Annotated in this window: 60 protein-coding genes (2 of these 60 cut by a window edge); 39 read left to right on the forward strand and 21 right to left on the reverse strand. The window is 56.2% G+C overall.

What is annotated here, in order from left to right; translation table 11 throughout:
• The 6 genes in view from ulaA to ACF8PE_RS20705 are tightly spaced (at most 12 nt apart) and all read left to right on the forward strand, a layout consistent with a single transcriptional unit that may run on beyond the window.
• Positions 1-493, forward strand: the 3' end of a protein-coding gene (gene ulaA, locus ACF8PE_RS20680) for a PTS ascorbate transporter subunit IIC (protein WP_032616195.1). Its footprint begins 908 nt before the window's first position; only the last 493 of its 1,401 coding nucleotides appear in the window; its start codon lies off the left edge, out of view; it ends in the stop codon at positions 491-493.
• A gap of 12 nt (positions 494-505) precedes the next feature.
• Positions 506-811 carry a PTS ascorbate transporter subunit IIB gene (ulaB, locus tag ACF8PE_RS20685; RefSeq protein ID WP_032616196.1) on the forward strand — a complete coding sequence of 102 codons (306 nt, stop codon included), beginning with the start codon at positions 506-508 and terminating at the stop codon, positions 809-811.
• Positions 812-820: 9 nt separating this feature from the next.
• On the forward strand, positions 821-1,288 hold the full coding sequence (ulaC, locus tag ACF8PE_RS20690; protein ID WP_032616197.1) for a PTS ascorbate transporter subunit IIA: 468 nt from the start codon (positions 821-823) through the stop codon (positions 1,286-1,288).
• A gap of 12 nt (positions 1,289-1,300) precedes the next feature.
• Complete coding sequence (locus tag ACF8PE_RS20695) at positions 1,301-1,951, forward strand: 3-keto-L-gulonate-6-phosphate decarboxylase UlaD (RefSeq protein WP_032616198.1); 651 nt, start codon at positions 1,301-1,303, stop codon at positions 1,949-1,951.
• Between the two features lie 9 nt (positions 1,952-1,960).
• Positions 1,961-2,827 (forward strand): L-ribulose-5-phosphate 3-epimerase, encoded by an 867-nt coding sequence (locus ACF8PE_RS20700; RefSeq protein WP_392495224.1) that lies wholly within the window; start codon positions 1,961-1,963, stop codon positions 2,825-2,827.
• The gene (locus ACF8PE_RS20705) at positions 2,814-3,500 is read left to right on the forward strand and encodes an L-ribulose-5-phosphate 4-epimerase (protein ID WP_392495225.1); all 687 of its coding nucleotides are present in this window, start codon (positions 2,814-2,816) and stop codon (positions 3,498-3,500) included. Before ACF8PE_RS20700 ends, ACF8PE_RS20705 begins: the two co-directional genes overlap by 14 nt.
• 79 nt (positions 3,501-3,579) lie before the next feature.
• Here ACF8PE_RS20705 and yjfY read toward each other — a convergent pair whose 3' ends face one another.
• On the reverse strand, positions 3,580-3,855 hold the full coding sequence (gene yjfY / locus ACF8PE_RS20710; RefSeq protein WP_032616201.1) for a DUF1471 family protein YjfY: 276 nt from the start codon (positions 3,853-3,855) through the stop codon (positions 3,580-3,582).
• A gap of 343 nt (positions 3,856-4,198) precedes the next feature.
• Here yjfY and rpsF point away from each other — a divergent pair, with 343 nt between their 5' ends.
• From rpsF to ACF8PE_RS20735, 5 genes are all read left to right on the forward strand, one after another.
• Positions 4,199-4,594: a 30S ribosomal protein S6 gene (rpsF, locus tag ACF8PE_RS20715; RefSeq protein ID WP_011915632.1), complete on the forward strand. Its 396-nt coding sequence runs from the start codon at positions 4,199-4,201 to the stop codon at positions 4,592-4,594.
• A 6-nt stretch (positions 4,595-4,600) separates the two neighbouring features.
• Positions 4,601-4,915 carry a primosomal replication protein N gene (gene priB / locus ACF8PE_RS20720; protein ID WP_006178996.1) on the forward strand — a complete coding sequence of 105 codons (315 nt, stop codon included), beginning with the start codon at positions 4,601-4,603 and terminating at the stop codon, positions 4,913-4,915.
• Between the two features lie 4 nt (positions 4,916-4,919).
• Positions 4,920-5,147 carry a 30S ribosomal protein S18 gene (gene rpsR / locus ACF8PE_RS20725; RefSeq protein ID WP_000135199.1) on the forward strand — a complete coding sequence of 76 codons (228 nt, stop codon included), beginning with the start codon at positions 4,920-4,922 and terminating at the stop codon, positions 5,145-5,147.
• Positions 5,148-5,188: 41 nt separating this feature from the next.
• Positions 5,189-5,638, forward strand: a complete 450-nt coding sequence (rplI, locus tag ACF8PE_RS20730; RefSeq protein ID WP_032616202.1) for a 50S ribosomal protein L9 — start codon at positions 5,189-5,191, stop codon at positions 5,636-5,638.
• 153 nt (positions 5,639-5,791) lie between these two features.
• Positions 5,792-6,733 carry a DMT family transporter gene (locus ACF8PE_RS20735; RefSeq protein WP_032616203.1) on the forward strand — a complete coding sequence of 314 codons (942 nt, stop codon included), beginning with the start codon at positions 5,792-5,794 and terminating at the stop codon, positions 6,731-6,733.
• Positions 6,734-6,756: 23 nt separating this feature from the next.
• Here ACF8PE_RS20735 and ACF8PE_RS20740 read toward each other — a convergent pair whose 3' ends face one another.
• On the reverse strand, positions 6,757-7,392 hold the full coding sequence (locus ACF8PE_RS20740; RefSeq protein WP_032616204.1) for an OapA family protein: 636 nt from the start codon (positions 7,390-7,392) through the stop codon (positions 6,757-6,759).
• A 231-nt stretch (positions 7,393-7,623) separates the two neighbouring features.
• Here ACF8PE_RS20740 and fklB point away from each other — a divergent pair, with 231 nt between their 5' ends.
• Both fklB and cycA read left to right on the forward strand, forming a co-directional pair.
• A complete protein-coding gene (gene fklB / locus ACF8PE_RS20745; protein WP_032616205.1) occupies positions 7,624-8,244 on the forward strand; it encodes an FKBP-type peptidyl-prolyl cis-trans isomerase in 621 nt (206 codons plus the stop codon).
• Positions 8,245-8,550: 306 nt separating this feature from the next.
• The gene (gene cycA / locus ACF8PE_RS20750; RefSeq protein WP_032616206.1) at positions 8,551-9,960 is read left to right on the forward strand and encodes a D-serine/D-alanine/glycine transporter; all 1,410 of its coding nucleotides are present in this window, start codon (positions 8,551-8,553) and stop codon (positions 9,958-9,960) included.
• An 81-nt stretch (positions 9,961-10,041) separates the two neighbouring features.
• On the opposite strand, the gene ytfE is transcribed toward cycA, so the two are convergent.
• Positions 10,042-10,704: an iron-sulfur cluster repair protein YtfE gene (ytfE, locus tag ACF8PE_RS20755; RefSeq protein WP_032616207.1), complete on the reverse strand. Its 663-nt coding sequence runs from the start codon at positions 10,702-10,704 to the stop codon at positions 10,042-10,044.
• 242 nt (positions 10,705-10,946) lie between these two features.
• Here ytfE and ACF8PE_RS20760 point away from each other — a divergent pair, with 242 nt between their 5' ends.
• A complete protein-coding gene (locus tag ACF8PE_RS20760; RefSeq protein WP_392495226.1) occupies positions 10,947-12,596 on the forward strand; it encodes a methyl-accepting chemotaxis protein in 1,650 nt (549 codons plus the stop codon).
• A 305-nt stretch (positions 12,597-12,901) separates the two neighbouring features.
• Here ACF8PE_RS20760 and ACF8PE_RS20765 read toward each other — a convergent pair whose 3' ends face one another.
• Positions 12,902-13,750, reverse strand: a complete 849-nt coding sequence (locus ACF8PE_RS20765; protein ID WP_032616209.1) for an SDR family oxidoreductase — start codon at positions 13,748-13,750, stop codon at positions 12,902-12,904.
• An 89-nt stretch (positions 13,751-13,839) separates the two neighbouring features.
• Between ACF8PE_RS20765 and ACF8PE_RS20770 the strand changes: the two genes are divergently transcribed.
• Entirely contained in the window at positions 13,840-14,220 is a 381-nt protein-coding gene (locus tag ACF8PE_RS20770) for a helix-turn-helix domain-containing protein (RefSeq protein WP_032616210.1), read from the forward strand.
• A gap of 75 nt (positions 14,221-14,295) precedes the next feature.
• Here the strand turns inward: ACF8PE_RS20770 and ACF8PE_RS20775 are convergent, their stop codons facing one another.
• The 4 genes from ACF8PE_RS20775 to ACF8PE_RS20790 form a co-directional block, all read right to left on the reverse strand.
• Entirely contained in the window at positions 14,296-15,261 is a 966-nt protein-coding gene (locus ACF8PE_RS20775; RefSeq protein ID WP_032616211.1) for a DMT family transporter, read from the reverse strand.
• Positions 15,262-15,336: 75 nt separating this feature from the next.
• Positions 15,337-16,161, reverse strand: coding sequence for an AraC family transcriptional regulator (locus tag ACF8PE_RS20780; RefSeq protein ID WP_032616212.1), 825 nt, complete (start codon positions 16,159-16,161; stop codon positions 15,337-15,339).
• An 80-nt stretch (positions 16,162-16,241) separates the two neighbouring features.
• Positions 16,242-16,367, reverse strand: a complete 126-nt coding sequence (locus tag ACF8PE_RS20785; RefSeq protein WP_255212375.1) for a hypothetical protein — start codon at positions 16,365-16,367, stop codon at positions 16,242-16,244.
• 529 nt (positions 16,368-16,896) lie between these two features.
• The gene (locus ACF8PE_RS20790; protein ID WP_032616213.1) at positions 16,897-17,127 is read right to left on the reverse strand and encodes a hypothetical protein; all 231 of its coding nucleotides are present in this window, start codon (positions 17,125-17,127) and stop codon (positions 16,897-16,899) included.
• A gap of 578 nt (positions 17,128-17,705) precedes the next feature.
• Between ACF8PE_RS20790 and ACF8PE_RS20795 the strand changes: the two genes are divergently transcribed.
• Positions 17,706-17,861, forward strand: coding sequence for a hypothetical protein (locus ACF8PE_RS20795; RefSeq protein ID WP_156107305.1), 156 nt, complete (start codon positions 17,706-17,708; stop codon positions 17,859-17,861).
• Between the two features lie 133 nt (positions 17,862-17,994).
• On the opposite strand, the gene arsC is transcribed toward ACF8PE_RS20795, so the two are convergent.
• The 3 genes from arsC to ACF8PE_RS20810 are packed head-to-tail and all read right to left on the reverse strand — an operon-like array spanning position 17,995 to position 20,087.
• The gene (gene arsC / locus ACF8PE_RS20800) at positions 17,995-18,420 is read right to left on the reverse strand and encodes a glutaredoxin-dependent arsenate reductase (protein WP_032616215.1); all 426 of its coding nucleotides are present in this window, start codon (positions 18,418-18,420) and stop codon (positions 17,995-17,997) included.
• A 12-nt stretch (positions 18,421-18,432) separates the two neighbouring features.
• Positions 18,433-19,722, reverse strand: a complete 1,290-nt coding sequence (locus tag ACF8PE_RS20805) for an arsenic transporter (protein ID WP_032616216.1) — start codon at positions 19,720-19,722, stop codon at positions 18,433-18,435.
• Positions 19,723-19,766: 44 nt separating this feature from the next.
• The gene (locus ACF8PE_RS20810; RefSeq protein ID WP_032616217.1) at positions 19,767-20,087 is read right to left on the reverse strand and encodes a transcriptional regulator; all 321 of its coding nucleotides are present in this window, start codon (positions 20,085-20,087) and stop codon (positions 19,767-19,769) included.
• 85 nt (positions 20,088-20,172) lie between these two features.
• Here ACF8PE_RS20810 and arsH point away from each other — a divergent pair, with 85 nt between their 5' ends.
• Positions 20,173-20,871, forward strand: coding sequence for an arsenical resistance protein ArsH (gene arsH, locus ACF8PE_RS20815; protein WP_032616218.1), 699 nt, complete (start codon positions 20,173-20,175; stop codon positions 20,869-20,871).
• 171 nt (positions 20,872-21,042) lie between these two features.
• Here arsH and ACF8PE_RS20820 read toward each other — a convergent pair whose 3' ends face one another.
• Entirely contained in the window at positions 21,043-22,986 is a 1,944-nt protein-coding gene (locus ACF8PE_RS20820; protein WP_077226767.1) for a bifunctional 2',3'-cyclic-nucleotide 2'-phosphodiesterase/3'-nucleotidase, read from the reverse strand.
• 190 nt (positions 22,987-23,176) lie between these two features.
• Between ACF8PE_RS20820 and cysQ the strand changes: the two genes are divergently transcribed.
• Positions 23,177-23,917, forward strand: coding sequence for a 3'(2'),5'-bisphosphate nucleotidase CysQ (gene cysQ / locus ACF8PE_RS20825; RefSeq protein ID WP_032616220.1), 741 nt, complete (start codon positions 23,177-23,179; stop codon positions 23,915-23,917).
• Here cysQ and ACF8PE_RS20830 read toward each other — a convergent pair.
• Positions 23,911-24,468, reverse strand: coding sequence for a YtfJ family protein (locus ACF8PE_RS20830; protein ID WP_032616221.1), 558 nt, complete (start codon positions 24,466-24,468; stop codon positions 23,911-23,913). The two genes, cysQ and ACF8PE_RS20830, sit on opposite strands and share 7 nt — an antisense overlap.
• Before the next feature lie 322 nt (positions 24,469-24,790).
• Between ACF8PE_RS20830 and ACF8PE_RS20835 the strand changes: the two genes are divergently transcribed.
• The gene (locus ACF8PE_RS20835) at positions 24,791-24,997 is read left to right on the forward strand and encodes a DUF1107 domain-containing protein (RefSeq protein ID WP_032616223.1); all 207 of its coding nucleotides are present in this window, start codon (positions 24,791-24,793) and stop codon (positions 24,995-24,997) included.
• Between the two features lie 71 nt (positions 24,998-25,068).
• Here the strand turns inward: ACF8PE_RS20835 and ACF8PE_RS20840 are convergent, their stop codons facing one another.
• Positions 25,069-26,406: a hemolysin family protein gene (locus ACF8PE_RS20840; protein ID WP_032616224.1), complete on the reverse strand. Its 1,338-nt coding sequence runs from the start codon at positions 26,404-26,406 to the stop codon at positions 25,069-25,071.
• A 518-nt stretch (positions 26,407-26,924) separates the two neighbouring features.
• On the reverse strand, positions 26,925-27,566 hold the full coding sequence (msrA, locus tag ACF8PE_RS20845) for a peptide-methionine (S)-S-oxide reductase MsrA (RefSeq protein ID WP_077226771.1): 642 nt from the start codon (positions 27,564-27,566) through the stop codon (positions 26,925-26,927).
• Between the two features lie 224 nt (positions 27,567-27,790).
• Here msrA and tamA point away from each other — a divergent pair, with 224 nt between their 5' ends.
• The 3 genes from tamA to ACF8PE_RS20860 are packed head-to-tail and all read left to right on the forward strand — an operon-like array spanning position 27,791 to position 33,644.
• On the forward strand, positions 27,791-29,524 hold the full coding sequence (gene tamA / locus ACF8PE_RS20850; RefSeq protein WP_032616226.1) for an autotransporter assembly complex protein TamA: 1,734 nt from the start codon (positions 27,791-27,793) through the stop codon (positions 29,522-29,524).
• On the forward strand, positions 29,521-33,297 hold the full coding sequence (gene tamB, locus ACF8PE_RS20855; RefSeq protein ID WP_262659184.1) for an autotransporter assembly complex protein TamB: 3,777 nt from the start codon (positions 29,521-29,523) through the stop codon (positions 33,295-33,297). The genes tamA and tamB overlap by 4 nt, the downstream gene beginning before the upstream one ends.
• A gap of 2 nt (positions 33,298-33,299) precedes the next feature.
• Positions 33,300-33,644, forward strand: a complete 345-nt coding sequence (locus ACF8PE_RS20860) for a gamma-glutamylcyclotransferase (RefSeq protein ID WP_032616228.1) — start codon at positions 33,300-33,302, stop codon at positions 33,642-33,644.
• Between the two features lie 37 nt (positions 33,645-33,681).
• On the opposite strand, the gene ACF8PE_RS20865 is transcribed toward ACF8PE_RS20860, so the two are convergent.
• Positions 33,682-35,265, reverse strand: coding sequence for a methyl-accepting chemotaxis protein (locus ACF8PE_RS20865; protein WP_200142382.1), 1,584 nt, complete (start codon positions 35,263-35,265; stop codon positions 33,682-33,684).
• A 219-nt stretch (positions 35,266-35,484) separates the two neighbouring features.
• Positions 35,485-36,012 carry an inorganic diphosphatase gene (gene ppa, locus ACF8PE_RS20870; RefSeq protein ID WP_032616230.1) on the reverse strand — a complete coding sequence of 176 codons (528 nt, stop codon included), beginning with the start codon at positions 36,010-36,012 and terminating at the stop codon, positions 35,485-35,487.
• Between the two features lie 309 nt (positions 36,013-36,321).
• Between ppa and ytfQ the strand changes: the two genes are divergently transcribed.
• The 6 genes from ytfQ (at position 36,322) to ACF8PE_RS20900 (ending at position 42,933) form a co-directional block, all read left to right on the forward strand.
• Positions 36,322-37,278 carry a galactofuranose ABC transporter substrate-binding protein YtfQ gene (gene ytfQ, locus ACF8PE_RS20875; RefSeq protein WP_032616231.1) on the forward strand — a complete coding sequence of 319 codons (957 nt, stop codon included), beginning with the start codon at positions 36,322-36,324 and terminating at the stop codon, positions 37,276-37,278.
• A gap of 54 nt (positions 37,279-37,332) precedes the next feature.
• Positions 37,333-37,755: a hypothetical protein gene (locus ACF8PE_RS20880; RefSeq protein WP_127472126.1), complete on the forward strand. Its 423-nt coding sequence runs from the start codon at positions 37,333-37,335 to the stop codon at positions 37,753-37,755.
• Positions 37,745-39,247, forward strand: a complete 1,503-nt coding sequence (ytfR, locus tag ACF8PE_RS20885; RefSeq protein ID WP_032616233.1) for a galactofuranose ABC transporter, ATP-binding protein YtfR — start codon at positions 37,745-37,747, stop codon at positions 39,245-39,247. The genes ACF8PE_RS20880 and ytfR overlap by 11 nt, the downstream gene beginning before the upstream one ends.
• A gap of 10 nt (positions 39,248-39,257) precedes the next feature.
• Entirely contained in the window at positions 39,258-40,283 is a 1,026-nt protein-coding gene (ytfT, locus tag ACF8PE_RS20890) for a galactofuranose ABC transporter, ATP-binding protein YtfT (RefSeq protein WP_163604553.1), read from the forward strand.
• Positions 40,270-41,271, forward strand: a complete 1,002-nt coding sequence (yjfF, locus tag ACF8PE_RS20895; RefSeq protein WP_032616236.1) for a galactofuranose ABC transporter, permease protein YjfF — start codon at positions 40,270-40,272, stop codon at positions 41,269-41,271. Before ytfT ends, yjfF begins: the two co-directional genes overlap by 14 nt.
• Before the next feature lie 93 nt (positions 41,272-41,364).
• On the forward strand, positions 41,365-42,933 hold the full coding sequence (locus ACF8PE_RS20900; RefSeq protein WP_117386815.1) for a methyl-accepting chemotaxis protein: 1,569 nt from the start codon (positions 41,365-41,367) through the stop codon (positions 42,931-42,933).
• Here ACF8PE_RS20900 and ACF8PE_RS20905 read toward each other — a convergent pair.
• Complete coding sequence (locus ACF8PE_RS20905) at positions 42,908-43,264, reverse strand: LysR family transcriptional regulator (RefSeq protein WP_051916100.1); 357 nt, start codon at positions 43,262-43,264, stop codon at positions 42,908-42,910. The two genes, ACF8PE_RS20900 and ACF8PE_RS20905, sit on opposite strands and share 26 nt — an antisense overlap.
• 593 nt (positions 43,265-43,857) lie before the next feature.
• A complete protein-coding gene (gene fbp / locus ACF8PE_RS20910; protein WP_059308884.1) occupies positions 43,858-44,856 on the reverse strand; it encodes a class 1 fructose-bisphosphatase in 999 nt (332 codons plus the stop codon).
• Positions 44,857-45,035: 179 nt separating this feature from the next.
• Between fbp and mpl the strand changes: the two genes are divergently transcribed.
• On the forward strand, positions 45,036-46,409 hold the full coding sequence (gene mpl, locus ACF8PE_RS20915) for a UDP-N-acetylmuramate:L-alanyl-gamma-D-glutamyl-meso-diaminopimelate ligase (RefSeq protein WP_032616239.1): 1,374 nt from the start codon (positions 45,036-45,038) through the stop codon (positions 46,407-46,409).
• 78 nt (positions 46,410-46,487) lie between these two features.
• Here mpl and yjgA read toward each other — a convergent pair whose 3' ends face one another.
• Entirely contained in the window at positions 46,488-47,039 is a 552-nt protein-coding gene (gene yjgA / locus ACF8PE_RS20920; RefSeq protein ID WP_059308883.1) for a ribosome biogenesis factor YjgA, read from the reverse strand.
• Between the two features lie 95 nt (positions 47,040-47,134).
• Here yjgA and pmbA point away from each other — a divergent pair, with 95 nt between their 5' ends.
• A complete protein-coding gene (gene pmbA / locus ACF8PE_RS20925) occupies positions 47,135-48,487 on the forward strand; it encodes a metalloprotease PmbA (RefSeq protein ID WP_130587939.1) in 1,353 nt (450 codons plus the stop codon).
• A 211-nt stretch (positions 48,488-48,698) separates the two neighbouring features.
• A complete protein-coding gene (cybC, locus tag ACF8PE_RS20930) occupies positions 48,699-49,082 on the forward strand; it encodes a cytochrome b562 (protein WP_032616242.1) in 384 nt (127 codons plus the stop codon).
• A gap of 73 nt (positions 49,083-49,155) precedes the next feature.
• Here the strand turns inward: cybC and ACF8PE_RS20935 are convergent, their stop codons facing one another.
• A complete protein-coding gene (locus ACF8PE_RS20935; RefSeq protein ID WP_059308881.1) occupies positions 49,156-49,314 on the reverse strand; it encodes a Hok/Gef family protein in 159 nt (52 codons plus the stop codon).
• 419 nt (positions 49,315-49,733) lie between these two features.
• Between ACF8PE_RS20935 and ACF8PE_RS20940 the strand changes: the two genes are divergently transcribed.
• The 8 genes in view from ACF8PE_RS20940 to ACF8PE_RS20975 are tightly spaced (at most 42 nt apart) and all read left to right on the forward strand, a layout consistent with a single transcriptional unit that may run on beyond the window.
• Positions 49,734-50,072: a glycine dehydrogenase gene (locus ACF8PE_RS20940; protein ID WP_098946216.1), complete on the forward strand. Its 339-nt coding sequence runs from the start codon at positions 49,734-49,736 to the stop codon at positions 50,070-50,072.
• A 10-nt stretch (positions 50,073-50,082) separates the two neighbouring features.
• Complete coding sequence (locus tag ACF8PE_RS20945; protein WP_032616243.1) at positions 50,083-50,445, forward strand: SFCGS family glycine-rich protein; 363 nt, start codon at positions 50,083-50,085, stop codon at positions 50,443-50,445.
• A gap of 2 nt (positions 50,446-50,447) precedes the next feature.
• Positions 50,448-50,747 carry a DUF4312 family protein gene (locus tag ACF8PE_RS20950; protein ID WP_006810338.1) on the forward strand — a complete coding sequence of 100 codons (300 nt, stop codon included), beginning with the start codon at positions 50,448-50,450 and terminating at the stop codon, positions 50,745-50,747.
• A 22-nt stretch (positions 50,748-50,769) separates the two neighbouring features.
• The gene (locus ACF8PE_RS20955) at positions 50,770-51,546 is read left to right on the forward strand and encodes a DUF4311 domain-containing protein (RefSeq protein ID WP_032616244.1); all 777 of its coding nucleotides are present in this window, start codon (positions 50,770-50,772) and stop codon (positions 51,544-51,546) included.
• 13 nt (positions 51,547-51,559) lie between these two features.
• Entirely contained in the window at positions 51,560-52,201 is a 642-nt protein-coding gene (locus ACF8PE_RS20960; protein ID WP_032616245.1) for a DUF4310 family protein, read from the forward strand.
• A 42-nt stretch (positions 52,202-52,243) separates the two neighbouring features.
• A complete protein-coding gene (locus ACF8PE_RS20965) occupies positions 52,244-53,377 on the forward strand; it encodes an amidohydrolase/deacetylase family metallohydrolase (RefSeq protein WP_059308880.1) in 1,134 nt (377 codons plus the stop codon).
• Positions 53,361-54,479, forward strand: coding sequence for a DgaE family pyridoxal phosphate-dependent ammonia lyase (locus ACF8PE_RS20970; RefSeq protein ID WP_032616247.1), 1,119 nt, complete (start codon positions 53,361-53,363; stop codon positions 54,477-54,479). The genes ACF8PE_RS20965 and ACF8PE_RS20970 overlap by 17 nt, the downstream gene beginning before the upstream one ends.
• Positions 54,476-55,014, forward strand: the 5' portion of a protein-coding gene (locus ACF8PE_RS20975) for a KDGP aldolase family protein (RefSeq protein ID WP_032616248.1). The gene runs 202 nt beyond the window's last position; 539 of the gene's 741 nt are visible here — the first part of the coding sequence; its start codon is at positions 54,476-54,478; the stop codon falls past the right edge of the window. Before ACF8PE_RS20970 ends, ACF8PE_RS20975 begins: the two co-directional genes overlap by 4 nt.

Consider the following 55,014-nt stretch of genomic DNA (forward strand, 5'->3'; position numbering starts at 1 on the left):
GCGTCTGATTCCTGGGGCCGTTCTGGCAATTGACTGTGCAGCTATCTATAGCTTCGCGCCAAATGCCGTGGTCTGGGGCTTTATGTGGGGCACCATCGGCCAGCTGATCGCGGTGGGTATTCTGGTGGGCTGCGGCTCTTCCATCCTTATTATTCCTGGCTTTATCCCGATGTTCTTCTCCAACGCCACCATTGGCGTCTTTGCTAACCACTTTGGTGGCTGGCGCGCGGCGCTCAAGATCTGCCTGGTGATGGGGATGATTGAAATCTTTGGCTGCGTGTGGGCGGTCAAGCTCACCGGCATGAGCGCGTGGATGGGTATGGCCGACTGGTCAATTCTGGCGCCGCCAATGATGCAGGGCTTCGCCTCCGTCGGCATCGTCTTTATGGCCGTCATCATTGTTATTGCCCTGGCTTATATGTTCTTCGCTGGCCGTTCGCTGCGGGCGGAAGAAGATGCAGAGAAACAAACAGCAGAAGTTTCTGCTCACTAAGGAGTTTCGATTATGACCGTACGTATCCTGGCTGTGTGTGGCAATGGGCAAGGTAGCTCCATGATCATGAAGATGAAAGTGGACCAATTTTTAACCCAGTCCAACGTTGACCACACGGTGAACAGCTGCGCGGTGGGTGAATACAAAAGTGAACTGAACGGCGCAGACATCATCATTGCCTCGACCCATATCGCCGGTGAAATAAGCGTCACAGGCAATAAATATGTGGTGGGGGTGCGCAATATGCTGTCGCCTGCGGATTTTGGCCCAAAACTGCTGGAGGTGATCAAAGAACACTTCCCGCAAGACGTGAAGTAAGGAGGCCCGATGAAGCTCCGTGATTCGCTGGCAGACAACCACTCCATCCTTTTACAGGCCGAAGCCAGCACCTGGCAGGAGGCGGTAAAGCTGAGCGTTGATTTGCTGGTTAAGGCTGATGTTGTTGAGCCGCGCTATTACCAGGCCATTCTCGATGGCGTTGAGCAATTTGGCCCCTATTTTGTGATTGCGCCAGGGCTGGCGATGCCGCATGGCCGCCCAGAGGAGGGAGTCAAAAAAACCGGCTTTGCACTGGTCACATTGAAAACGCCGCTGGTGTTTAACCATGAAGATAACGATCCGGTCGATATCCTGATCACCATGGCGGCCGTTGATGCCAATACCCATCAGGAGGTGGGCATCATGCAGATCGTCAACCTGTTTGAAGACGAAGCCAATTTCGACCGTTTACGCGCCTGCCGCACCGAGCAGGACGTGCTGGATTTAATCGACAACGCCACAGCGGCGGCAGTTTAAGAGGGAATTGAAATGTCATTACCAATGTTGCAGGTCGCACTGGATAACCAAACCCTGGCCCACGCATACGAAACGACGCGTCTCATCGCCGAAGAGGTGGATATCATCGAAGTGGGCACCATTCTGTGCGTCGGAGAAGGCGTGCGCGCCGTGCGCGATCTGAAAGCGCTCTATCCTCACAAAATTGTGCTGGCTGACGCCAAAATCGCGGATGCAGGCAAAATCCTGTCGCGCATGTGCTTCGAAGCTAACGCCGACTGGGTGACGGTGATCTGCTGTGCAGACATTAATACTGCCAGAGGCGCGCTGGAGGTTGCCAAAGAGTTTAACGGCGACGTGCAGATCGAACTCACCGGCTTCTGGACCTGGGAGCAGGCGCAGGCGTGGCGCGAGGCGGGCATTCAGCAGGTGGTCTATCACCGCAGCCGCGATGCCCAGGCCGCGGGCGTCGCCTGGGGTGATGCCGATATTACTGCCGTGAAGCGTCTGGCGGAGATGGGCTTTAAGGTTACCGTCACCGGCGGTCTGGCGCTGGAGGATCTGCCGCTGTTTAAAGGTATCCCGATTCATGTCTTTATCGCCGGGCGCAGCATTCGTGATGCTGCCTCGCCGGTGGAAGCGGCACGTCAGTTCAAACGTTCCATCGCCCAGCTGTGGGGATAAGGAGCGGTTATGTTAAGCAAGCAGGTGCCGCTTGGCATCTATGAAAAGGCACTTCCTGCCGGGGAGTGCTGGCTTGAACGGCTAAAACTGGCTCAGTCTCTGGGTTTTGATTTCGTCGAAATGTCGGTGGATGAGACGGATGCGCGTCTCTCCCGTCTCGACTGGAGCCGCGAGCAGCGTCTGGCGCTGGTAAATGCGGTGGCCGAAACTGGCGTGCGCGTGCCTTCAATGTGCCTGAGCGCTCATCGTCGCTTCCCGCTCGGCAGCGAAGATGACGCCGTGCGAGCACAGGGGCTGGCGATCATGCGTAAGGCGATTCGCTTTGCCCAGGACGTGGGGATCCGCGTCATCCAGTTGGCGGGCTACGACGTTTATTACCAGCAGGCCAACAACGAAACGCGGCGGCGCTTTCGTGAAGGGTTGAAAGAGAGCGTGGAGATGGCGAGCCGCGCCCAGGTGACGCTGGCAATGGAGATCATGGACTACCCGCTGATGAACTCCATCAGCAAGGCGCTGGGCTATGCCCACTACCTCAATAATCCGTGGTTCCAGCTTTATCCCGATATCGGCAACCTGTCTGCGTGGGATAATGATGTGTCTATGGAGCTACAGGCGGGGATGGGCCATATCGTGGCGGTACACGTCAAAGACACCCGGCCTGGCGTATTTAAAAACGTACCTTTCGGCACAGGTGTGGTGGATTTCGAAGCCTGTTTCGCCACTCTCAAGCACAGCGGTTACTGCGGACCCTACTTGATTGAGATGTGGAGCGAAACCGCAGAGGATCCGCTGCAAGAAGTCGCAAAAGCCCGCGACTGGGTGCTCGAGCGCATGGCACGGGCCGGGCTGACGGGAGCAGAAAATGCAGCAGCTTAAGCAGCAGGTTTTTGAAGCAAACATGGATTTGCCGCGTTACGGTCTTGTTACCTTTACCTGGGGAAACGTCAGTGCGATAGATCGCCAGCGCGGGCTGGTAGCGATCAAACCCAGCGGTGTAGCCTATGAGGCCATGCGTGTGGAAGACATGGTGGTGGTGGATCTCGACGGCAAGGTAGTAGAGGGCCAGTGGCGGCCCTCGTCGGATACCGCAACCCATCTGGAGCTGTACCGGCGTTATCCGTCACTTGGCGGCGTGGTGCATACCCACTCCACCCATGCCACGGCCTGGGCGCAGGCGGGGCTGGCCATTCCGGCGCTGGGCACCACCCATGCCGACTACTTTTTTGGCGACATCCCCTGTACGCGCGCATTAACCGAAGCGGAGGTGCAGGGTGAGTATGAACGCAACACTGGCAAGGTGATCATTGAAACGCTGGGGGAGGGTGAACCGCTGCACTCCCCGGGGATAGTGGTGTATCAGCATGGCCCCTTTGCCTGGGGTAAAGATGCTCACGATGCCGTACACAACGCCGTGGTGATGGAAGAGGTAGCGAGAATGGCGTGGATTGCCCGCGGCATCAACCCGCATCTGCAACCTATCGACAGCTATCTCATGAACAAGCATTTTATGCGTAAGCATGGCCCGAATGCTTATTATGGGCATAAATAAAAAAAGCCCCCGGGCAGGGGGCTAATTCGACTATGACAATATTTTAGTTGTTGGCTTTCCTGGTGCTAGCGTCAAAGCATTATCTGTAGATATCTGCACTGACATGCATATTGCCGTTGCTGCCCGGTTCACGGGTGAGCATGACGTGATAGTAGCGGGCATCCCGCGCATCGGCTTCTGCATTAATGGCTTCCGTCGCTTCGCTTTCCGTTGCGAAGTTATGGTTGATATAAATGACGCCCAGACTTTGCACGTCATCCATATTTCTAGCCTGTCGGCCGTCAACCTGAATCGCTGCTGTCGCGTTTGCACTGAGCAAAAGCGCAGCCAGAATGGCAAGGTTTATCTTTTTCATGATATGCGCTCCACGACAAACTACGGTGCGACGATAATCACTTCGGGTTTTGTCCTCAGAAGGGGTCTGATTAAAGTGTAACCCCTTATCTGACGGGCATTGGCGACCATTTCTGATGCTGTTGTTCAAAAAATCGCCGCGATCGTCCGTGAGCCATGGTAAATCACTCACTTAGACGAGCTTTACGCTTTGTGCGAATTATTTGTGCAATCAGCTTGAGTTTCCAGGGGGGTACAAGTATTATGGCGCGTCAATTTTTCAGCCGACCTTTAACACGTTCCTTGCCTCCCCGGGCCTCGGCTGACCCAGACAGGAGGCTGAATAATCCGTAAGGAGCAATTCGATGCGTCATTACGAAATCGTTTTTATGGTCCATCCTGACCAGAGCGAACAGGTTCCGGGTATGATCGAGCGCTACACTGGTGCAATCACTGCAGCAGAAGGCACGATCCACCGTCTGGAAGACTGGGGCCGCCGTCAGCTGGCTTATCCGATCAACAAACTGCACAAAGCTCACTACGTTCTGCTGAACGTTGAAGCACCGCAGGAAGCGATCGATGAGCTGGAAACTAACTTCCGCTTCAACGATGCCGTTATCCGCAGCATGGTTATGCGTACCAAAAACGCAGTGACCGAAGCATCTCCGATGGTTAAAGCGAAAGACGAGCGCCGTGAGCGTCGCGATGATTTCGCAAACGAAACCGCAGATGATTCTGATGCTGGGGATTCTGAAGAGTAATTTCTGATGACCAACCGTCTGGTGTTGTCCGGTACCGTGTGCAGGACCCCCCTTCGTAAGGTCAGCCCATCAGGAATTCCTCACTGCCAGTTCGTGCTTGAGCATCGTTCAGTGCAGGAGGAAGCCGGGTTTCACCGGCAGGCGTGGTGCCAAATGCCCGTTATTATTAGCGGACACGAAAACCAGGCCATTACTCACAGTATAACGGTCGGTAGCGCAGTAACCGTTCAGGGGTTCATCTCTTGCCATAAGGCAAAGAACGGTCTGAGCAAAATGGTTCTGCATGCCGAGCAGATTGATTTGATAGATTCTGGAGACTAGCCATATGGCACGTTATTTCCGTCGTCGCAAGTTCTGCCGTTTCACCGCGGAAGGCGTTCAAGAGATCGACTATAAAGATATCGCAACGCTGAAAAACTACATCACCGAAAGCGGTAAGATTGTCCCAAGCCGTATCACCGGTACTCGTGCAAAATACCAGCGTCAGCTGGCTCGCGCTATCAAACGCGCTCGCTACCTGTCTCTGCTGCCGTACACTGATCGTCATCAGTAATCGGGCACGGTCCATTAATACGACTTTAAGAGGATAAGGTAATGCAAGTTATTCTGCTTGATAAAGTAGCAAACCTGGGCAGCCTGGGTGATCAGGTTAACGTTAAAGCGGGCTACGCTCGTAACTTCCTGGTTCCACAGGGTAAAGCTGTTCCTGCTACCAAGAAAAACGTAGAGTTTTTCGAAGCACGTCGTGCTGAACTGGAAGCCAAACTGGCTGACGTTCTGGCGGCTGCTAACGCTCGCGCTGAAGAAATCAACGCACTGGGCACCGTTACCATCGCGTCTAAATCTGGCGACGAAGGTAAACTGTTCGGTTCCATCGGTACCCGCGACATCGCTGATGCAGTAACTGCAGCTGGCGTTAAAGTGGCTAAGAGCGAAGTTCGTATGCCGAACGGCGTTCTGCGTACCACCGGTGAGCACGAAGTGGACTTCCAGGTTCACAGCGAAGTCTTCGCTAAACTGGTTGTTAACGTTGTTGCTGAGTAAGTAATTACTCGTCATCACGTTCGAAGCGCCGGCCTTGTGCCGGCGTTTTGCTTTTTAATGAGACCCGTCCCTACCTTTTGCCTTGTAAGGTAGCTATTCCCATCACATTCTCTGATAATAAAATGAAACAACATTTTAACTTTTGGATGTGTTATGGATGCCGTTCTGCCCACGCCGGTTTTTGCCCGTAAAAACATCGTATTCGCCAGCGCGACGCTGTGCTGTTTGTTATGGGGAAGCTCCTATCCCGCAATTAAAAGCGGCTACGAACTCTTCCAGATCGCCACTAACGACATTTCGTCAAAGGTGGTCTTTGCAGGATATCGCTTTGTGTTTGCCGGCCTGCTATTGCTGCTGTTAGCCCTTGCCCAGCGCAAGCCGATTGGCCGACTCAGTCCACGGCAGTTTGGGCAGTTGACGGTGCTGGGCCTGACGCAGACGGCTATCCAGTACACCTTCTTTTATATCGGTCTCGCTTACACGACGGGTGCTAAAGGGTCGATCATGAACGCGACCGCCACGTTCTTCAGCGTCATGCTGGCGCACTTCATCTATCAAAACGATAAGATCAGCTACAACAAAGCCCTCGGTTGTATCCTCGGTTTTGCCGGGGTGATGATCGTCAACTTCAATAGCGGCTTGCAGGACTTCCACTTTGTCTGGAACGGCGACGGTTTTGTTGTGCTGGCGGCGTTTATCCTCTCTGCGGCCACGCTGTATGGCAAACGTATTTCTCAGACGGTCGATCCTATGGTGATGACCGGCTGGCAGCTGGCGATCGGTGGGGTGATGCTGGTCGTGGGGGGCTACATAACGGGCGGGACGCTGGCAGTACCGAGCGTCAAAGCGGCGGCCATCCTGGGCTATCTGACCTTGCTCTCCTCGGTGGCATTTGCGCTGTGGAGTTTGCTGCTGAAATACAACCGCGTCAGCATGATTGCGCCGTTCAACTTTTTAGTACCGGTCGCCGGAACCGTGCTCTCTGCCATTTTCCTTGGGGAGAATATCCTGGAGATCAAATATGCCGTGGCGCTGGTGCTGGTCTGCTCAGGGATCTGGTGGGTCAACAAAGTGAGTGGAAAACAGGCCCGGTAAAGGGTGCATTACCGGGCGAACCGCTATTTAGCGCGGACAAAGCTGCCGTCAGCCTGACGAGTAAACAGCACCTGCTGACCATTGCCGCTGTCGATGGTCAGCCCTGTCACCACGCCGCTCGCGTTCTGGCGGATCTGTACCATCTGACCGTTTTGCAAATTGCTCAGCGGCTTGCCTGCGCCCTCAACCTGCGCCATCGCATAGACGTCAGTCGGAGGAAGGTTGTGATCGCGGAACAGCTGCGCCATCGTTTTGCCTGACTCTACCCGATAGGAACGCCACTGCTGTTCGATACCAGGCACCGGCTGCGACTGCACCGGCGCGGCGGCCTGCTCCTGCGGTTGCTCTTCCTGAATTGGCTCCGGCTCTACCGGCGCCATCTGGCCTGGATCGTTTGTCGGGGAAACCAGCTGCGTCTGCATCGGCTGGGTATCGGGTTGCGGCTGCGTTTGCGAGCGGAAATCCAGTTCGGCATCCCGCCGGACAGGCGTTGTCGCGCTGTCGTCAGCCCCTGGCAGCAGAAAACCAACGATAACCATCAGCGCACCGATGATAATGCCTCTGCGGTGCAGGGGCGGCAGCGGGTCCATGAGGCGAAAGTTGTCTGGCGCATGCCAGATTTTCGTCAGGGTAGGTTTTAGTTCAAATGGCCCGGGCATGGCTCTCCTCCTGCTCCGCGTCTTTTTTCCTGTCCCAAGAAGTATAGTTCGCTAACTGCCTGATGAGCGTAGTAAAGCGGGCTTCCGTGACACACATTCGGGAAAAATCCAGATAGCCTCTATTGTTTCCGTTTCATCGCAATTTGTCATCTTTCCATGCGACAAAGTTTTACCGGATGGAAGGTGGCTGTTATGCTGCCCGCTACTTTAAATGTGATGGAAGGAAATCCCATGACCACCCCGACTTTTGACACAATCGAAGCGCAGGCAAGCTACGGTATTGGTTTGCAGGTAGGACAGCAGCTGAGCGAATCAGGTCTGCAAGGTCTGTTACCTGAAGCGCTGGTGGCGGGTATCGCCGATGCGCTGGAAGGTAAACATCCGGCGGTTCCGGTAGATGTGGTTCACCGCGCGCTGCGCGAAATCCACGAACGTGCTGACTCCGTACGTCGCGCGCGCTTCGAAGAGATGGCCGCGGCAGGCGAGAAGTTCCTCGAAGAAAACCGTGAGCGCGAAGGCGTGAACAGCACCGAAACCGGTCTGCAGTTCCGCGTGATCAATCAGGGTGACGGCGCAATTCCGGCGCGTACCGACCATGTTCGCGTGCACTATACCGGTAAACTGATTGACGGCACTGTGTTTGACAGCTCGGTTGCCCGTGGCGAACCGGCTGAATTCCCGGTCAACGGCGTGATCCCAGGCTGGATCGAAGCCCTGACGCTGATGCCAGTAGGCTCCAAATGGGAACTGACTATCCCTCAGAACCTGGCCTACGGCGAGCGTGGCGCAGGCGCGTCCATTCCGCCATTCAGCACCCTGGTCTTTGAAGTTGAGCTGCTGGAAATTCTGTAATTCCGCTCTCTTTCCTCTCCCCAGCCGGGGAGGGGAATTCAGTTTAAAAACCTATAGTTACGCGACAATCAACAGATTATCTTGCAAATGGTCACAGTAAGTGTATTTTTGTGAGCTGTTTTGCGTTGCTTAAGTGATATGCCACTCACTTTCAACATATTGTTAACATAATATTTAAATCATAGTATTCATCCCGCCGATTCTTACCTAATATCGATGAGTCCTTAACCGGGCCGTCGCTTTTCGACGTAATAAAGGGCCAGAAGAGCCTAAACAACACAGGCAGTAACAACAGGAAAACATCACATGGTAGATCAGGTAAAAGTCGTTGCCGACGAAGAGGCACCGTCTGAACAATCGCTACGGCGTAATCTCACAAACCGTCATATTCAGCTTATCGCCATTGGCGGTGCCATTGGCACCGGGCTGTTTATGGGGTCAGGCAAAACCATCAGCCTTGCGGGTCCGTCGATCATTTTTGTCTATATGATCATCGGCTTTATGCTCTTTTTCGTGATGCGTGCAATGGGTGAATTGCTGCTCTCGAATCTCGAATACAAATCCTTTAGCGACTTTGCGTCCGACCTTCTTGGGCCGTGGGCGGGGTACTTTACTGGCTGGACCTACTGGTTCTGCTGGGTGGTTACCGGGATGGCCGACGTTGTCGCCATTACGGCCTATGCGCAGTTCTGGTTCCCCGGACTGTCGGACTGGGTTGCCTCGCTGGCGGTAATTGTTCTGCTGCTAAGCCTTAACCTCGCCACCGTAAAAATGTTTGGTGAGATGGAGTTCTGGTTCGCGATGATTAAAATCGTCGCCATTGTCGGGCTGATTGTGGTCGGCCTGGTGATGGTCATGACTCACTTTACCTCGCCGACGGGCGTAGAAGCCTCGTTCTCCCATCTGTGGAATGACGGCGGCTGGTTCCCGAAAGGGCTGAGCGGATTCTTTGCCGGTTTCCAGATTGCGGTCTTCGCCTTCGTGGGGGTTGAGCTGGTAGGGACTACCGCCGCAGAAACCAAAGATCCTGAGAAATCCCTGCCGCGGGCGATTAACTCCATTCCGATCCGTATCATCATGTTCTATGTGTTTGCGTTGGTCATTATTATGTCCGTTACGCCGTGGAGTTCCGTCGTACCGACCAAGAGCCCATTCGTGGAGCTGTTTGTACTGGTTGGCCTGCCGGCTGCGGCGAGCCTGATTAACTTCGTGGTGCTGACCTCCGCGGCCTCTTCGGCCAACAGCGGTGTGTTCTCCACCAGCCGTATGCTGTTCGGTCTGGCGCAGGAAGGCGTGGCGCCGAGTGCATTCGCCAAGCTGTCAAAGCGTGCGGTTCCGGCGAAAGGGCTGACCTTCTCCTGTATCTGCCTGCTGGGTGGCGTGGTGATGCTTTACGTGAACCCAAGCGTCATCGGCGCGTTCACCATGATCACCACCGTCTCGGCGATCCTGTTCATGTTCGTCTGGACCATCATCCTGTGCTCGTACCTGGTGTACCGCAAACAGCGTCCGCACCTGCATGAAAAGTCCATCTATAAGATGCCGCTGGGCAAGTTCATGTGCTGGGTCTGCATGGCGTTCTTCGTGTTTGTGCTGGTACTGCTGACGCTGGAAGAGGATACCCGTCAGGCGCTGATCGTCACGCCGCTGTGGTTTATCGCACTGGGGCTGGGCTGGCTGTTTATCGGTAAGAAAAGAATGGCAGGCGTAAGATAAAAAAACGGCAACTTCGGTTGCCGTTTTTTTATCTGTTCTTTTTCTCCCTGTGGGAGAGGGCATCAGGCCGCAATGGCCTTATTATTCCCCGGCAAGCGCCCGCGGGAACAGCACGTTATTCTCGAGGCTGATGTGCTCCATCAGGTCGTCGATCATCTCGTTAATCCCGTTATACATCGCGCGCCAGGTGGTGCAGGCATCCGCCGGTGGGGTAACGTTATGGGTGATGTGTTTGATCACTTCCACCAGTTCACCCGCGTCATCATGCTCGCTTTCCATCACGCTGATTGGCCCCATCGCCTGGCTGCCCATTCCCTGTTTGATCATCGGGAACAGGATCTGCTCTTCTTTCATCATGTGGCTGGACAACTCTTCATGCAGCATGGTCAGGCTCTTCGCCAGGCCACGCGGTACAGAGGCTTTCTCGGCATGAACGCGCTCCACTTTGGTCGCCTGCAGGATCAGTTCCGGCAGCTGTTCGCGGTGGCGGTCATGGTAACGCACGATGATGTGATTGATGATCTCTGCCAGTGCCACGTTGCGCCAGTCTTTTTCCAGCGGTTGCTCAGCCAGTTTTGCCAGTTCAGCTTCGATGAGATCCAGATTCAGTTCCTTACGCGATGCCGCACGCGCCAGGGTTTGCTTACCGCCACAGCAGTAATCCATATCGTATTTGCGAAACAGCGCGGAAGCGCGTGGGATGGAGAGCGCCAGCTCGCCTAAAGGTTGGTCGCGGAAGGCCATCATTGTTACCTCATCGTGATTTAATAACATGCATTTTAAATACATCTTTAAGGTAAGGATATAACCCTTTAGGGGCACAGGGAATAAAGTCGGTAAATTATCAAAAATTTCTTATGTTTTAACTTGCTGAATGGATTTGATTATTTCCAAATAATTGAGGTGGTTAGACCACCCAATGTTAAATAACATGCCTTCTCTGCCGATATACCCCTCAGTCAATATCCTGCAAAAGAAGGCTGAGAATGTTCAAACGTATTAAAGTAATCACCCTGTTAGTTTCGGTACTGCTGGTGCTCGGGCTGATGCAGATCATCGCCGCGACGGTTTTTATCAATGCCCTGAACAATGATAAGGACAATTTCACCGTCTCCCAGCTATCCAGCCAGAACGTGGCAGAGTTTACTGACGCGTGGATCAGCCTGAACCAGGCGCGCGTAACCCTTAACCGCGGCATGCTCCGTCTGCAAAGCAGCACGGCGACCGAGATCAACGGTACGCAACTGGGTGAGCTAGTCACCGCCGGTAAAGCCCGGCTGAATGAAGCTCAGGAGCATTACGACAAATATTACGCCCTGCCGGAAACCCCAGGGCTGGACGAGAAGCTGGCCGATCGGCTGGAAGAGCAGTACCGCGCTTACCACACTACGCTGACGAATATGAATGCGCTGCTGGCAGAGGGCAAGCTGGACGATATGTTCAAGCAGAATGCCGAGCAGAAGCAGGTGGCAATGCAGGCGGTGTACCGCGAATGGCGTGAAGCGCAGGCGAAGCTGGCCAGCGCAGGCATCACCGATAACGAAAACGACTACAAGCGTATCCTGTGGATCCTCTCCGCCGTTATGGTGATTGTCGTGGCAGTGATTATTGCCAGCTGGATCGCCATGCGCAACGTGCTGCTGAAGCCGCTGCATGAGGTGATCGCGCATATTCGCGCTATTGCCGCAGGCGACCTGACGCAACCGATCGATGGGCAGGGGCAGAACGAAATGGCGCTGCTGGCGCATAACGTTCATGAGATGCAAAAGGCGTTGGCCAACACCGTGGGCGTGGTGCGCGATGGGGCCGATACCATTTTCACCGGTGCCGGTGAGATCTCCGCAGGCAGTAACGACCTTTCTTCCCGTACCGAGCAGCAGGCGGCCTCGCTGGAAGAAACCGCAGCCAGCATGGAGCAGTTAACCGCGACCGTGAAGCAGAACGCCGATAACGCCCGTCAGGCGTCACGTCTGGCGCTGGATGCCTCATCCACTGCGAAAAAAGGCGGCAACGTCGTCGAAGGCGTGGTGCGTACCATGGACGAGATTGCCACCAGTTCCAGCAAAATCGCTCAGATCACCAACGTGATCGATGGTATTGCTTTCCAGACCAACATCCTGGCGCTGAACGCAGCAGTAGAAGCGGCACGTGCTGGTGAGCAAGGACGTGGGTTTGCGGTGGTAGCAGGGGAAGTTCGTACCCTGGCCCAGCGCAGCGCCCAGGCCGCGAAAGAGATCAAAGGGCTGATTGACGACTCGGGCGCGCGCGTCAGTGCGGGGTCCGCGCTGGTGAATGAAGCCGGGGCGACAATGGCGGAAATCGTCAGCGCCGTAACCCGCGTGACCGACATCATGGGCGAAATCGCTTCCGCCTCGGATGAGCAGAGCCGCGGTATTGACCAGGTGGGTCAGGCAGTGGCCGAGATGGATCGCGTGACCCAGCAGAACGCCTCGCTGGTAGAGGAGTCTGCGGCAGCAGCGGCAGCGCTGGAAGAGCAGGCGGCACGTCTGAATGAGGCGGTGGCGGTGTTTAAGATCGTTCACGGCCAGGCGACCAAAGCGGCACCAGTGAAATCCTATACCGCAAAAGCGAAACCGGTGCTGGCGACCACGGACGCTAACTGGGAAACCTTCTGACAGACGCCGGGTAGCGGCTACACCTGATCCGGCCTGCGGCTTGTACGGTCCGGTGTCCTCAACCCAACCCTCTCCCACCGGGAGAGGGAGCACACACTAAAAACGGCAACCCCTGGGTTGCCGTTTTACGTTTATCTTGCTGCGGGGGACGGTAGGGAAGCCGGAACAACCCGTGGCGAAGGCCCGCTACCTCTTCCGGCAGTTCCGGCTCGAAGGAGATCATCCGGTAGCGCCAACCGTGCGGGCCAGTTTTCACGACCGGAGATGACCCGCAGAGACGCCGCAAAAATCACCCTTTTTGACAGCTACAGGATGCCTTTCACGCTCTCCGCAAGGGAGGTAGTCGGATGACCCAGCAGTGCGCTCAGCGTATGACTGTCATCAAACAGACCGCCCTTTGAGGCACCGACATCGGAGTCGGCCAGCATATCGGCCAGGCCCGCCGGTAAACCGACACTCTTCAGCGCGGCGGCAAAATCGGCCTCGCTCAGGTTCTGATACACCACATTTTTACCGCTCTGACGGCTCAGTTCGGCAGCCAGTTCGCTTAATGTCCACGCCTGGTCGCCCGCCAGCTCATAGACTTTCCCGGCATGACCCTCTTCGCTGATGACGCGCGCGGCAGCGGCGGCATAGTCGGCACGGGTGGCGGAGGCAATCTTGCCTTCCCCCGCAGCGCCGATGAACACGCCATGCTCCAGCGCAGGCGGGGCGCTGGCAAGATAGTTTTCGGTATACCAGCCGTTACGCAGCAGGGCGTAAGCAATGCCGGATTCGGCCAGCGCTTTTTCGGTGGCGACGTGCTCCACGTGCAGCCCCAGCGGCGAGGTATCGGCATGCAGCAGGCTGGTATAGGCGATAAATTTCACGCCCGCCGCCTTCGCCGCATTAATCACGTTCTGATGCTGCGCCGCACGCTGGCCCACTTCGCTGGAGGAGATCAACAGCAGTTTATCCACGCCCGCGAGCGCGGCGGTGAAGGCGGTCTGGTCGGTGTAATCGGCCTGACGGACGGTCACGCCCTGCTGGCTCAACGCTTCGGCCTTGGCGGGGTTACGCACAATGGCGACCAGTTGGCTGGCCGGAACGGTCTCCAGCAGCTTTTCAATAACGTGTTGGCCAAGCTGGCCGGTAGCTCCGGTAATGGCGATCATGATGAATATCCTTCGTCTCGTGTGAATGTTATGGCACACTACCACCCAAGCTAACTTTTAGTAAGTACGTACAAAAAGGTAAGTATCAAATGAGCAATCTCACCCTCAGCGAACAAATGCGCGACGGCAATCTTTTTGCCGAACAGTGCCCTTCCCGGGATGTACTCAAGCACGTCACCAGCCGCTGGGGTGTGCTGATCCTGGTGGCGTTGCGTCAGGGGACGCATCGCTTTAGCGATCTGCGGCGCAAAATGGGCGGGGTGAGCGAGAAGATGTTAGCCCAGTCGCTTCAGGCGCTGGAGCAGGATGGTTTTATCAATCGCGTGTCGTATCCGGTGGTGCCCCCGCACGTGGAGTACAGCCTGACGCCGCTGGGGGAAGCGGTGAGCGAGAAGGTGGCGGCGCTAGCCGACTGGATTGAGCTGAATTTACCGCAGGTGATGAGTCACCGGGATGAACATGCGGCGTGATGCCGGGTGGCGGCTACGCCTTACCCGGCCTGCGGGTTTTGTCGGCCCGACAGGTAAAGCGCCGCCGGGCGTTTTCTATGGTTGAGAAGCCGGAACAACCAGTGGCTTTTCCGGCTTCGCGCTGACGGCGATCACAACCCCCACGACCAGTAACACAATCCCCGTACCGGTTAACAGCGGCGGCAGGCTCTGGCGCATCAGGAAGGTATACAGCAGCCCGGCCAGAGTTTCGAAGACTATCAACGGACCTAAGATCACCGTTGGTAATTTCTGGCTGGCGACGTTCCAGCACAAGGCACCCACCCACGAGCAGCAGATGGCAATCGCCACCATCAGTCCGAGGAAGACCCAGGGGCGCGGCCCCAGCGGCAGTGCGAATTCCGGCTGCTGCACATTCAGCCAGGCGCAGGCGGCGATATAGCCCAGCACCGACACCGGCAGCGTCACCAGCGCCTGCGCGGTGGCCCACATCATTGGATGTTTGTCCGGGTTCTCCCGCAGCCAGCGGGCATTACGCAGCGCATACCATGCCCAGCAAACCACCGACACCGACGCCAATAGGATCCCGGAGACATAGCGCCAGCCGCTGCCCCCGGCCGCGCCATGACGCAGCTCGGCAATGTTGACGCAGGCCAGCCCCAGCGCAATGGCGATCAGGCCTGGCACCATCTTCGACCACGCCAGTTTGCCGTCACGCTGGCTGTAGAGCAGATTGGCAAATACCGGGATCACCACCGGCAGAGTGCCGATGATCATCGTCGAGACGGGAGCGCCGGTGCGCTGGATGGCGCTGGCCAGGCAGATGTAATAGATGAGGTTGCCCATCATGGTCAGCGCCAGCGCGGTCAGCCAGTCCTGGCGTTTCAGCTGGCGTAAGCGCGCGCGGCCCAGCCAGGCGATCGGCAGAGCGATAAGCCCCAGCGCCAGATAGCGCCCCATCGACTGCAATGCCGCCGGGTACTCCGGCACGATCAGCGGGCCGACAAAAATCAGCCCCCACATTAACCCTGCAAGCAGGGCATACAACACGCCACTAACCATTTTTGTATCCATTTTCGCTAAACCTGCTGGCAGTGTAGAAAGGCAAAAGGGGGGCGTATTGTATGAGATTGCGCATTAGCGCTTCGCGACCTGCTTCTGGTAACGCACGGGGGTGATGCCATACCGCCGGGTAAACGCCCGGGTCAGGTGCGACTGATCGGTCAGGCCCGTCGCGGCAGCCACCTCTGCCGCCGGCAGCCCCTGGGTGAGGAAGTCTTTGGCGCGCCACAGGCGGATCGCCATCAGCATCTGATGGGGCGTGACGTGGAAATGGGCCTTAAACTGGCGCTGAAAATGGTACGGGCTGAGCGACACCACCTGCGCCAGCTCATCGAGGGTCAGGGAGTGCATGTAATTATCGTGCAGATAGTCGCGCACGCGCTCGAAGCGATGCGCCCCTTCGTGCAGGACCGGGGCATGGCGCGCCAGCGGTGTAAAGGTATCAATCAGATCCAGCAGCAGGCCTTTTTGCGCCAGCGGGTCGTCGGTGTGCCACAGGCCATAGATCAGCTGGCATATCTGCTGCGAACGACGGGGATCGTGGCGGGTGACATCGCTGAACCACCAGTGGCGAATGCCCGTCACCTCTTCCAGCAGATCCGGCTCGAGGTAGATCATCCGGTAGCGCCAGCCGTCAGCGGTTTCGGCTTCGCCGGTATGCAGCTCATCGGGATTCATGGTAACGACGGAATGGACGGGGGCAACGTACTGCGTTCCGCGATAGCGAAAGCGTTCGGCACCGGCTTCAATGGCGCCGATACCAAAGGCCTCGTGGGTGTGCGGCTCAAAGGCGTAGCGTGAAATATGGGCATGATACAGTTCGACGCCCGGCAGCTGCGCCAGATGGCGAAAGCGCGCGCTGTCTCTCTCATCGAAGAACTGTTCGGGTACGCCTTGCACGGTGAGCCTCCTCGCGGGTCAGATTTCATTATCAGAGATGACCCAAAGGGATGCCACCAAAAATAACCACTTTTTAACAATTACAGGGTGCTTTTCACGCTCTTTGCGAGGAGCGGCGTGGCGGCATAATCCGCCTCGCTCAGATTTTGATACCCTCCGGCAAAAAGATCTCCGATATCTCCCGGGGTCGTCGCGGGTGGCTTCATGGCCGATCACCGGCGAGGCGTGTAAACCCGTGTGCTGGCGCCTTAAATATTCCAGGTAAAAATATTTCTGACCGGTCCCCGCAAGCAGGAACCGGTTAAAAATAAGAGGGATGTAAAATATTTCGCACTGAAAAGGAAAGCGGGCCAGAAAAATAAATTTATCGGACAAATTTTTCGCGTTTAATAAATAAAACAGATAAAAATAGCTTTATGGCAGGAAGACGACTAGGCTGTGCCTGTGATGAATCCCCCTATGCGGCGGGGCGTCCAGACAGGCAGGTGAGTAGCGCGGTTCTGTGGTCTGGCATAGAGTCACCGGGAGGCACCCGGCATCACACCCAATCATGCACTCCTTTTTAGCCCATTATGTAAATTATGTTCACTGTACTGAATCGGATAGCGTCCCCTCGGAAATATCCGGCATGCTGCTCATGAATAATGGCCAGGTGATTATCAGGTAGGGTTTCAACGGTGCCACGACCGCAAACTGTGGCCCCGTAGATGATGGATAAGGCTGGTTACCTAAAAATTATTTTCGTTCCCAAGGGGTTCCTTTAAAAACAGCTTCGATAGTTTCATCATCGCGTTTTCTTGTCGCATCGACATCTTGCTGTAGAACATCATCCTTATTAATTTCTCGACCACACTCAACACAACTTACGTCAACAAAGTTGGTTTCAAAATCAAAGTCATTGGGCATCGTCAGGAACGGGCTGCCGCAATACGGGCATGTAACTTTGAGATTTTTATTTTTAAGCATGGAAAAACCTCCTTTTTATTGTGGCGTATAAATATTAGCTCAGGTTTTTTATAGAGAAAATACGAAACAAAGATGTCAGTGGTCGATAATTAGGGTGATAACAATGCGTTAAGTTTTTTCCAGCCAGAGCGACTTTATTCTGAATAGATGCGCACCGGGAAAGGTTATAAATAAACAGCGAAGGATAGCGGTTACGGAGCGATGACAGGCAAACATTGGGTCGGGTATTTATAGCTGCCACTATGGTCGGTGAAACAGGAACAGAAGTCCTGCCGAAACCGTACGTCTCTGACTGTGTAGAGAGGCCAGTGGTGAGCATCTGGCGTCAGCGCCAGCAGCAAGTCGTGCGTATACAGGTTGAGCAGGAGGCGGCAAGGTTTAAGGCAGGGCAGGGTGGAGACTACGGCTGTCGCCAATTCGAGAGAATATCAGGCTGTTCAGCTGTCGTTATCACCAGGCTCCCCACCCTCCGACCAGGTAACGCAGGTGGCCGACGTAAAAATTTCAGGATGCTAATGACAAATGAAAAATCCGTTCTAAGATTCTGTAGCAAGAAAAGTGAGAATAAGGAGTTTCTTATGACATTAGCTATGCTGGCTGTTTTATCCGCGCTACTGATTGTTTCCGGGCTTATCTACATTTTGAGGCAGTTAATGAATGCCTGGTGTGACCCGGAACATCCTCAGGCAGGGAACTCTCTCCCTGGAACAGCAGACGATCTCTTAAAACGGTAAAACGGATAATCCAGGGGGGAGGTATCGCTGATCCTCATCTGGCGCACTCTGTACTACGTTTTATATCTGCTATGCGCGACAGGCGGACGCCCGCACAGAGTACACGGGCGTCCGTTAACGTGACGTGGACAGATTACTTAACCCGCTTCCCCGTTTCGTCAATGACCTTCTCGCCATCCTCTTTGGTAAACACGCCTTTCTGATCTTCCGGCAGAATATCCAGCACGACTTCTGACGGGCGGCAAAGACGCGTGCCAAGCGGCGTCACTACGATGGGACGATTAATCAGGATCGGATGCTGAAGCATAAAATCAATCAACTGCTCATCCGTAAATTTCTCTTCACCAAGACCCAGTTGTTCATAGGGTTCAACATTCTTACGCAGCAGTTCGCGAACTCCAATCCCCATATCTGAAATCAGTTTAATCAGCTCGTCCCGGGTCGGTGGCGTATCGAGATAGTAAACGATGGTCGGTTCGTTACCGCTGTTACGGATCATCTCCAGCGTGTTGCGTGAAGTGCCGCAGGCCGGGTTGTGATAAATGGTAATGTTGCTCATATCAATATCTCATTACAAAGTGACAGAGAGCCGCCACGCCAGCGCGGCCAGAGTGACTAACAGCACGGGCACCGTCATGATAATGCCGGTACGGAAATAGTATCCCCAGGTGATCGTGATATTTTTCTGGGCAAGCACATGCAGCCACAGCAGGGTTGCCAGACTGCCAATCGGGGTGATTTTCGGGCCTAAATCGCAGCCAATCACGTTGGCATAAATCATGGCCTCTTTGACAACGCCCGTCGCGGTACTGCCGTCAATCGACAGCGCGCCAATCAACACCGTTGGCATATTGTTCATCACCGACGACAGGAACGCCGTCAGAATGCCGGTGCCGAACGTTGCAGTCCATAACCCCTTAGCTGCCAGCAGGTTCAGTACGCCTGACAGGTACTCCGTAAGCCCTGCATTACGCAGACCATAGACCACCAGATACATGCCCAGCGAGAAAACAACGATCTGCCATGGCGCACCGCGCAGGACTTTCCCCGTATTGATGGCATGACCTCTTTTCGCTACCGCAAACAGCACCGCTGCGCCGGAAGCCGCTATCGCGCTGACCGGGATCCCCATCGGCTCCAGTACAAAGAAACCGATAAGCAGCAGTAACAGCACAATCCAGCCCGCCCTGAAGGTCGCCGGATCCTTTATCGCACTGGCAGGGGTTTTCAGCAGCGAAATGTCATACGTCGCCGGTATATCCTTGCGAAAGAAGAGGTGCAGCATGATCAGCGTGGCCGCAATCGCGGCCATGTCCACAGGGATCATTACGGAGGCGTACTGCGCAAAGCCCAGATCGAAGTAATCCGCCGAGACGATATTCACCAGGTTAGACACAATGAGCGGCAGGCTGGCGGTATCGGCGATAAATCCTGCGGCCATGACAAAGGCCAGTGTCGTGCCCTGGCTGAACCCCAGCGCAAGCAGCATCGCAATCACAATTGGCGTCAGGATCAGCGCGGCGCCGTCATTGGCAAATAACGCAGCAACAGCGGCACCGAGTAACACTATCCAGGTAAACAGCAGACGGCCACGCCCGTTACCCCAGCGGGAGACGTGCAGTGCGGCCCATTCAAAGAAACCGGACTCATCAAGCAGCAGGCTGATAATGATGACCGCAATAAATGCCGCCGTCGCGTTCCAGACGATATTCCAGACAACGGGAATATCAGCAATATGAATGACACCGGTTCCCAGCGCCAGCGCAGCCCCGATACTCGCGCTCCAGCCAATACTCAGGCCTCTGGGTTGCCAGATCACCAGCACCAGCGTCAGTAAAAATATACTCCCTGCCACAAGCATTTTAGACTCCATTATATATGATTATGTGAATGTGTTTTTCTGTCTCAGCAGGCGGTGCAGGCTGATTTGTTCAGCCATTCACGTACATCCTCCCGCAGACACTGCCAGGACGACGTGATGGTTTCAGCCGCCCACGCCGGTATGTGGGGTGACAGACGATAGTGGATCCACTTGCCTTCCCGGCGGTCAAGCACCAGCCCCGCCTCGCGGAGAATAGCCATATGGCGCGAGATTTTGGGCTGCGATTCAGCGGTGGCCGCGCAGATATCGCAGACACACAGCTCTCCAGACTCCCGCAGCAGCATCACGATGGCGAGCCGTGTTTCATCGGACAGGATTTTAAAAAGCTGAACAGGTTGTAGCATGATTCACTCCGTTCCCTTTAGAATACACATATGCTAATTCATATGTATTGATTTTGAAATCACCTGTTCTCCCCGGAGGAGAAAAATGGAACAATTTCCTGCCCTGAACACTGAATGCTTTGATCGACACATCGCTGAACGCCTGCACCTGCAGGAGCCGCCACGGATTCTGATTCTGTATGGCTCAGTAAGGGAGCGCTCCTACAGCCGCTTTGCCGCAGAGGAGGCCGGTCGCCTGCTGACGGCGATGGGCGCGGAGGTGAAACTCTTTAATCCCTCTGGTTTACCCTTGCCAGATGATGCGCCGGACACGCACCCGAAAGTCACCGAGCTGCGCGGTCTGGTCAGATGGTGTGACGGTATGGTCTGGAGTTCCCCGGAACGACATGGGGCGATGAGCGCAATTATGAAGGCGCAGATCGACTGGATACCCTTAAGTGAAGGCGCGATCCGTCCTTCGCAGGGCAAAACACTTGCAGTCATGCAGGTGTGCGGCGGGTCGCAGTCTTTTAACGCCGTGAACCAGATGCGCATTCTGGGTCGATGGATGCGGATGTTCACTATCCCCAACCAGTCCTCAGTGGCGAAAGCCTGGCAGGAATTTGATGAGAACGGCCGGATGAAACCCTCTTCCTGGTATGACCGTATTGTCGATGTCACCGAGGAGCTATTTAAGATCACGCTACTGCTGAAGGGGCAAACCGGCTATCTTGCCGATCGTTACAGCGAGCGAAAAGAGAGTCATCAGGCGCTTTCTTCCCGTGTTAATCAGGACAAAATTTAACGCTGCAGGGGCAAAGAGGGTGTAGGCGCTGGAGGTAGTCGATCTTGCTCTCTGTCCGCCACCCTTTTTAGCCACCGTTTTATCGATACAAAGCACTTCTTCACGCCGTTTTGCGGTCTGACTGCCGGGGGCGGCTTCGCCTTACCCGGCCTTCAGAAACCCTCACTTCTGTTATTTGCTTAAATCTACCTGATAAATCGCAAACCCAATCTCATCGGTTGCGACCTGCTGCATCGGATACTGCGCTTTCTCTTTGATAAACGCCGCCGCTTTTTCTGATGGCGACGTCTCAAAGCGAACATCCAGCTTCACCTTGCTGGCGATCGGTGCCAGACGCCAGTTGTTGTCCGCTGCCGGATGAATTTCAACACTCTTTTTCGACTGCTCACCGATCCACGCAGCCAGCACCGAGCGGTTCTCATCCGGTGAAGCGAAGGCGATATGGCTGTCGCCGGTTCCGGCAAACTTACCGCCGTAGGCGCGATAGTTATTGGTCGCCACCAGGAAGGTCGCTTTAGGATCGATTGGCTTACCGTTAAAGGTCAGGTTTTTGATACGCTCCGCCTGGGCATTTACTACCTGGCACTCGCCGTCATATTTTGCCGGCTGCGAGACATCAATCTGATACTCCACGCCGTCGATTACGTCGAAGTTATAGGTACGGAACCCGTCCCAGTTAATCAGCGACTGCGGTTGGGGGCTGTTCGTATCGATCTGGTTGAATTGTCCGGCAGAGCACTCCAGCCACTCCTTCACCTCCTGGCCGGTCGCTTTCACCACTACCAGGGTGTTCGGATAGAGATAGAGATCGGCGGCGTTACGGAAAGTCAGCTGGCCTTTTTCCACTTCGACGTAGCTGGCCGGATCGTTCTTACGTCCGCCCACTTTAAATGGCGCGGCAGCAGAGAGTACTGGCAGTTTCGCCAGGTCCGGGTCGCCCTGAATATAGCGCTCCACGTAGGCTTTCTGCGCCATGTTCACCACCTGTACGGTGGGATCGTCCTGCACCAGCGACAGGTAGCTGTACATGTTGTCCGAGGATTTACCGATCGGTTTGCTGACAAACTCACGGGTAGCGTCGTGATCGTGTTTCAGCACCTCGACGATGTTTTTATCCTCACCCACCAGCGCTTTTTTGGCGGCCAGATCGTAAATCGGTCGTGCTTCGGCCTTCGACTGCGTCACCTGCCATTTGCCGTCGTCATTATTCAGCACCAGATCAACCACCCCGAGGTGATCCCCCCACATGCCCGGCATGACAGCAGGTACACCGTTCAGCGTTCCTTTGGCAATATCAGCCCCTTTAATGCTGGCGAAATCTTTGCCCGGGAACACTGCGTGCGCGTGGCCGAAGAGAATGGCATCAACGCCTTTCACTTCGCTGAGGTAGTAGACGGAGTTTTCCGCCATCGCCTGATACGGATCGGCAGACAGACCCGAGTGCGCCACGACGACCACCAGATCGGCGCCTTTCTCACGCATCTCCGGCACATACTTACGTGCAGTTTCCGTAATGTCATTGACCGTCACTTTGCCGCTCAGGTTGGCCTTATCCCAGGTCATGATTTGCGGCGGTACAAAACCGATATAACCAATCTTCAGGGTCTGTGTTTTCCCGTCCTGATCGACCACGGTCGTCTCTTTGATCAGATAAGGAGTGAACAGCGGCTTATTGGTCTTAACGTCGATGATATTGGCGTTAACGTACGGGAATTTGGCTCCGGAGAGCGCCATGTGTAGATAATCCAGCCCGTAGTTAAACTCGTGGTTGCCGAGGTTACCCACCGCGTAGTCCAGGGTGTTCAGCGCCTTATAGACCGGATGCACATCGCCCTTTTTCAGACCTTTCGCCGCCATGTAATCGCCAAGCGGACTACCCTGAATTAAGTCCCCGTTATCGACCAGCACGCTGTTTTTCACTTCGCTACGGGCGGCATTAATCAGGCTGGCAGTGCGAACCAGGCCAAATTTTTCCGTCGGTGCATCTTTGTAGTAGTCGAAGTCCATCATATTGCTGTGCAGGTCGGTCGTTTCCATAATGCGGAGATCAACTGTCGCTGCCTGTACGCTCGCGGCAATCAGCGTCGCCAGGAGCGTTGCGCTAAACTTAATCATCAGAGGAGTCCTTTTTTTGAAGCAGGCCACAAAAGAATATGTATCTATATTTTTTTGCTTACAGAATTGTGAATCCTGCCAGAAAAAAGTGCCCTGAAACCGGAATTGCTTCACAGATAGCGGATTTATTCACAATGCGATATAAATAAAACAAAGAGTTAAACCCACTGTGTTAACAAAGAGGTGGAGAATGTTAGATAAAATTTGTCAGCTCGCACGGGATGCGGGCGATGCCATTATGCAGGTCTACGATGGCAAGATCCCGATGGACGTGCTCAGCAAAATCGACGACTCGCCCGTGACCGCAGCGGATCTCGCGGCACACAGAGTGATCCTGCAAGGCCTACAGGCGCTGACGCCCGATATTCCGGTGCTGTCAGAAGAAGATCCTCAGCCCTGGGAAGAGCGCCAGCACTGGCAACGTTACTGGCTGGTTGATCCGCTGGACGGTACCAAGGAGTTCATCAAACGTAATGGTGAATTCACCGTCAACATTGCCCTGATTGAGAATGGCAAAGCGGTGCTGGGTGTGGTCTATGCCCCGGTGCTGAACGTGATGTATAGCGCCGCCGAAGGCAAAGCCTGGAAAGAAGAGTGCGGCGTGCGTAAACAGATTCAGGTGCGTGATGCCCGGCCACCGCTGGTGGTCATCAGCCGCTCGCACGCCGATAACGAACTGCAGGAGTACCTGCATCAGTTAGGTGAGCATCAGACGACGTCGATCGGTTCCTCGCTGAAGTTCTGCCTGGTAGCAGAAGGGCAGGCGCAGTTGTATCCCCGCTTTGGGCCGACAAACGTCTGGGATACGGCGGCAGGTCACGCCGTTGCCGCCGCTGCGGGAGCACACGTTCACGACTGGCAGGGCAAGCCACTCGACTATACCCCGCGTGAATCGTTCCTCAATCCCGGCTTCCGGGTCTCGCTTTACTGACCGAGCAGCTTATGCAGCAGGGCAACCACTTGCTGCACCTCTTCCTGCGTCAGCGATCCGTCTTTGGCCCATTGAATGCGGCCTTCTTTATCCAGCACGGCAATCGCTGAACTCTCTTCTTGCAGCTGCCATGCGGCGCGCGCCGTGCCGTTGCTGTCGACGATAATCTGCGACCACGGATAGAGCTTTTTATTGCTCTCAAGGCTGCTACGTACAAACATGCCAGAGCCAGGAATCGCATCGTCGGTATTGACGATGGTGGTCGTCTGGTAGTGATCTCTTGGTAAATTTGCCGCCTTGATCGCTTCAATTAAGGTTGCGTTTTTCTCTTTTGCTGACGAGCGACCGGCAATATGTAGCACAACTCGCACTTTGCCTGGGAGCTGCGCGCTATTCCAGGTTTTATAGCTAAACTTATCATTGTCGAGGATCAATTCTCCCCGGTCGGCAATGCCCACCGGCGGCACACGTTGTCCCTTATCAAAATTATGTGCGGAAGCCATCAGTGGCAGCATCAGGCAGGCAGTTGCCAGAATGTTACGTAGAGTCATGGTGTTTCCTTATTTTTTAGCAGGTGATCCGACCACTTGGTCTGACGTTTAATCATAAGTGCGATTGCGGCGCTTTACCCGCAATCCCGGTGCCAGAGTGAGGCGGAACGCACATATCTGCGCAAAAACGAAGGCTTATACTGCTCGAAAGTTACCATTGCAAAGAATATTCTGATTATTTGTCATCAAAAGGTAAATAAACTTATGCAGACTGGGTATCACCGTTTTTCTGGACTATAGTCATTGGGCAATAAATTTGCGCTCCAGAGGGTCGGCCCGATTGTGGTGCCGCAAGAGCGTATGATTCGCAGGAGATAATAGAATGAAAATTTTCCAACGCTACAATCCGCTTCAGGTGGCGAAATACGTAAAAATCCTGTTCCGTGGACGGTTGTATATCAAGGATGTTGGCGCTTTTGAGTTCGATAAGGGCAAAATCCTTGTCCCAAAAGTGAAGGATAAACAGCACTTTTCTGTGATGTCCGAAGTCAACCGTCAGGTTATGCGTCTGCAAACTGAGATGGCTTAACCAACGTGCTATGCAGTAAAAAAATCGCAGTAAAAAAAACGGCTCCCCAGGGAGCCGTTGATGTTTCTGGCTTAGGCCGACGCGTTCTCTTCGGCGTCCGGCAGTTTCGGCACCAGCACGGTCGGCTTGTTGTCGATGCGCGTCACCAGCAGCTGGTCGATGCGGTAGTTGTCGATATCCACCACTTCGAACTTATATCCCGAGAACTTCACCGAGTCGGTGCGTTTCGGGATCTTACGCAGCATAAACATCATAAAGCCGCCAATGGTCTCGTAGTTACCGGACTGCGGGAACTCGTCGATATCCAGCACGCGCATCACGTCGTCGATCGGCGTACCGCCATCCACCAGCCATGAGTTCTCATCACGCGCCACAATCTGTTCTTCCAGACCCTGGCCCACCAGATCGCCCATCAGCGTGGTCATCACGTCATTGAGCGTGATGATCCCCACCACCAGCGCGTATTCATTCATGATTACCGCGAAGTCTTCCCCGGCGGTTTTGAAGCTTTCCAGCGCTTCGGAGAGCGTCAGGGTGTCCGGCACAATCAGCGTATTGCGGATCTGGACGCCGCTGTTCAGCGCCAGGCTCTGGTTCGCCAGCACACGGTTCAGCAAGTCTTTGGAATCCACATAGCCAATGATGTGGTCAATATCCTCATTACAGACCAGGAACTTGGAGTGCGGATGTTCCGCCACTTTGTTCTTCAGGCTCTGCTCGTCTTCGTGCAGATCGAACCAGATCACGTTCTCGCGGCCGGTCATTGATGACGGCACGGTACGCGACTCCAGCTCAAACACGTTCTCGATCAGCTCATGCTCCTGCTTACGCAGCACCCCTGCCAGCGCACCGGCTTCGAACACCGCGTAGACATCATCAGAGGTGATGTCGTCTTTACGTACCATCGGCAGCTTGAACAGGCGGAAGATGGTGTTTGCCAGGCCGTTAAAGAACCACACCAGCGGGCGGAACACGAACAGGCAGAAGCGCATCGGGTTGATGATGCGCAAAGCCACGGCTTCGGGCGCAATCATACCGATGCGTTTCGGGGTCAAATCGGCAAACAGAATGAACAGGCCGGTCACCAGCGAGAAGGAGAGGATAAAGCTCAGTTGCTCGGAGAGTTCAGGAGAGAAGTAGTTAGAGAAAACGCTATGAAACACCGGGGAGAATGCGGCGTCGCCGACGATACCGCCCAGGATGGCGACGGCATTAAGGCCAATTTGCACTACGGTGAAGAACATCCCCGGATTTTCCTGCATTTTCAGGACCCGTTGGGCATTAAGGTTGCCATCATCGGCGAGCAGCTTAAGTTTGATTTTACGTGATGCGGCCAGAGAGATTTCCGATATCGAGAAAAATGCACTGACAGCGATTAGACAAAGTATGACTAAGATACTGTTTAACATAGTTTATCCGGCTTCTCGCCAGATCCTCAGAGATAATACTGTGAAGAGACATTGAGTACCCGCTCGTAGCGTTGAGCCGGTTATTTACGCGGCTAGTATAGCGTAAAGGCGTGTAAATCTGCCAGAGGTCACGTTTTACACATATTTTGAGGGTAAATGTATGCCGGGTAACGCAAGGTGTTACCCGACATAGCAGGGGGGGAACTGCCTGCTCTGCTCTCGCACCAGATACCTCTCTCCCGTACGATAGGGCACAGCTTACGGCGTCAGGCCATCGTATAACCCGCGTTTTGTGTTCGAGGGATGTTAAGCGACACCTCCTGCACCCGCAAAAGGCCAGGGAAGAGAATGTCAGCACCGCGCGGGATCGGGGTATAAACGCTGTGCAACTATTGCAGACGCGGCTCAACCGGCCGCAGGCACTGGTTTTGAAGCTGCTGTTAAAGGGTAAAGAGATAAAGGACGATTCGGTGAGCAATGCCATGCGCCACGCGGCTCGCGTGGCGCTAAAGCCGTAATCAGGCCAGTTGTGGCGGCAGGCATACGCCGATGCCACCGATACCGCAGTAGCCGTACGGATTTTTATGCAGGTACTGCTGGTGCTCGTCTTCCGCATAGTAGAACGGCAGCGCGGTGGCGATTTCCGTGGTGACCTGACGGTCGTCGTTTGCCGCGAGCATCGCCTGCTGGAAGCGCGCCAGGCTGTCGCGGGCTGCCGCGTCCTGTTCCGGGGTGAGCGGATAGATCGCCGAGCGGTACTGGGTGCCGTGGTCATTGCCCTGACGCATACCCTGCGCCGGGTCGTGGTTTTCCCAGAACACCTGCAGCAGCTGTTCATAGCTGATCACGTTCGGGTCATACACAACCCGCACCGCCTCGGCATGACCGGTCTGGCCGGAGCAGACTTCGCGGTAGGTTGGGTTAGGGGTATAGCCGCCGGTGTAGCCCGCAGCGGTGCTGTAGACGCCAGGCAGCTGCCAGAACAGGCGCTCCACGCCCCAGAAACAGCCCATCGCGAACAGGGCGATAGCCATGCCGTCGGGGACGTTGGTCATTGAGTGACCGTTCACGGCGTGCAGGGTGGCGACTGGCATAGGGGTGTTCCGTCCCGGTAATGCATCCGCCTGAGCAACAAGGTGCTTTTTATCGAATAAACTCACGGTGTGACCTCCGGGTAGGTGATGTTTGGGTTAAGGTTGTCACGACGCGTTTAATTGAACACAATAAATGCCGTGAATGAGTCTAGATTTAAACATAAGAAATATTAGGTTGTTTAACCATTTTTCAACCCGTGTATTGGGTTTTGGGCTTTATGCCGTGATCTGCCGCGGAGCGGCAATTCATCTGCTTCCAGGGGTGGAAACAAGGATATTCAGGAGAAAACGTGCCAAAAATCCGCCAGTTATGTTTAGTCAGTTTCTTGCTGACAAGCGGAATCGCCGACGCGGCGAATGTTCGTTTGCAGGTTGAGGGGTTATCCGGGAAACTGGAAAAAAACGTACGCGCACAGCTCTCCACGATCCAGAGCGACGAAGTGACGCCAGACCGTCGCTTCCGCGCCCGCGTGGATGACGCCATCCGTGGCGGTTTAAAAGCGCTCGGCTACTACGAACCCACTATCGATTTCGAACTGCGTCCACCTCCGGCCAAAGGGCGGCAGGTATTGATTGCCCGCGTCAAGCCGGGCGAGCCGGTGCTGATCGGCGGCACGGACGTGGTGCTGCGCGGCGGCGCGCGCACGGATCACGACTACCTCGATCTGCTGAATACGCGACCGAAAAACGGCACCGTGCTTAATCACAGCGATTACGACGGCTTCAAAAAAGATCTGACCAAAGTAGCGCTGCGCAAAGGCTATTTCGACAGTCAGTTCAATAAAAGCCAGCTGGGCATTGCCCTCGACAGACGCCTGGCATTCTGGGATATCGACTACGACAGCGGCGAACGTTACCGCTTTGGCGACGTCACCTTTGAAGGGTCGCAAATTCGCGACGAATATCTGCAAAATCTGATCCCCTTCAAAGAGGGCGACTATTACCAGTCGAAAGATCTGGCCGAGCTTAACCGCCGCCTCTCTGCCACCGGCTGGTTTAACTCAGTAGTGGTAGCCCCAGAATTTGATAAAGCGCGGCAGACCAAAGTGCTGCCGCTGCACGGCGTGGTCTCGCCACGCACCGAGAACACCATTGAGACCGGGGTAGGTTACTCCACCGACGTCGGCCCGCGGGTCAAAGCGACGTGGAAAAAGCCGTGGATGAACTCCTACGGCCATAGCCTGACCACCAACGCCAGCATCTCTGCTCCCGAACAGCAGCTGGATTTCAGCTATAAAATGCCGCTGCTGAAAAACCCGCTTGAGCAATATTACCTGGTGCAGGGCGGCTTTAAGCGCACCGATCTGAACGATACCGAAGCCGACTCCACGACCCTCGCCGTGTCGCGCTACTGGGATCTCTCCAGCGGCTGGCAGCGCGCCATTAACCTGCGCTGGAGCCTCGACCACTTTACGCAGGCCAATGTAACTAACACCACCATGCTGCTCTATCCGGGGGTGATGATCAGCCGGACCCGCTCCCGCGGCGGGCTGATGCCGACCTGGGGCGATTCACAGCGCTATTCAGTGGATTATTCCAATACCGCCTGGGGTTCAGATGTCGATTTTGTCGTGGTGCAGGCGCAGAACGCCTGGATCCGCACCCTCTACGATCGTCACCGCTTCGTGATGCGCGGCAATCTGGGCTGGATTGAGACCGGCGATTTCGAAAAAGTGCCGCCGGATCTTCGCTTCTTCGCCGGGGGCGATCGCAGTATTCGTGGCTATAAATACAAATCCATCGCGCCAAAAGATGACGACGGCAAGCTGATCGGGGCCTCGAAGCTGGCCACCGGCTCGCTGGAGTATCAATACAACGTCACCGGAAAATGGTGGGGTGCGACCTTTATCGACAGCGGGGAAGCGGTAAGCGATATCCGCCGCAGCGACTTCAAAACCGGCGCGGGCGTCGGGGTGCGCTGGGAATCCCCGGTCGGGCCGATCAAGCTCGATTTCGCCGTGCCGGTGGGTGATAAAGATGAACACGGTTTACAGTTTTACATCGGTCTGGGGCCTGAATTATGAGTTTATGGAAGAAAATCAGCCTCGGCGTTGTGCTGTTTGTTCTGCTGCTGCTGTCTGCGGTGGCCTTTCTGGTGGGCACCACCAGCGGGCTGCATCTGCTGTTTAAGGCGGCCAACCGTTGGGTGCCGGGGCTGGAGATTGGCCAGGTCACCGGCGGCTGGCGCGACCTGCATCTGAAAAACGTCCGCTATGACCAGCCGGGCGTGGCGGTCACCGCGGGCGATCTGCACCTGGCGGTGAAGCTCAGCTGTCTGCGTGACAGCAGCCTGTGCGTTAACGATCTGTCGTTAAAAGACGTGTTCGTGACGATCGATTCGAAAAAAATGCCGGAAGCGGCACCGCCTGCTGAAGAGGAGAGCGGGCCGCTGGATCTCTCCACGCCATACCCGATTTCGCTTAACCGGGTGGCGCTGAATAATGTCAACGTCAAAATCGACGACACCACCGTGTCGGTGATGGACTTCACCTCGGGCCTGCGCTGGCAGGAGAAAAACCTGACCCTGACGCCGACCGCCCTGCAGGGGCTGCTGATTGCCCTGCCGAAAGTGGCGGACGTGGCGCAGGAGGAGATCGTCGAGCCAAAAATTCAGAATCCGAAGCCGGAAGAGAAGCCGCTGGGCGAAACGCTGAAAGATCTCTTCTCTAAACCGGTCCTGCCGGAGATGACCGACGTTCATCTGCCGCTGAACCTCAACATCGAAGAGTTTAAGGGCGAGCAACTGCGCCTGACCGGCGATACGGACCTGACGGTCTTCAACATGCTGCTGAAGGTGAGCAGTATCGACGGCAATATGAAGCTCGACGCGCTGGATATCGACACCAACCAGGGGAGCGTCAACGCCACCGGTAATGCGCAGCTGCGCGATAACTGGCCGGTGGACATCACTCTCAACAGCAGCCTGAACATCGACCCCATCAAGGGCGAAAAGGTGAAGCTGAAGGTCGGCGGTGCCCTGCGCGAGCAACTGGAGTTTGGCGTGAACCTCTCCGGTCCGGTGGATCTGGTGCTGCGCGGCCAGACCCGGCTTGCAGAGGCGGGCCTGCCCCTCAACCTGGAAGTGGTCAGTGAACAGCTGTACTGGCCCTTCACCGGCGAGAAGCAGTATCAGGCCGATGACGTGAAGCTGAAGCTCACCGGTAAAATGACCGACTACACCCTGTCGTTCCGCACTGCGGTGAAAGGGGAGGGGCTACCGCCTGCGGGCATTACCCTTGATGCGAAGGGCAACGAACAGCAGATCAACCTCGATAAGCTGACGGTCGCGGCGCTGGAGGGCAAAACCGAGCTGACGGCGCTGCTCGACTGGCAGCAGGCGATCAGCTGGCGCGGGGAGCTGAAGCTCACCGGGATCAACACCGCCAAAGAGGTGCCGGACTGGCCATCGAAGCTCGACGGCCTGATTAAAACCCGCGGCAGTCTGTACGGTGGCAGCTGGCAGATGGATGTGCCGGAGCTGAAAATTACCGGCAACGTGAAGCAGAACAAAGTGGATGTGCATGGCTCGCTGAAGGGCAACAGCTACCTGCAGTGGATCATTCCCGGCCTGCACGTGGCGCTGGGCCGCAATACCGCCGACATCAAGGGCGAGCTGGGGGTTAAAGATCTGGATCTGGATGCCACTATCGACGCGCCGAATCTTGATAATGCTCTGCCGGGGCTGGGCGGAACGGCGAAAGGGCTGGTGAAAGTGCGCGGCACGGTCGAGGCCCCGCAGCTTCTGGCTGACATCACCGCTAACGGCCTGCGCTGGCAGGAACTCACCATCGCCCGCGTGCGCGTCGATGGCGATGTGAAATCCACCGACCAGATCGCCGGACACATGAACCTGCGCGTGGATCGTATTTCGCAGCCGGGGGTTAACCTTAATCAGGTCACCCTGGAGGCCAAAGGCAGCGAGAAACAGCACGACCTCCAGCTGCGCGTCCAGGGCGATCCGATCTCGGGTCAGCTGCATCTGGCGGGCAGTTTTGACCGCAAAGAGATGCGCTGGAAAGGCACGCTCGACAACACCCGCTTCGCCACCCCGGTGGGGCCGTGGTCGTTAACCCGCTCGATTGCGCTGGATTACCGCAATGCGGAGCAGAAGGTCAGCATCGGGCCACACTGCTGGACCAACCCGAACGCTGAGCTGTGCGTGCCGCAGACCATTGATGCCGGGGCCGAAGGGCGGGCGGTAGTGAACCTCAATCGCTTTGACCTGGCGATGCTCAAACCGTTTATGCCGGACGCCACCCAGGCCAGCGGCGTGTTTAGCGGTAAAGCGGATGTGGCCTGGGATACTACCAAACCGGGGCTGCCGCAGGGCAACGTCACGCTCTCCGGGCGCAACGTGAAGGTCACCCAGGTGGTGAACGACGCGCCGCTGCCGCTGGCATTCACCACGCTCAATCTTACCGCCGATCTGCACAACAACCGCGCCGAGCTGGGCTGGCTGATCCGCCTCGCCAACAACGGCCAGTTTGATGGCCAGATCCAGGTAACCGATCCGCAAGGGCAGCGTAACCTGGGCGGCAACGTCAATATCCGCAATCTCAACCTGGCGATGGCCAACGCCATTTTCTCCCGGGGCGAGAAAGCGGCAGGGATGCTGAACGCTAACCTGCGGCTGGCCGGTAACGCGCAAAGCCCGCAGCTCTTCGGTCAGATGCAACTGAACGGGGTCGATATCGACGGCAACTTTATGCCGTTCGATATGCTGCCGAGCCAGCTGGCGATGAACTTCAACGGCATGAGCTCGACGCTGACCGGGACCGTACGCACCCAGCAGGGGCAGATCAACCTCAGCGGCGATGCCGACTGGAGCCAAATCGATAACTGGCGCGCCCGGGTGGCGGCTAAAGGCAGCAAGGTGCGCATCACGGTGCCGCCAATGGTGCGTTTAGACGTCTCGCCGGACGTGGTCTTTGAGGCCACGCCACAGCTGTTCACTCTTGATGGCCGGGTCGATGTGCCGTGGGCGCGTATTGTGGTGCATGACCTGCCGGAAAGCGCGGTGGGCGTCTCCAGCGACGAGGTGATGCTCGATAAAAATCTGCAGCCGGAAGAGACCAAGCGGGCTTCTATCCCGATCAACAGCAACCTGATCGTGCATGTGGGCAACAACGTGCGGCTGGATGCCTTTGGCCTGAAGGCGAGGCTCACCGGCGATCTGAAGGTCGCGCAGGATAAACAGGGGCTGGGCCTGAACGGGCAGATCACTATCCCGGAAGGGCGCTTCCACGCTTACGGGCAGGATCTGCTTGTCCGCAAAGGCGAGCTGCTCTTCTCCGGTCCACCGGATCAGCCGCTGCTGAATATCGAGGCGATTCGTAATCCAGAGGCCACCGAGAATGACGTGATCGCCGGGGTGCGAGTCACCGGCACCGCTGACGAACCGAAAGCGGAGATATTCTCCGACCCGGCCATGTCCCAGCAGGAAGCGCTCTCATACCTGCTGCGTGGGCAAGGTCTGGACAGCAATCAGAGCGACAGTGCGGCGATGACTTCAATGTTAGTCGGTCTGGGGGTTGCACAAAGTGGTCAGGTTGTGGGTAAAATCGGGGAGACGTTTGGCGTAAGCAATCTGGCGCTGGACACCCAGGGGGTCGGTGACTCTTCACAGGTGGTGGTCAGTGGCTATGTACTGCCGGGTCTGCAGGTGAAATATGGCGTGGGGATCTTTGACTCGCTGGCGACACTCACGTTACGCTATCGCCTGATGCCTAAGCTATATCTGGAAGCGGTGTCTGGCGTAGATCAGGCACTCGATTTGCTCTATCAGTTTGAGTTTTAGCAATGCGAATATTTGTCTACGGCAGTTTACGAACCAAGCAGGGCAACAGCCACTGGATGACCAACGCCCAGTTGCTGGGGGATTACAGTATCGAGAACTACCAGTTGTACAGCCTGGGCCACTATCCAGGCGCGGTTCCGGGGAACGGAGCAGTACAGGGTGAGGTTTATCGTATTGATAATGCCACGCTGGCTGAACTTGATGCCTTGCGCACTAAAGGCGGGGAATATGCTCGCCGGTTGATCCAGACGCCCTACGGCAGTGCCTGGATGTACGTGTACCAACGTCCGGTCGATGGCCTGACGCTGATTGAAAGCGGTAACTGGTTAGACAGAGACCAGTACTGAGATCAACAACGCCACCCTCGGGTGGCGTTGTTTTTTGTTATGCCCCTTCCTGGCGCAGCTTAAAGATCTGCACCGTCTCCAGTAGCTGTTCAGCCTGGCGATGCATCGCCTGTGCCGCCGCGGACGACTCCTGCGAAAGCGTAGCGTTTTGCTGCGTGGCGGCATCCATATGGGTGACGGCCACGTTCACCTGATCGATGCCCGTGCTTTGCTCGTGGCTGGCTAACGAAATTGCCTCAATCAGTTCACTCACCTTGCTGACGCTTTGCAGAATACCGGCCATGGCAATCCCGGCTTCTTTGACCTGACCATTACCCTCATCGATGCGGCTGACAGAGCGATCGATAAGGATGCGAATCTCTTTGGCGGCCGAGGCAGAACGCTGGGCCAGGGCGCGCACTTCAGCCGCGACTACCGCGAATCCGCGGCCTTCGGTTCCCGCCCGGGCGGCTTCGACCGCGGCGTTCAGCGCGAGGATGTTGGTCTGGAAGGCGATACTGTCGATCATGCTGATGATAGTGTTGATCTCGCTGGAGAAATTATGGATCTCGCTCATGGTCTGCATGGCACGATCCACGGCTTCCTCCCCCTGACGCGCCACCTGACGGGCATTACGAGCCAGATCGCTGGCGGTTCGTGAATGTTCCGCGTTGCTTTTGACCACCGAGGTCAGCTCTTCCATCGACGCGGCGGTCTGCTCCAGGGCACTGGCCTGGGCTTCGTTACGTGAAGAGAGTTCATGGCTGCCACTGGCAATCTGTGCCGAGGCGGTGGCGATGGTCTCAGTGCCGCTGCGTACCCCGGACACAATGCGGGTCAGGTTGATGTTCATCTCTTGCAGGGCATGCATCAGTTCGGCCGTCTCATCGCGACCGGCAACTGTAAAGCGGGACTGCAAATCCCCGGCGGCCACGGTACGGGCGATGCTCACAGCCTGGGCCAGCGGCCGGGTGATGCTGCGGATTAACCACCAGGTCACCAGCATTCCGGCGCCGAGCGTTAACGCCATCGTCAGCGCCAGCATCCAGCGGGTCTGCTGATAGCGGGCCTGGTTCTGGTCAGCGATCTGCTGGTGAAGCATCTTTGCGTGCTGGAGAGTGTTCGCCACCACCTCGTCGATCATTCTGGTCGGTTCGCGGTCAATGCCAGTGACCTGCTTATCCACGCGCTGGGCGCTGGTCACATCCCCCACCTGATAATCGGTCAGCGCTTTCAGGTACTGTTGCTCCAGCCCGGCGTGGATCTGCCGGGTTGCCAGCACCTCGCGGTTATCCATACCGATTTTGGGCAGCAGCTCGCTCAAATGGGTGAGCAGCGCCTGGGTGGCCTGGCTCTCGCGGCTAAAAGCATTTTTGTATTTATCGAACGCCTCCTGCCCCTGGGCACCGCGCAGCAGGGTGTTTTTCCACTCTTGCACCTGGATTTTAAACTGCACCTGGGCGCTACGTGCAGTGTCGATGCTTTCCGTGATGGACTGTTCCATTGCCATAATGCGTTGTTGCTGCGTCAGGCTGTCGTTGTTAATCGCCAGGCCGCGCAACCCGGTGAAGAGTGTTGCAAGCAGCAGCAGTGCGGCCAGCAATCCTAGCCGCTGGCCAATTGTAAGGGTGTTGATTTTCATCTGTAGCAGGTATTTCCCTGGTGGAATAAAGCGATCGTGATCACGTAACGGAGGTATCGACCGAGGGCAGACAGACTTTAAGGGCGCAGAAGGGGAATAAGACAGGCTAAACGCGCTATCTCGTTAATATACAGAGAGAAAAAGGGTGTGTGACATTTTCGTGACAATTGACGGGCATAAAAAAGCCCCGACAAATCGGGGCTTTTTACACGTTAAGAATTACTTCTTAGCGCGCTCAAAGGAGGCAATGATTTCAGCTTTAGCCGCTTCTGCATTGTCCCAACCTTCCACTTTCACCCATTTGCCTTTCTCGAGATCTTTGTAGTGCTCGAAGAAGTGGGCGATCTGCGCTTTCAGCAGTTCTGGCAGGTCGTTCACATCTTTGATGTGATCGTACTCTTTGCTCAGCTTGGTGTGCGGTACCGCAACCAGTTTCGCATCTTCACCGGCTTCGTCGGTCATTTTCAGAACACCAACCGGACGGCAGCGGATTACGGAACCAGGCTGCAGTGGGTATGGGGTTGGGACCAGCACGTCTACCGGGTCACCGTCCAGAGACAGGGTGTGGTTGATGTAACCGTAGTTGCACGGATAGAACATCGCGGTAGACATGAAACGGTCAACGAACAGCGCACCGGTGTCTTTGTCGATTTCGTATTTGATAGGATCAGCGTTCGCCGGGATTTCGATAACTACGTAGATGTCTTCCGGCAGTTCTTTACCCGCTGGGACGTTGAGTAAGCTCATGTCTGTGTCCTTTAAAATGATTGGTAATCAAGTGGCGAGTATTATAGCCAACTGACGCGGAATGTCTTCGCCTGTTTTCATCCTTCACCGCTTCTGAGTGCCAGTATTAGACCTTTCTCATGACAAGATAATCCATAAACTTAGCCGCATCTTTAATGGCTCAATGAAAGCGATTACAAACTTGTGATTAACGTTTTATTCACTTCTTCGAAGTGTGATGTAACACACTCCGTTACATCTCGTATTGTCTATAGTCATTTCGCAGAACACCTTTTACCCAACAATAAACTACCCTACGAGGACGTTCTTATGTGGAAGCGCTTACTTCTTGTCACAGCAGTTTCAGCAGCCATGTCGTCTATGGCAATGGCCGCCCCATTAACCGTAGGATTCGCTCAAGTCGGCTCAGAATCAGGCTGGCGAGCAGCTGAAACCAACGTCGCGAAAAGCGAGGCCGAAAAGCGCGGCATCACGCTGAAAATCGCTGACGGTCAGCAAAAACAGGAAAACCAGATCAAAGCGGTGCGTTCTTTTATCGCCCAGGGCGTTGACGCCATCTTCATTGCGCCGGTCGTGGCAACGGGCTGGGAGCCGGTATTGAAAGAAGCCAAAGATGCCGAAATTCCGGTGTTCCTGCTTGATCGTTCCATCGATGTAAAAGACAAATCTCTCTATATGACCACCGTCACTGCCGACAACGTGCTGGAAGGCAAATTGATCGGTGAATGGCTGGTGAAGCAGGTGGATGGCAAGCCATGTAACGTGGTGGAACTGCAGGGCACCGTCGGTGCCAGCGTGGCCATCGACCGTAAGAAAGGCTTTGCCGATGCTATTTCCAAAGCGTCAAACATCAAGATTATCCGTTCTCAGTCCGGCGACTTCACCCGCAGTAAAGGGAAAGAGGTCATGGAAAGCTTTATCAAAGCCGAGAACAACGGCAAAAACATCTGCATGGTTTACGCCCATAACGATGACATGGTGATCGGCGCCATTCAGGCTATTAAAGAAGCGGGTCTGAAACCAGGCACCGATATCCTGACAGGCTCTATCGACGGCGTACCAGACATCTATAAAGCGATGATCGACAAAGAGGCCAACGCCAGCGTTGAGCTGACGCCAAACATGGCTGGTCCGGCTTTCGATGCGCTGGAAAAATTCAAGAAAGACGGCACCATGCCAGAGAAAGTCACCATCACCAAATCCACGCTTTATCTGCCTGATACCGCAAAAGAAGAGTTAGAGAAAAAGAAAAATATGGGCTACTAAGCCTTAACCCCTCACCCCTGCCCTCTCCCCATAGGGGAGAGGGAGAAAGGCGGGTTGGGCAGAAAATTAAAGCCTGCACCATCAATTCCCTCTTCCCATAGAAGAGAGGGAGAAAGGCGGGTTGGGCAGGAAATTAAAGCCTGGCACGTTCAATTCCCTCTTCTCATAGAGGAGAGGGGGAAAGGCGGGTTGGGCAGAAAATTAAAGCCTGCACCATCAATTCCCTCTTCTCATAGAGGAGAGGGGAAAAGGCGGATTGGGCAGAAAAGTAAAGCCTGGCACCATCAATTCCCTCTTCTCATAGAGGAGAGGGGGAAAGGCGGGTTGGGCAGAAAATTAAAGCCTGCACTATCAATTCCCTCTTCTCATAGAGGAGAGGGAGAAAGGCGGGTTGGGCAGAAAATTAAAGATTTGCACGATCAATTCCCTCTCCCCTCCGGGGAGAGGGTTAGGGTGAGGGGGAAATATGACCACTGAACAACACCAGGAAATCCTCCGCACAGAGGGCTTAAGCAAATTCTTCCCCGGCGTAAAAGCTCTGGATAACGTCGATTTTAGCCTGCGGCGCGGCGAGATCATGGCCCTTCTTGGGGAAAACGGCGCGGGTAAATCCACGCTGATTAAAGCTCTGACCGGCGTGTATCACGCCGATCGCGGCACTATCTGGCTGGAAGGCCAGGCCATTTCGCCAAAAAATACCGCCCATGCCCAGCAGCTGGGGATCGGGACGGTCTATCAGGAAGTGAACCTGCTGCCGAACATGTCGGTCGCTGATAACCTGTTTATTGGTCGCGAGCCGCGGCGTTTTGGCTTTTTGCGCCGCAAAGAGATGGAGGCCCGCGCCACCCGGCTGATGGAATCCTACGGCTTTTCCCTCGACGTGCGCGAACCGTTGAACCGTTTTTCGGTGGCGATGCAGCAGATCGTCGCTATCTGCCGCGCTATCGATCTCTCTGCCAAAGTGCTGATCCTCGATGAACCCACCGCCAGCCTGGATACCCAGGAGGTGGAGATGCTCTTCACCCTGATGCGTCAGCTGCGCGATCAGGGGGTGAGCCTGATTTTTGTCACCCACTTCCTCGATCAGGTCTACGAAGTGAGCGACCGCATTACCGTGCTGCGTAATGGCGGCTTTGTTGGCTGTCGCGAAACCCGCGAGCTGCCGCAAATCGAGCTGGTGAAAATGATGCTTGGCCGCGAGCTGGAGACCAACGCCCTCCAGCGTGCGGGCCGGACGCTGCTAAGTGAAAAGCCCATTGCGGCGTTCAAGGATTACGGCAAGAAAGGCACCATTGCGCCGTTTAACCTGGAAGTCCGCCCTGGCGAGATCGTCGGCCTGGCGGGGCTGTTGGGTTCAGGCCGTACCGAAACCGCAGAGGTGATCTTCGGCATTAAACCAGCCGACACCGGCACTGCGCTGATCAAAGGTAAACCCCAGGCGCTGCGTTCGCCGCATCAGGCCTCCAGCCTCGGGATCGGCTTCTGCCCGGAAGATCGCAAAACCGACGGGATTATTGCCGCGGCCTCCGTGCGTGAAAACATTATTCTGGCCCTGCAGGCCCAGCGCGGCTGGCTGCGGCCAATCCCACGTAAAGAGCAGAACGCCATTGCCGAACGCTTTATTCGCCAACTGGGGATCCGCACCCCGAGCGCCGAACAGCCCATCGAATTTCTCTCGGGCGGCAACCAGCAGAAGGTGCTGCTGTCGCGCTGGCTCCTGACCAAACCGCAGTTCCTGATCCTCGACGAGCCGACACGGGGCATCGACGTGGGGGCGCATGCGGAGATTATCCGCCTGATCGAAACGCTCTGCGCCGACGGCCTGGCGCTACTGGTGATCTCCTCGGAACTGGAGGAGTTGGTGGGCTATGCCGATCGCGTGATCATCATGCGTGACCGGCAGCAGGTGGCCGAGATCCCGCTGGACGGGCTGTCCGTTCCGGCAATCATGAACGCCATTGCGGCATAAGGAGTAGATCGTGATGCCACGTTCGCTGACTCAAACTGGCGAGCCGAAACGCCGCTTCCGCTGGCCCACCGGGACGCCGCAAATCATTGCGCTGCTGCTGGTGTTACTGGTGGATAGCCTCGTTTCGCCGCATTTCTATCAGATTATCCTTCAGGATGGCCGCCTGTTCGGCAGCCCGATTGATATCTTAAACCGCGCGGCCCCGGTGGCCCTGCTGGCGATTGGCATGACCCTGGTGATCGCCACTGGCGGTATCGACCTGTCGGTAGGGGCGGTGATGGCTATCGCGGGCGCCACAGCGGCCTCGATGACCGTGGCCGGACACAGCCTGCCGGTGGTGCTGCTGGTGACCCTGGGAACGGGCGTGCTGGCGGGGTTGTGGAACGGCATCCTGGTGGCGATCCTCAAAATACAGCCCTTCGTTGCCACCCTGATCCTGATGGTGGCCGGACGCGGGGTGGCGCAGCTGATCACCTCCGGGCAGATCGTTACCTTTAACGCCCCCAATCTGGCGTGGATCGGCAGCGGCTCGCTGCTGTTCTTCCCGACGCCGGTGATTATCGTAGTGGTGACGCTGATTGCGTTCTGGCTGTTCACCCGCAAAACCGCCCTCGGGATGTTCATTGAAGCGGTGGGGATTAACATTCGCGCGGCGAAAAACGCCGGGGTCAGCACCCGCCTGATGGTGATGCTGACCTACGTCTTAAGCGGGGTCTGCGCCGCCATCGCCGGGATCATTGTCGCGGCCGATATACGCGGAGCCGACGCCAACAACGCGGGCCTGTGGCTGGAGCTGGATGCGATCCTCGCGGTGGTCATCGGCGGCGGGTCGCTGATGGGCGGGCGCTTTAACCTGCTGCTGTCGGTGATTGGCGCGCTGATTATCCAGGGCATGAACACCGGGATCCTGCTGTCTGGTTTCTCGCCCGAGTTAAACCAGGTGGTGAAAGCGGTAGTGGTACTCTGCGTGCTGATCGTCCAGTCGCCGCGCTTTATCAGTCTTATTAAGGGGATGCGTGGCCATGATAAAACGTAATTTACCGTTAATGATCACCCTGGGCGTGTTCGTGCTGGGCTATCTCTACTGTCTGACGCAATTCCCCGGTTTTGCCTCGACGCGTGTGATCTGCAACATCCTGACCGATAACGCCTTTCTTGGGATCATTGCCGTCGGCATGACCTTCGTGATCCTCTCCGGCGGGATCGACCTCTCCGTTGGGTCAGTGATCGCCTTTACTGGCGTCTTCCTGGCGAAAGCGATCGGCTACTGGGGGATCTCCCCACTGCTGGCCTTCCCGCTGGTGCTGGTGATGGGCTGCGCCTTCGGCGCCTTTATGGGGTTGTTGATTGATGCGCTGAAGATCCCGGCGTTCATTATCACCCTCGCCGGGATGTTCTTCCTGCGCGGCGTCAGCTATCTGGTATCGGAAGAGTCGATCCCGATTAACCATCCGGTTTACGACACGCTCTCCAGCCTGGCGTGGAAAATTCCCGGCGGCGGCCGTCTGAGTATTCTCGGGCTGGTGATGCTGGGCGTGGTGGTGATCGGTATTTTCCTCGCCCACCGTACCCGCTTCGGTAACGAGGTGTACGCCATCGGCGGCAGCGCGACCTCTGCCAACCTGATGGGCATCTCCACCCGCAGCACCACCATCCGTATCTATATGCTCTCAACCGGGCTGGCGACGCTGGCGGGGATTGTCTTCTCCATCTATACCCAGGCAGGCTATGCCCTGGCGGGTGTGGGCGTTGAGCTGGACGCGATTGCCTCGGTGGTGATTGGCGGCACGCTGCTGAGCGGCGGGGTCGGCACGGTGCTGGGGACGCTGTTTGGCGTGGCGATCCAGGGGCTGATCCAGACCTATATCAACTTCGACGGCACGCTGAGTTCCTGGTGGACCAAGATTGCGATAGGCATCCTGCTGTTTATCTTTATCGCCCTGCAGCGCGGTCTGACGGTGCTCTGGGAGAACCGCCAAAGCTCGCCTGTCACCCGCGTGAGCACAACGACCAGCAAGGGATAACTTGCTGAATTTTCGCAATGTCTAAATCTTTTCCGGTAGCGGCCGATAACCCTTAATTCTGTCCAGATTTATCTCGCTACCGGAAATTACATCATGCTTAAAACGCTATCGATTCGTACCGGCTTGCTTTCGTTACTGGCCGTCATGACCCTCCTGCTGCTGCTCGTCAGCGGTATCGGCATTTATGCCCTCACACAAAGTTCCGCTTCACTGCAGCGCATTAATCATCTTCAGGGTGAACAGCTGGTGCAGCTTAACTCGGGCTACACCCTGATCCTGCGCGCGCGCAACGAAGCAGGGCAGGCCGTGCGCATGATGGAGGTGGGTCTGCTGGATGACGCCGCAAAAGCGGTGAAAAACATCAATGATGAAATCACGCAGGCACAAACCACGTTGAAAAACGTGATCGATAGCGGGGTAAACGATCCCGAAGGCGAACTGCTGCTGAAGAAGGTTGCGGCAAGCCTCGCAGCCTATAATGACCAGGGGATCGTGCCGATGCAGAACGCGCTGAAAGAGCAGAGCGCGGATGCCTATTACGATCTGCTGGAGAACCATCTGGTGCCGGTGGCACGTCAGTTTGATAACGACATGCAGGCCTTCCAGACCTGGAGCAACAGCCGCGGTAAAGCCGAAGTGGCGGCGGTGCAGGCCAGTAAAAACCGGGTAATGATGCTGATTATCGTCGCCGCGCTGCTGACCGCCGGGATTATTGTGCTGGCCTGGCTGGCACTGCGTCATATGCTCCTGAAGCCTCTCTCCACCTCTATCGCCCAGCTTGAACACGTGGCTGCCGGGGATTTGACCCACACTCTGCCTGTGCCCGTAAGTCAGGAGTTTAACCGCCTGAATGCCGCCATCGAAGCGATGCGCCAGTCGCTGATGGGATCGGTGCTGCGCGTGCGTGATGCCAGTTCCCAGATCGACACCGGCAGCCGGGAGCTGACCGCCGGCAACATGCATCTTGCCCAGCGCACCGAATCCACCGCCACCTCGCTGGAGCAGACCGCAGCCAGCATGGAAGAGCTTACGGCCACGGTGAAACAGAACGCCCATAACGCCGAGCAGGCACATCAGGTGGCGAAGACGATGTCTGACACCGCTGACCGCGGCAGCGAAATGGTGTGCTACGTGATTGAGAAGATGCGCGATATCTCCGGCAGCGCCGACCGTATCGCCGATATTCTCAGCGTTATCGACGGCATTGCCTTCCAGACCAATATCCTGGCGCTAAACGCCTCGGTAGAGGCCGCCCGCGCGGGTGAGCAGGGTCGTGGTTTTGCGGTGGTGGCCGGTGAAGTGCGTATACTCGCCAGCCGCAGCGCCGATGCGGCAAAAGAGATCCGTACCCTGATTAGCGACTCGCAGTCACACGTCAGCGAAGGCAGCGAACTGGCGCAGCAGGCGGGTGAAACCATGGATGAGATCGCCAGCGAGGTCATGCGCATGACTCGCCTGATGCGTGAGATTGCTAACGCATCGCACGAGCAGAGCAGGGGCATTGAGCAGGTTAATATTGCGGTCAATCAGATGGACGAAACCGCCCAGCAAAACGCGGCGCTGGTCCAGCAGTCTTCCGCCGCGACGCGCTCGCTGGAAGAGCAGTCGCGCGAGCTTATCGAGGCGATGTCGTCGTTTAAACTGTCGATGCAACAGGCGTAGCATCATCACATTCCGGCGCTGTAACAGGCGCCGGAATGCTCTCACCCATGGACGGCGCATTGGCGATCTGGTCATGGATCAAGCCCAGCAGTTTTTCCATCTCGACGGTCAAATGCAGCGCATAAGGCGTTGGCTCCAGAAATAGACCCTGGCGGGTAAACAGCGGCACATTAAAAAGCATCCCAAAGCGTTTCAACGCCATGCTCACGGCCGGTCTGGACATATCAAGACGTAAAGAGGCTTTGGCCATACTCCCGCACCTGACAACTTCAATAAAGATCGGAATCAGATTGAGGTCGATCCCAGTAGCTGCGCGAGAGAGATTTTTCATTTCTGCGAATTTCCGTTGAACACACTTTGAACGCCATAATGATGACGGATTGATTCAGCGGGTTACAGCAGCATTTTTATATAGTTTTATAGCGAAAAAGGTATAAATCACGGGGAAAGTAACGGGCCGGATGGTGGGAGGAGTCCCTGGTAAGTGTCTTGTTCTTAAAGCAATAAAATAGTACCGATTTAATAAATGACTTACAGCGACTCCCTGGTCCGGCTGAAAATCGCCGAAGCGTTTCCGAAAGGCCGGGGCGAGGCGCAGGGACGCGCCGAGAGGGCATAGCCTGCAGGGATGCAGGCTGGTGCCCGACCCGAAAGCCTGGAGGAATAAGCTGAGGGTACCGCGAAGCGGCGATTTTCTTTGCCGGGAGCCGGGATTGTGAAGGGGGCGGCGGCGAGCCCCCTTCACACGTTCACGGGTGACGCGACTGACAGAGAAGTGCAGAACGTAAAGTGAACGGAACCGCCACCACAGTCGCATGTTCCCCTCACCCCAACCCTCTCCCCAAAGGGGAGAGGGGGCCGACCGTGCCAATCTTTGGTGGGGATTCTTCAGGCCAGTTGGCCCCTCTTACTCAAACTAACACATCAGGCATCCGGGTATTCCCGGATTAAGCGCTCGACGTCTTCCACCATATGATCGTTGCCGACGAAGAACGAACGGCGCTGGTGCAGGCTTTCAGGGATGATATCCATGATCCGCTCTTTACCGTCGCTGGCTTTACCGCCCGCCTGTTCAGCGAGGAAGGCCATCGGGTTGCACTCGTACAGCAGACGCAGTTTACCTTCCGGGTGGCTGGCGGTGCTTGGGTAGAGATAGATGCCGCCTTTCAGCAGGTTGCGGTGGAAATCCGCTACCAGGGAGCCGATATAACGGGAGGTATAAGGACGCTGGGTGTCTTTATCCTCTTCCTGGCAGAATTTGATGTATTTCTTCACGCCCGCCGGGAATTTGATGTAGTTCCCTTCGTTGATGGAGTAAGTGCTGCCTTTCTGCGGGTAGCGCATGCGCTCCTGGCAGAGACAGAACACGCCCAACGACGGATCGTACGTAAAGGCATGCACCCCGCAGCCGGTGGTGTAAACCAGCATGGTGGAGGAGCCGTAAACCACATAGCCCGCGGCAACCTGCTTGTTGCCCGGCTGCAGGAAGTCTTCTTCGGTAACCGGCGTGCCGACAGGGGTAACGCGGCGGTAAATGGAGAAGATCGTGCCGACAGAGACGTTAACGTCGATGTTGGAGGAGCCATCCAGCGGATCCATCAGAACGACATATTTTGCGTGTTCACACCCTTCAAAGACCACGATTTCGTCTTCTTCTTCAGAGGCGATCCCCGCAACGATGTCGCGTGCGCGCAGTGCAGCTTTGAGTTTTTCATTCGCGAACAGATCGAGTTTTTGTTGAACTTCGCCCTGCACGTTTTCAGCACCGCTGGCACCCAGGATATCGACCAGACCGGCCTTATTGATATCGCGATGGATGATCTTGGCGCCCAGCTTTATTGCCGACAACAAAGCAGTGAGTTCACCGGTAGCATGCGAGAACTCGTGCTGCTTTTCGACAATAAATTCACCTAACGTTTTCATAACACCTTCCCTGCATTGGATGTTGAGTAAAGTTGTTGATGCCCAACAATCTTAACAAACTTTCAAATCTTCGCGCAGAGGTGAATCGCGCCAGCAACATACAGATTTCGCTGAAATGCGTTTCTCTGCCGCAGACATATGCGTAAAATGTGCGCCACATTGAAGAAGGATAGTGACGTATGCGCATTCATATATTGGGGATTTGTGGCACTTTCATGGGCGGCCTGGCTATGCTGGCGCGCTCTTTGGGCCATGAAGTGACAGGTTCGGACGCCAATGTGTATCCGCCTATGAGCACGCTGCTGGAAAACCAGGGCATTGATCTTATTCAGGGTTACGATGCCAGCCAGCTGGATCCGCAGCCGGATCTGGTGATCATCGGCAACGCCATGACCCGTGGAAATCCATGCGTGGAAGCCGTGCTGGAAAGGAATATTCCCTACATGTCAGGCCCGCAGTGGCTGCATGACTTTGTGCTGCGCGATCGCTGGGTTGTTGCTGTTGCGGGCACGCACGGCAAAACCACCACCGCCGGAATGGCGACCTGGATCCTGGAAGCCTGCGGCTATAAGCCAGGCTTTGTGATCGGTGGCGTACCGGGGAATTTCGAGGTTTCTGCCCGCCTGGGCGACAGCCCGTTTTTTGTCATCGAAGCAGACGAATACGACTGCGCCTTCTTTGATAAGCGCTCTAAATTTGTTCACTACTGCCCGCGCACGCTGATCCTCAACAACCTTGAGTTCGATCACGCGGACATCTTCGATGACCTGAAAGCGATTCAGAAGCAGTTCCACCACCTGGTGCGTATCGTGCCGGGCCAGGGGCGCATCATCCTTCCGGAAAACGACGTCAACCTGAAGCAGACTATGGCGATGGGGTGCTGGAGTGAGCAGGAGCTGGTAGGCGAGCAGGGCCACTGGCAGGCGAAAAAGCTCACCAACGACGCCTCCCAGTGGGAAGTGCTGCTGGAGGGTGAAAAAGTCGGGGAAGTCCACTGGGGGCTGGTGGGCGAACACAACATGCATAACGGCCTGATGGCGATTGCCGCAGCCCGTCATGTGGGCGTACTGCCTGCCGATGCGGCGAATGCGCTGGGATCGTTTATCAACGCCCGCCGCCGTCTTGAACTGCGCGGCGAAGCCCATGGCGTGACGGTGTATGACGATTTTGCCCATCACCCGACGGCGATCCTCGCAACACTGGCTGCCCTGCGCGGCAAAGTGGGCGGCACGGCACGCATTCTGGCCGTACTGGAACCCCGCTCCAACACCATGAAAATGGGCGTTTGCAAAGACGATCTCGCGCCGTCGTTAGGCCGTGCGGATGAAGTCTTCTTGCTGCAGCCGCAGCATATTCCGTGGCAGGTCGCAGAAGTGGCCGAAGCCTGCGTCCAGCCTGCGCACTGGAGTGCCGATGTGGATACGTTAGCGGAGATGGTGGTGAAAACCGCGCAGCCTGGCGATCACATTCTGGTGATGAGCAACGGCGGGTTTGGTGGGATCCATCAGAAGCTGCTGGATGGGCTGGCAAAGAAAGCAGAAGCGGCAGTGTAATCTTTTCCCTCTCCCTGAATGAGAGAGGGAACATTCACCCCCTCGGCCCGTAGGAAAGAGGGGGAAAATAACGCGGTTTTAACCTTCGGCTTCCGCCAGCTCGCGCAGATACTGGAAGATCAGACGCGCAGACTTCGGCGGCTTATTCCCTTCTTTCTCTTTCCTGGCATTACGGATCAGCGTACGCAACTGCTGGCGGTCGGCGTCCGGCCACAGGTTCAGTACCTCTGCGATGGCGTCATCGCCATTATCAATCAGACGATCGCGGATCTGTTCCAGCTTGTGGAACAGGGCAACCTGCTGGTTGTGGCGGTTTTTCAGCTTATCGAGCGCCTGGCGAATAGGCTCTACGTCGCGCTGGCGCAACATTTTACCAATCAACTGAAGCTGGCGGCGACGGCCCTCTTTCTTGATACGCTGTGCCAGTTCGATGGCGGCACGCAGATCGGGATCCAGCGGGATTTTATCCAGCGCGTTCTTACCCAATTCTACCATTTCCGCACCAAGCTGTTTTAACTCTTCGGCGTCGCGTTTAATTTCACTTTTACTGACCCAGATGATCTCATCATCTTCGTCTTCGATGTCATCACCGGGAACGTCGTCGAGCCAGTCTTCGGGCTGCTTAGTCATGTCAGGCTCCTTAAAAAAAGAGGCTAATCTTACCAGTTTAGGCGCGTACTGAGAAACGGTTCTCTGTTAGACTTCAGCTAACTACACCTTACATTATGGCATTTACGATGAAAGTGATCTCACAAGTTGCAGCGCAGCGTAAAGCACTGGAAGAAGCTGTCTCCATGGCTCTGGAGCTGGCGTCAGCGAAATCCGACGGGGCAGAAGTCGCCGTCAGCAAAACCACCGGTCTGAGTGTCAGCACCCGCTATGGCGAGGTGGAAACCGTTGAATTTAATAGCGATGGCGCGTTAGGGATTACTGTTTATCACCAGAACCGTAAAGGCAGCGCCTCCTCCACCGACCTCAGCCCGGATGCCATTGCGCGCACCGTGCAGGCGGCGCTGGATATCGCCAGCTACACCTCCCCGGACCCTTATGCAGGCGTCGCCGACAGAGAATTACTGGCCTTTGAGGCCCCGGATCTGGATCTGTTCCACCCGGCAGAAGTGACCCCTGACGAAGCCATTGATTTCGCGGCGCGCGCTGAACAGGCCTCCCTTAATGCCGATAAGCGCATCACCAACACCGAAGGCGGCAGCTTTAACAGCCACTACGGCATTAAAGTTTTTGGCAACAGCCACGGCATGTTGCAGGGCTATAGCTCTACCCGTCACTCGCTTTCCAGCTGCGTGATTGCGGAGGAGAACGGCGATATGGAGCGTGATTACGCCTATACCATTGGCCGTGCGATGGGCGATCTGGCGTCGCCAGAGTGGGTGGGGATGGAGTGCGCAAAACGCACATTGTCCCGGTTGGCTCCACGAAAATTGTCTACCATGAAAGCACCGGTTATTTTTGCCAATGAAGTGGCGACCGGGTTGTTCGGGCATCTGGTCGGGGCAATCGCAGGGGGCGCGGTATACCGTAAATCGACCTTCCTGCTCGACGCGCTGGGCACGCAGATCCTGCCGGAATGGCTGACTATTGAAGAACATCCGCACCTGCTGAAAGGGCTGGCCTCCACGCCGTTCGACAGCGAAGGCGTGCGCACGGAGCGTCGCGATATCATTAAAGACGGCATCCTGACCCAGTGGCTGCTGACCAGCTATTCCGCGCGCAAACTGGGGCTGCAAAGCACCGGCCATGCGGGCGGCATCCACAACTGGCGTATCCCTGGCCGCGGCCTGAGCTTTGAGCAGATGCTGAAAGAGATGGGCACCGGGCTGGTGGTAACAGAGTTGATGGGCCAGGGCGTTAGCGGCGTAACCGGTGACTACTCCCGCGGGGCGTCTGGCTTCTGGGTCGAAAATGGTGAAATTCAGTACCCGGTGAGCGAAATTACTATCGCCGGCAACTTAAAAGATATGTGGCGCAATATCGTGACGGTAGGCAACGATATCGAAACGCGCAGTAATATCCAGTGCGGATCGGTGCTGTTACCGGAGATGAAGATCGCCGGCCAGTAATACCCGCCAGACTTCACGCTGCAGATGCGTTGGCAGCGCGCGTTCATCCCGGCACTTACTCTGTAAGCTCCCGGGCGTTCACGCGCTTGCCGCGTTACTCGGCCCTTTGGGGCCAGCGCGCGCGCTGTTCAGGGCACAAGTGCCTTGTCCTGCAACGCGAATTATTCAGGGTATTCGTCGGTTTTTTTAATAATAAAAAAGGAAGTGAGCAATGCGTAAAAATCTGTTAGCTATCCTCGCAGCCTCAACGCTGGTATTGAGTTCGTCGGTCTTTGCCGACCTGGAAGACAATATGGACACCCTCAGCGAAAACCTGAAGGTGGTGCAGAAAACGGACAATGCGGCGGAAATGAAAGGCGCACTGACCAAAATGCGTGCCGCCGCGGTGGACGCGCAAAAAGAGACGCCGCCGAAGCTGGAAGGTAAAGCGGAGAACAGCGCGGAGATGAAAGATTACCGTCACGGGCTGGAGACGCTGGTCGGGCAGATTGATGGCGCGCTGAAGCTGGCCAATGAAGGCAAAGTAAAAGAGGCGCAGGCGGCGGCCGATGGATTTGTGACCACACGTAATACCTATCACAAAAAATATCGTTAATGGGTGCCTGAGCTGTACGTCCTTGATACACTCACAAAATGCAGGGGGATTGCTCTCCCCCTGCATAATAGCTCTACTCCTTGCCAGAGCTGCAATCCAGTCGGGCAGTCACTTCCAGTGAACCGTTGCGATAGTGAATTTCGCAAAGGGTTCGACGGGTTATCAGCGTCAGCAAAATTGCTGTTATTGCGGCAATCGTGGCGACTCTGATAATAAGTTGTGTGCGTTTCATGGATGCCTCCTTGCTTCTTAAGCGGGTAAGGCAGCGAACTTCACGTGTTCGGACGTGTTGTTTCGGGCCCCATCCCTGATTTTTATTCAGGTGGGGCTTTCCACTTCCCGTCCCATGCATGAGACGGTCAGTCTCAAGCACCCGCAGCCACTCTACCCAATCCCCATAAGAAAACCTTATTCAGCTCACATTTCTACGAGTCTGCTCGTAAACTTTTTCACTTCCACCACGCCGCTTTTCCCGTTCAGGAGCGTGATATTCATCACGTAAAACCAGCGGAAAATCATCATTCAGCGTAATTATGTGGCACAGATCACTGGCGCCGCTCTCCTTTCCACTTCGAAGTGGAAAACAACTCGCTACAAACCAGCAACAGCCAGCGTTAGTTTTATCCCAGAGCCAATAACGGGGTAATACGAGTGATTAACGGAACGGTAATAAACGACACTGGAGACCAGGCGGCGCAAACTGAACAGCTGGCCGACACCATGCTCAAGCAGACGTTCACGCTGCTTAGTCATCACCACATTATCCCCAATGCCGTTCAGGAGCAGATGCTGACCTCCCACGTTCGCGCCATGGCGCACCGGTCAGTGACCGGCGAGCCGCTGCCGGAGGTTGAGGCTGACCTGTTCGACGAAATTTCACCTGAATCAATGCAGCTTGCCCGGGACGTTGTGGCGCAGTTTGGCAACCTTCCTGATGAAGAAGCCTGGCTGCTCTCCGTTCACTTTGAAGTCGCAAAAGACAACCTTTAAGGAGTACATCATGGAACAAATTACAGTCGTTATCGGCGATCGCCTGGGTAAAGGTCAGAAGGTTGCAGCAGGCGTTGAAAAAGCAGGCGGACGCGCAGTGGTGGTGCCAGGCATGGCGGCAGACATGAAGCTGGGCGATGTGATGAAGGCGGAAAACGCGACCTTCGGTATCTCTTTCTGCGGCAGCGGTGGCGCAGGTGCTATCACCGCGCAGACCAAATATGGCTACAAAGCGAAGTACGGCATGCGTTCTGTGGAAGAGGGCGTGACCGCCATCAATGAAGGCTGCAACGTGCTCGGTTTTGGCTTTATGGATAAAGAAGAGCTGGGTGAGCGTCTGGTCCAGGCGTGGCAGAAGAAGCACGGCGCATAAGCATGAAAGAACAGTTCACCACCACGGTGAGAGTAAAAGGCAAGGGTGACGCCAAAGCGCGCGCCTTTGCCGACGCGCTGAACCATGTTCAGGCCGCGGTGATGAAAGCATCACCGCATATCTTACTGCGTATTGAGCCACAGGATGTGCAGGTTGTTCAGGCGCAAGAAGCGGTGCGTAAAGAGGCGTTTCTGTTCTTCTTTTTGCGCCGGGAAAGACGCACCTACAGCGTGGAGCTGGACGTGACCGTCAACGTGACTGCCATCAATCTGGACCAGGTGGACTTTGTCACGCAACGCTGATTCTTACTAATAGGGCAGACTAATGTTCCTGATAATTTTAATAAAATCGCTCATCATCGGCGGCCTGGTTGGCGTCGGCGTTGGTGCCGGGGCTGCACGCATGTTTCATGCGCCTACCACACAGGGTATGGGCGCGTTTCGTACGTTGGGGGAGCTGAACTCCTGTGAAGGGGATCCGGCGTCTCACTTCTCCTTTGGGTTAGGCTTCTTCTTCAACGCCTGGGCCTCGTCGGTTGCGGCGGGTTCCTTCACCCAGGACGTTGACCACCGCATCATCCCGAACTGGGGTGCCGCGGCGCTGATGATTAAAAACCGCAACGTCGGCGAGACGCTGCACGATCCACGCAAAATGGCGATTGCCTGCGGCGTGATCGGCATGCTGGTCGTCACCTTCCTGAACCTTACCGCCTCTTCCGTACCGGCAGCCCTTCAGGTTACCGCCGTGAAGGTGCTGGTTCCGGCGGCGAACCTGTTGGTGAACACCGTGATGCCGGTGATCTTCTGGCTGGCAGCCATCGACGCGGGCAAAAAATCCGGCTTCTGGGCCACCGTCTTTGGCGGCGCGGCGCAGCTGATCATGGGTAACGCCGTACCGGGTCTGGTGCTGGGGATCCTGATCGGCAAAGGCGTGGAAGAGAGCGGCTGGAACCATGTCACCAAAGTGATGATGGTCGCGATCGTGGCGCTGTTTGTGCTGAGCGGCTTCTTCCGCGGCTTCGACATGAAGATGATTGAATCCTTCCATCTGACCGTGCCGAACTGGCTCGACATGATCCACAACTCGCTCAGCGGCAAGTAACAGGAGCCTCTAAATGGAACAGAATAAAGGTTTTTGGTATGCCGACTGGTCGTTCCCGATCTTCGTTGGCCTGCTCTCCTCCGGCGTCTTCGCCGGGACACACATGTACTACCTCTACGGCATTGGCGCGTTTAACGAAGTGGCCTTTGTGGCGATGCTGAAAGCGGGCATCGATACCGGTGCCTACGGCGCAGTGGCGGCGTTCGGTGCCAGCTTTCTGTTCGCCCGTATTATCGAAGGCTCCCTGGTAGGGATCCTCGATATCGGCGGGGCGATCCAGACCGGCGTAGGCCTCGGTGTGCCGGCGCTGCTGCTGGGGGCGGGCATCATGTTCCCGGTGACCAACTTTGTCGCCTCGCTGGCGACCGGCCTGGTCATTGGCCTGGCGATTGGTTACGTCATCATCCTGGCGCGTAAGTTCACCATCAATCAGAGCAACTCCACCTACGGAGCTGACGTGATGATGGGGGCAGGTAACGCCTCCGGCCGTTTCCTCGGGCCATTGATTATCCTCAGCGCGATGACCGCGTCGATCCCCATCGGCATCGGTTCACTGTTGGGCGCTCTGCTGTTCTATATCTGGCAGAAGCCGATTACCGGTGGCGCCATCCTCGGTGCAATGCTTTTAGGCTGGCTGTTCCCGGTCGCCCTTTAATACCCGCGGGCGCTCAGGCGCCCGCCTTATCAGGAGAACCCCATGTTTGATTTACTCCTGCGCCGTGCGCGCCTCACCGACGATACCCTGATCGATATCGCCATTCAGGACGGGAAGATCGCGGCGGTTGGCGACATCACCGATCCCGCACACCGTACCGTTGAACTGAACGGTGACACTTACGTCAGCGCGGGCTGGATTGACTCCCACGTCCACTGCTACCCGAACTCCCCGATTTACCATGACGAGCCGGACAGCGTAGGCATTGCCACCGGCGTCACCTCTGTAGTGGACGCGGGCAGCACCGGGGCAGATGACGTGGACGACTTTTACAACATTACCCGCAAAGCCTCCACCGAGGTGTTTGCCCTGCTGAACATCTCCCGCGTCGGGCTGATTGCCCAGAACGAACTGGCCAATATGGCCAACATCGACGCCGATGCGGTGAAACAGGCGGTACAACGCCATCCGAATTTTATCGTCGGCCTGAAAGCACGCATGAGCAGCAGCGTGGTGGGGGAAAACGGCATTACCCCGCTGGAACGCGCCAAAACCATTCAGAAAGAGAACGGCGATCTGCCGCTGATGGTGCACATTGGCAACAACCCGCCAAACCTCGACGAAATCGCAGAGCTGCTGAGTTCCGGCGACATCATTACCCACTGCTACAACGGCAAACCGAACCGCATTCTGACCCCGTCCGGCGAGCTGCGCGCCTCCATCACGTCTGCCCTGAAGCGCGGCGTGCGGCTGGACGTCGGCCACGGCACGGCGAGTTTCAGCTTTGAGGTGGCGAAGCGCGCCATCGCGATGGGCATTTTGCCGCACACCATCAGCTCGGATATCTACTGTCGCAACCGCCTCAACGGCCCGGTTGGCTCGCTGGCGAGCGTGATGTCGAAATTCCTCGCCATCGGCATGTCGCTGCCGCAGGTGATTGAGTGTGTCACCGCCAACGCCGCCGACGGCCTGCGCCTGGCCCATAAAGGCCGCATTCAGCCTGGCCTCGACGCCGACCTGACGCTGTTCACCCTGAAACGCCAGCCCACGCTGCTGGTGGATGCTGAAAACGACAGCCTGCAGGCCGAACACATTCTGGTGCCGCTTGCCGCGATCCGCGCGGGCAAGGGCTACATGACCGAACAAGGGAGCACGGAACATGCCTTCAATTTTTGAGAAGTACAATTTAAAACAGGTGATTAACACCTCCGGGCGTATGACTGCGCTCGGCGTCTCCACCCCGCGCCCGGAAGTGGTGCAGGCGGCCATGGACGGTATGAACCAGTACTTCGAGATGAAAGATCTGGTCAACAAAACCGGGGAGTACATCGCGAAGCTGCTGGACGTGGAAGGCGCGACCGTCGTCTCCTGCGCCTCGGCGGGCATCGCCCAGTCGGTGGCGGCGGTGCTGGTCAAAGACAGTGACTGGCTGCTGGAAAACCTGCACGTGACCCCGATTGAAAACAACGAGATCGTCCTGCCGAAAGGCCATAACGTCAACTTTGGCGCGCCGGTCGGTACCATGGTGGCGCTGGGTGGCGGCAAGCTGGTGGAAGCCGGTTACGCCAACGAATGCTCCGCCGATCAGCTGGCGGCGGCGATCACCCCGCGCACCGCGGCGATCCTTTACATCAAATCCCACCACTGCGTGCAGAAAAGCATGCTCAGCGTCGAGCAGGCGGCGGTTGTGGCGCGTAAGCACGAGCTGCCGCTGATCGTCGATGCGGCGGCAGAAGAAGATCTCCAGACTTACTACCGTTCCGGTGCAGATCTGGTGATCTACAGCGGCGCGAAGGCGATCGAAGGGCCAACCAGCGGCCTGGTGATCGGCAAAACCCAGTACGTGGAGTGGGTGAAACGCCAGACGGCGGGTATTGGCCGCGCCATGAAGGTGGGCAAAGAGGGCATTCTCGGCCTGACCTGCGCCATCGAACACTACCTGACGGCGACCAAAGAGAGCGGCGACGAGATGGTGGCGAAGATGACGCCATTTATCGATGCCCTGAATACTCTGAACGGCGTCACGGCTCGCGTGGTCTGGGACAGCGCCGGTCGCGACATCGCCCGCACCGAGATTAAGTTCGACGAAGCGACTACCGGGGTCGGCACTGGCGACCTGGTAAGCGCCCTGAAGCAGGGCGAGTACGCGATTTACTTCCGCGGCTACAAGGCCAACGAAGGGATCATCGAAGCCGACGTGCGTAGCGTCAGCGCAGACCAACTGAATATCGTCTATCGCCGCATCAGCGAAGTATTAGGCCAGGAGAAGAAGGCATGAAACTAACCCCCAATTTTTACCGCGACCGCGTTTGCCTGAACGTGCTGGCCGGATCCAAAGCCAATGCCAGCGCTATCTATGAAGCGGCAGAAGGTCATGTGCTGGTGGGTGTGCTCTCTAAAAATTACCCGGATGTGGACAGCGCCGTAGCGGATATGCGCGAATACGCGGCACTGATTGATAATGCGCTCTCCGTGGGCCTCGGCGCAGGGGATCCGAACCAGTCGGCGATGGTGAGCGAAATCTCCCGCCAGGTGCAGCCGCAGCACGTCAACCAGGTCTTCACCGGTGTCGCCACCAGCCGTGCGCTGCTGGGGCAAAGCGAGTCCGTGGTTAACGGCCTGGTCTCCCCGACCGGCACCGTCGGCATGGTCAAGATCTCCACCGGCCCGCTGAGCAGCAAGGCGCCGGACGGCATCGTCCCGGTGGAAACCGCCATTGCCCTGCTGAAGGATTTCGGCGGCAGCTCGATCAAATATTTCCCGATGGGTGGCCTGAAGTGCCGTGACGAATACAAAGCCGTGGCGGAAGCCTG

This window comes from Leclercia sp. GLN_9 (genome assembly GCF_043105735.1).
Taxonomy (GTDB): Bacteria; Pseudomonadota; Gammaproteobacteria; order Enterobacterales; family Enterobacteriaceae; genus Enterobacter; species Enterobacter adecarboxylatus.

Excerpts from the sequence above, each read along its gene's own strand:
- rplI (WP_032616202.1), top strand. The coding sequence starts at position 5,189 with ATGCAAGTTATTCTGCTTGATAAAGTAGCAAACCTGGGCAGCCTGGGT.
- ulaC (WP_032616197.1), top strand. The coding sequence starts at position 821 with ATGAAGCTCCGTGATTCGCTGGCAGACAACCACTCCATCCTTTTACAG.
- ACF8PE_RS20965 (WP_059308880.1), top strand. The coding sequence starts at position 52,244 with ATGTTTGATTTACTCCTGCGCCGTGCGCGCCTCACCGACGATACCCTG.
- cybC (WP_032616242.1), top strand. The coding sequence starts at position 48,699 with ATGCGTAAAAATCTGTTAGCTATCCTCGCAGCCTCAACGCTGGTATTG.
- priB (WP_006178996.1), top strand. The coding sequence starts at position 4,601 with ATGACCAACCGTCTGGTGTTGTCCGGTACCGTGTGCAGGACCCCCCTT.
- ACF8PE_RS20775 (WP_032616211.1), bottom strand. The coding sequence starts at position 15,261 with ATGGTTAGTGGCGTGTTGTATGCCCTGCTTGCAGGGTTAATGTGGGGG.
- ACF8PE_RS20765 (WP_032616209.1), bottom strand. The coding sequence starts at position 13,750 with ATGATCGCCATTACCGGAGCTACCGGCCAGCTTGGCCAACACGTTATT.
- ACF8PE_RS20735 (WP_032616203.1), top strand. The coding sequence starts at position 5,792 with ATGGATGCCGTTCTGCCCACGCCGGTTTTTGCCCGTAAAAACATCGTA.
- ACF8PE_RS20840 (WP_032616224.1), bottom strand. The coding sequence starts at position 26,406 with ATGTTAAACAGTATCTTAGTCATACTTTGTCTAATCGCTGTCAGTGCA.
- ytfR (WP_032616233.1), top strand. The coding sequence starts at position 37,745 with ATGACCACTGAACAACACCAGGAAATCCTCCGCACAGAGGGCTTAAGC.
- ACF8PE_RS20945 (WP_032616243.1), top strand. The coding sequence starts at position 50,083 with ATGGAACAAATTACAGTCGTTATCGGCGATCGCCTGGGTAAAGGTCAG.
- arsH (WP_032616218.1), top strand. The coding sequence starts at position 20,173 with ATGGAACAATTTCCTGCCCTGAACACTGAATGCTTTGATCGACACATC.
- ACF8PE_RS20700 (WP_392495224.1), top strand. The coding sequence starts at position 1,961 with ATGTTAAGCAAGCAGGTGCCGCTTGGCATCTATGAAAAGGCACTTCCT.
- ACF8PE_RS20740 (WP_032616204.1), bottom strand. The coding sequence starts at position 7,392 with ATGCCCGGGCCATTTGAACTAAAACCTACCCTGACGAAAATCTGGCAT.
- ppa (WP_032616230.1), bottom strand. The coding sequence starts at position 36,012 with ATGAGCTTACTCAACGTCCCAGCGGGTAAAGAACTGCCGGAAGACATC.
- ACF8PE_RS20820 (WP_077226767.1), bottom strand. The coding sequence starts at position 22,986 with ATGATTAAGTTTAGCGCAACGCTCCTGGCGACGCTGATTGCCGCGAGC.
- ACF8PE_RS20695 (WP_032616198.1), top strand. The coding sequence starts at position 1,301 with ATGTCATTACCAATGTTGCAGGTCGCACTGGATAACCAAACCCTGGCC.
- yjfY (WP_032616201.1), bottom strand. The coding sequence starts at position 3,855 with ATGAAAAAGATAAACCTTGCCATTCTGGCTGCGCTTTTGCTCAGTGCA.
- fklB (WP_032616205.1), top strand. The coding sequence starts at position 7,624 with ATGACCACCCCGACTTTTGACACAATCGAAGCGCAGGCAAGCTACGGT.
- ACF8PE_RS20770 (WP_032616210.1), top strand. The coding sequence starts at position 13,840 with ATGAGCAATCTCACCCTCAGCGAACAAATGCGCGACGGCAATCTTTTT.
- rpsF (WP_011915632.1), top strand. The coding sequence starts at position 4,199 with ATGCGTCATTACGAAATCGTTTTTATGGTCCATCCTGACCAGAGCGAA.
- ytfE (WP_032616207.1), bottom strand. The coding sequence starts at position 10,704 with ATGGCCTTCCGCGACCAACCTTTAGGCGAGCTGGCGCTCTCCATCCCA.
- rpsR (WP_000135199.1), top strand. The coding sequence starts at position 4,920 with ATGGCACGTTATTTCCGTCGTCGCAAGTTCTGCCGTTTCACCGCGGAA.
- ACF8PE_RS20805 (WP_032616216.1), bottom strand. The coding sequence starts at position 19,722 with ATGCTTGTGGCAGGGAGTATATTTTTACTGACGCTGGTGCTGGTGATC.
- ulaB (WP_032616196.1), top strand. The coding sequence starts at position 506 with ATGACCGTACGTATCCTGGCTGTGTGTGGCAATGGGCAAGGTAGCTCC.
- fbp (WP_059308884.1), bottom strand. The coding sequence starts at position 44,856 with ATGAAAACGTTAGGTGAATTTATTGTCGAAAAGCAGCACGAGTTCTCG.
- ACF8PE_RS20955 (WP_032616244.1), top strand. The coding sequence starts at position 50,770 with ATGTTCCTGATAATTTTAATAAAATCGCTCATCATCGGCGGCCTGGTT.
- mpl (WP_032616239.1), top strand. The coding sequence starts at position 45,036 with ATGCGCATTCATATATTGGGGATTTGTGGCACTTTCATGGGCGGCCTG.
- ACF8PE_RS20830 (WP_032616221.1), bottom strand. The coding sequence starts at position 24,468 with ATGACTCTACGTAACATTCTGGCAACTGCCTGCCTGATGCTGCCACTG.
- yjgA (WP_059308883.1), bottom strand. The coding sequence starts at position 47,039 with ATGACTAAGCAGCCCGAAGACTGGCTCGACGACGTTCCCGGTGATGAC.
- ACF8PE_RS20795 (WP_156107305.1), top strand. The coding sequence starts at position 17,706 with ATGACATTAGCTATGCTGGCTGTTTTATCCGCGCTACTGATTGTTTCC.
- cycA (WP_032616206.1), top strand. The coding sequence starts at position 8,551 with ATGGTAGATCAGGTAAAAGTCGTTGCCGACGAAGAGGCACCGTCTGAA.
- ACF8PE_RS20810 (WP_032616217.1), bottom strand. The coding sequence starts at position 20,087 with ATGCTACAACCTGTTCAGCTTTTTAAAATCCTGTCCGATGAAACACGG.
- arsC (WP_032616215.1), bottom strand. The coding sequence starts at position 18,420 with ATGAGCAACATTACCATTTATCACAACCCGGCCTGCGGCACTTCACGC.
- ytfQ (WP_032616231.1), top strand. The coding sequence starts at position 36,322 with ATGTGGAAGCGCTTACTTCTTGTCACAGCAGTTTCAGCAGCCATGTCG.
- ACF8PE_RS20960 (WP_032616245.1), top strand. The coding sequence starts at position 51,560 with ATGGAACAGAATAAAGGTTTTTGGTATGCCGACTGGTCGTTCCCGATC.
- ACF8PE_RS20860 (WP_032616228.1), top strand. The coding sequence starts at position 33,300 with ATGCGAATATTTGTCTACGGCAGTTTACGAACCAAGCAGGGCAACAGC.
- ACF8PE_RS20905 (WP_051916100.1), bottom strand. The coding sequence starts at position 43,264 with ATGAAAAATCTCTCTCGCGCAGCTACTGGGATCGACCTCAATCTGATT.
- ACF8PE_RS20705 (WP_392495225.1), top strand. The coding sequence starts at position 2,814 with ATGCAGCAGCTTAAGCAGCAGGTTTTTGAAGCAAACATGGATTTGCCG.
- ACF8PE_RS20790 (WP_032616213.1), bottom strand. The coding sequence starts at position 17,127 with ATGCTTAAAAATAAAAATCTCAAAGTTACATGCCCGTATTGCGGCAGC.
- ACF8PE_RS20900 (WP_117386815.1), top strand. The coding sequence starts at position 41,365 with ATGCTTAAAACGCTATCGATTCGTACCGGCTTGCTTTCGTTACTGGCC.
- ACF8PE_RS20935 (WP_059308881.1), bottom strand. The coding sequence starts at position 49,314 with ATGAAACGCACACAACTTATTATCAGAGTCGCCACGATTGCCGCAATA.
- ACF8PE_RS20785 (WP_255212375.1), bottom strand. The coding sequence starts at position 16,367 with ATGAAGCCACCCGCGACGACCCCGGGAGATATCGGAGATCTTTTTGCC.
- yjfF (WP_032616236.1), top strand. The coding sequence starts at position 40,270 with ATGATAAAACGTAATTTACCGTTAATGATCACCCTGGGCGTGTTCGTG.
- ACF8PE_RS20835 (WP_032616223.1), top strand. The coding sequence starts at position 24,791 with ATGAAAATTTTCCAACGCTACAATCCGCTTCAGGTGGCGAAATACGTA.
- ACF8PE_RS20950 (WP_006810338.1), top strand. The coding sequence starts at position 50,448 with ATGAAAGAACAGTTCACCACCACGGTGAGAGTAAAAGGCAAGGGTGAC.
- ACF8PE_RS20970 (WP_032616247.1), top strand. The coding sequence starts at position 53,361 with ATGCCTTCAATTTTTGAGAAGTACAATTTAAAACAGGTGATTAACACC.
- ACF8PE_RS20865 (WP_200142382.1), bottom strand. The coding sequence starts at position 35,265 with ATGAAAATCAACACCCTTACAATTGGCCAGCGGCTAGGATTGCTGGCC.
- pmbA (WP_130587939.1), top strand. The coding sequence starts at position 47,135 with ATGGCATTTACGATGAAAGTGATCTCACAAGTTGCAGCGCAGCGTAAA.
- ACF8PE_RS20760 (WP_392495226.1), top strand. The coding sequence starts at position 10,947 with ATGTTCAAACGTATTAAAGTAATCACCCTGTTAGTTTCGGTACTGCTG.
- cysQ (WP_032616220.1), top strand. The coding sequence starts at position 23,177 with ATGTTAGATAAAATTTGTCAGCTCGCACGGGATGCGGGCGATGCCATT.
- tamB (WP_262659184.1), top strand. The coding sequence starts at position 29,521 with ATGAGTTTATGGAAGAAAATCAGCCTCGGCGTTGTGCTGTTTGTTCTG.